Origin of the sequence: Sphingobium sp., from assembly GCF_036170395.1 — a bacterium.
In the GTDB taxonomy this organism is placed as follows: Bacteria; Pseudomonadota; Alphaproteobacteria; order Sphingomonadales; family Sphingomonadaceae; genus Sphingobium.
This window is the reverse complement of record NZ_JAVHPD010000076.1, coordinates 1-42,608: the sequence shown is the minus strand read 5'-3', so window position 1 is coordinate 42,608 and position 42,608 is coordinate 1. Positions and strand designations below refer to the sequence as shown.

The window sequence follows — 42,608 nt, the reverse complement described above, 5'->3', positions numbered from 1 at the left end:
CCTGCCCGAACAGTCGGAGCCGGACCGGGGGCGCTGGTTCTGGGCCTATCATATCCGCATCGAAAATCGCGGCGACCAGCCGGTGCAGCTTCTGACCCGCCACTGGATCATTACTGACGGGCGCGGCGCGCAGCATCGGGTCGATGGCGATGGCGTGGTCGGCGAACAGCCGGTGGTGCAGCCAGGCAAGAGCTATGACTATGTCTCCGGCTGCCCGCTTGGCACGCCGACCGGCTCCATGAAGGGCAGCTATCGCATGATCGGCGTGGATGGCGACATGTTCGACGTCGCCATCCCGCATTTCGCACTGGTCGCTCCGGCGGTGGCCGAATGAAGCGGACTCATTTGCCGCTCAATGGCCTGCGCGTCCTCGATGCGGCCGCGCGGCACCTGTCCTTCACCCGTGCCGCCGACGAACTGGCGGTGACGCCGGCGGCGGTCGGACAGCAGATTCGCGCGCTGGAGGATATGCTGGGCGTCGTCCTGTTCCGCCGCACGCCCAAGGGGCTGGAACTGACGCCCGAGACCGAGGCGGGCCTTGATGCGCTGCGCGCCGGTTTCCTGGAGTTCGAGGAAGCGGTGCGCGCGATGCAGGCGGGCCAGTCGAGCAACGCGCTCACCATCGCCGCGCCGCGCGACATCACCGCCAAATGGCTCCAGCCGCGCCTCGCCGCCTATGCCGCGACCCAGCCTGACCTCAGTTTCCAACTGATCGCGGCGGACGAGGCGCTCGATTTCACCGAGGCCAATCTGGACCTTGCGCTGCGCCTGTCCGATGGGGCGGGCGAGCATGAAGGGGTAAAGATCGGCGAGGCCGCATATGTCACCGTAGAGGCGGCGGGGGGCGGCCCGGAACACCGCATCGACTGGCCCGGCTGCCCGGCGGGGGACGGGCCGGCGATCATCCGCGTCGCCGACGGCGGCCTTGCGATCGAGGCGGCGGCCAATGGCTTCGGCCGCGCCCGCGTGCCGCTGCTGCTGGCGCAGGCGGATATCGAGGCGGGGCGAGTGCGCCAGATCGGCGATGCCGATCCGACCAGCCAGGCCTATTGGCTGATCGCCCCGCTCCCCCAATGGCGGCAGAAAAAGGTCAAGACGCTGGTCGAGGCGCTGACGGGGTGAGGAGGCGACTGGCCCTCTTAGCGTTTTTCGCCTTCTCGGCCGCTCCAGTTGGGGCCAGCACCTATTTCGAGGTCGAGAAGGTCTGTCCTATCGATGGGGAGAAATTTTCGTTCCTCGAACTTGGCAGCATCTCACAGTGGGGCAGTTTGCCTGATGGAATGCCATTAGGGTCAGGCTACTTCCCGATCCAGCTCGCACAATGTCCGAAAAACGGCATGGTTCTTTATCGCGATTTTGATGCCCCAACGATTCAACGCTTGAAGCCCGTCATCAAAGGCGAGGCCTATCAGGCGTTATACGCTGCTGAAGAAACACGATATTTCCTAGCCTATCACATAGCGCGCGAGCTAGGAGATCCGGACGCGCCGTGGCTTTTGCTCAGCGCAACCTGGGAAGCAAAGAACGAGGAGCCTGCGGGAGCGCGCGCGCGCCGTTACGGGGAGGCGTTTGTCACGTTGGTCCAGTCCTTGCCTTTCGATCCGACGAGGCTGGATTCAATCGCTTTGCGTGCGCGTGCTTCAAACGCATTGCGGGAGCTTGGCCGATTCGAGGAGGCCGAAGCACTGCGTTCTGCCATCCATATCGCACCCGATGCGGGTGGGCAGGAACAAGAGGCTGAAGAGAACCGGCAGGGCTGGAAAAATTATCTGGCTCGCTTGGCTTTGCCTATCGCACGGCGCGAGCAATCTCGAGCACCGATCGACATGATTGGTAATCGGGAGGCGGCGGCGCGCTGCTTGTCGCACGAGACTGCTGAAAAGAGGAAAGATGAAACTTCGCCGCCGCTCACTGAACTTGAAGTGAGTTTTTGCAAGGCGTCTGACATTCAAAAGGAAATCGTTCGAATGCGCGCATTCAACGGCGAGTAAATGCCGTTAGTTTGCGATCAAATTTAGAGCCCGCGTCATCAGCGCTACGAACTTCCCTTCCTCCACTCGCGCCGCCGGGTTGTTCCAGACGCCGCTCACCGCATACCAGCGACGGTCCTGCCCTTGCGCCAGAAAGGTCATCGCCATCACCCCCGGCTCGCTGCCGCCCTTATAGCCCAGATAGCGCCAGCGCTTCGCGTCGGCGGACGCGATGCCGGGGTTGACCGAAAGGATCGGCAGCGCCTCGCCACCCTGCCGCCGCAGCCAGTCGAGCAGGCCGATCATGTCGCGCGGGGAGGCGAACCATTCGATGCTGTCGATCGCGACCGGCGTTTCGGCGACGCTGCCGACATCGATCCTGTCCGCGCCGAGTCGCGCCGCAGCCTCCCGCAACAGAGCGCGCCGCTCCGCCGCCGACGCGGCCTCGTAACGCCGCCGCAGATCGGCATTGCCCGGCATCTTGAGCGCGAAGGCTTCGGCGGTGCCGAGAAGGGGTAGCGCCTTGCCCGCTTCGGCATGGCCGGTCGCTGGCAGCATCGCCTCGACCTTTTCCCGACCCAATATGCGCAGCAGCGTGTCGGCCGCGCTATTGTCGCTCTCCGCGATCATGGCGGTGGCGAGGCTGTGCAGCGTCATCGGCGCGCCGTCGGGCCACTGCATCAGCCGCCCGGAAAAGCTCTTGGGGCCGAGCGCCGCGACATCGCTCCAGCGCCGCTCGCCCGCCGCGGTCGCGCGCGTCAGTTCGGCGAGCAGATAGAGTTTGAAGCTGGAGCCGGTCGCCATCTGCGCGTCGGCGTCGCGCGCGTGCAGCAGGCGCGGCGGGCCATCCTCCAGCACCGCGACGGCGAGAGCGGTCCGGCCGGGGAGAGCGGCGATCTCCGCCATCACCCGGTCCATGCTGTCCCGCGCCACTTTCGCCCCCACGATATGCAGGCCGACGACGCGGTTGGGCGCTTGCGGCGCGACGACCAGGGTGAAGCCCACGGTCGCCCGCTCATAGCGTATTTCGACCTGTCCCGCTGTCTCGCTCGTTCGGCTGACCGCGCCCAGCGCCACCGGCGCGCCGTGCTGCGTCCGCAGATCGGCCGCGATGGCTCGCCAGCGATCGACGGGCACGGCTTCGAGGAAGAGGGGGGAGAAGAAATCGGCCTCGTCGCCGGGGGCGGTGAGGATGCGGACGAGTTGAGCAGCGCGCGCCTGATAGGCGGGGGAGGGGGCGGCGTGAGCGCTGGGAAGGAGCGCGGCAAGGAGAATCGCAAGGCCAGCGAGGATGCGCGGGGCCATCACCATGCGTGACCTAAAAGCCCCTCCCCTTCAGGGGAGGGGTAGGGGGTGGGGCGTTGCCTCATAGAGCGATGCTTGGGGCGATACCCCACCCCAACCCTTCGGCGGCGGCACGTGACGCCGCCGAACCTGAAGGGGAGGGGCTTGAGGAGAGGAACCGCATCTCTCATGCGTCGATCGCTTCCTCATCCACCGCCGCCGCATTCTCCTGAATGAACGCGAACCGATGCGCCGGGTTTGTGCCCATCAGCCGGTCGACCAGCTCGCGCACCTGCTGCCGGTCCTCGACATCGTCGGGCAAAGTGATGCGGATCAGGCTGCGGGTTTTGGGGTCCATGGTGGTTTCGCGCAGCTGCATCGGGTTCATTTCGCCCAGCCCCTTGAAACGGCTGATGTCGACTTTCTTCCCCTTGAACTCGGTGCGGAGCAGTTCCTCGCGATGCGCGTCATCCTTGGCGTAGAGGCTCTTGCCGCCCGCCACCAGCCGATAGAGCGGCGGCTGCGCCAGATAGAGATGGCCCCGCCGCACCAGCTCGGGCATTTCCTGAAAGAAGAAGGTCATCAGCAATGTCGCGATATGCGCGCCGTCCACGTCCGCGTCGGTCATGATGACGATGCGTTCGTAGCGCAGATTGTCGGGGTTGCAGTCCTTGCGCGTGCCGCAGCCCAGCGCCAGGATCATGTCGGCAATTTCCTGATTGGCCAGGATCTTGGCAGTATTGGCGGATGCGACGTTCAAAATCTTGCCGCGCAGGGGCAGGATCGCCTGCGTCTTGCGGTCGCGCGCCTGCTTGGCGGAGCCGCCGGCGCTGTCGCCCTCGACCAGAAAGATTTCAGCGCCTTCCGGGTCGTCGTTGGAACAGTCCGTCAGCTTGCCGGGCAGGCGCAGCTTGCGGCTGTTGGTCGCAGTCTTGCGCTTGACCTCCTTTTCCTGCTTGCGGCGAAGGCGCTCGTCCATGCGGTCGATCACATAGGCGAGCAGCGCCTTGCCCCGGTCCATATGGTCGGTGAGATAATGGTCGAAATGGTCGCGCACGGCGTTTTCGACCAGCCGCGCGGCATCGGGCGACGTGAGCCGGTCCTTGGTCTGGCTCTGGAACTGCGGATCGCGGATGAAGACCGACAGCATGATCTCCGACGACGTCATGATGTCGTCGGCGGTGATGTCCTTCCCTTTCTTCTGCCCCACCAGTTCTGCAAAGGCACGGATGCCCTTCACCAGCGCCGCGCGCAGGCCGGCTTCATGCGTACCGCCGTCGGGCGTCGGGATGGTGTTGCAATACCAACTGTAGGAACCGTCCGACCAGAGCGGCCAGGCGACCGCCCATTCGACCCGACCGGCGGCGCCCGGAAAATCCTGATTGCCCGAAAAAAAGACGCTGGTCGCGCATTCCCGATCGCCGACCTGTTCCTTGAGGTGATCGGCAAGGCCGCCGGGAAACTGGAACACCGCTTCGGCCGGCGTGTCGTCGCTGATGAGGTCCGGCGCGCATTTCCAGCGGATTTCGACGCCCGCGAACAGATAGGCCTTGGATCGGGCGAGGCGGTAGAGGCGCGCGGGCTTGAACTTCTGCTCGCCGAAAATCTCGACATCGGGGACGAAGCTCACCAGCGTGCCCCGCCGGTTGGGCGCTGCGCCCACCTTCGCCAGATCGCCCTGCGGCAGGCCGCGCGAAAAGCTCTGGCGGAACAGTTCCTTGTTGCGCGCGACCTCGACCACCGTCTCGGTCGATAGCGCGTTCACCACCGAAATGCCCACGCCATGCAGCCCGCCCGACGTGGCATAGGCCTTCCCCTCGAACTTGCCGCCCGAATGGAGCGTCGTCAGGATCACCTCCAGCGCGGACTTGCCAGGGAATTTGGGGTGCGGATCGACCGGAATGCCGCGCCCGTTGTCGGTGACGGTCAGCTTGTTCCCCGGTTCCAGCGTCACCTCGATCCGGGTGGCATGGCCCGCCACCGCCTCGTCCATGCTGTTGTCCAGCACTTCGCTCGCCAGATGGTGCAGCGCGCGCTCGTCGGTGCCGCCGATATACATGCCCGGCCGCCGGCGCACCGGCTCCAGCCCTTCGAGCACTTCGATGGCGGAGGCGTCATATTGGGGCTGGGCGGCATTGGCGGCGAACAGGTCTTCGGACATGGGATCAGCTATAAGCGGGCGCGTGACGCGCGCAAGCGTTGCGCAGGCGCAACAGCAGCCATCAAAAGTTACAATCGCCTGTGAAACAAATTTCGCGCCGGGATCGTTAGCGCCGGGTGAGATGGGGAGCAGCGTCCCCGTCGCAGGCGAGGAGTGACATTATATGAAAATTTCCGCAATTGCGCCGCTCGGCGCCACCCTGGCGCTCGTCCTGGCGACCCCGGCTCTAGCGCAGGATGATGGCGCGACGGCCGATTGGACCGGCCCCTATATCGGTGGTACGCTGGGCTATAACTGGCAGCCCAACAGCACCGCTAACGTCGCTGAACAGGTGTTCTTCGATACCAATGGCGACGGCCAATATGGTGATATCGTTCGCACGCCCGCTGGCGGCAACGCCTTTTCGCCCGGCTTCTGCGATGGCAAGCGCAGCAGCGCGACCACCTGCTCGCGGGGCGACCGCGACGGCAAGGCGGCGTGGTCCGGCATGCTCGGTTACGACATGCAGATGGGCAATTTTGTAATCGGCGCGGTGGTAGAGGGCGGCCAGTCCTATGGCAGCAACTATGTGACGGGCTTCAGCACCACGCCAGCCAGCTACACGCTGGTCCGTCGCCTCGACTGGGAAGCGGCTGGCCGTCTGCGCGCTGGCGTCGCGTTCAACCGCACGCTGATCTATGGCACTGGCGGCGTCGCCTATGGCAAGTTCAAGAACAGCTTCCTGACGACGAACACGGCCAATACGTTCACCGAGAACAACCGGACCGAAGATGATTGGGGCTACACTTTTGGTGGCGGCATCGAGCATAAGGTCAGCGACAATTTCTCGATCGGCGTTCTCTATCGCTACACCCGCTTCAACCCGAACGACTATACGGTGACGGTGACGCGCGGCAGCGCCCCGGCGACCAACCCGTTCGTCAATCCGGCGACGACCTCGGGCCAGACGGTCATCAGCCGCAGCAACGAGCAATATACGACGCAGAGCGTCCGCGCGACCGCCTCGTTCCGCTTCTGATCGCCGCATCTCAACGCAAAAGGGCCGCCCCGCCGGGCGGCCCTTTCCTTTTGTCCCGTGCGCGGGGTTCAGCGAACGCGCGGCCCGCCGAAGGGCAGGGGCGGGGGCGGGCGGCGGGTGCCACGCGGGAGCTGCGCCTGATAGGCGCGCCCGCAATGTTCGACGCAATAAGGGAAGCCGGGGTTCACCGCTTCGCCGCAGAAATGGAAATCCGGCTCGCCCGGATGCCCCATCGGCCATTTGCAGATACGCTCGGTAAGATCGAGCAGGCTGGTCTTGTCGGCGATCTCCGGGCTGGGCTTGGCCGGCACCAGCCGGCGCGGCGGCGCGGGCGGGATCGGAGCCTGCTGATCGCCCGGTCCCTGGCGCAGGAAGCCGCCGGGGCCGACCGAGATGATGCGCGGCTGTGGCGCGGGAGCGGGCGCGTCCTCGGCGGCCGGCTGAGCGGCGACCGGCGCGGCCGGGGCAGCGGGCGCGGCCGGGCGAGGTGCGGCAGGCGCGGGCTGTGCCGGCGCGACCGGCGCGGCTGCGCGGGGCGCTTCCGGCTCGGGCGCGGCCTTGCGCGGTGCGGGCGCTGCGCTCTTCTTGACCGGCTCATTGGCCTTCACCGGCGACGGGCGCGATTGCAGCCCCAGGCGATGGGCCTTGCCGATCACCGCATTACGGCTGACCCCGCCCAGTTCGTCGGCAATCTGGCTGGCGGTCAAGCCGCGTTCCCACATCGCCTTGAGCTGGTCGATACGCTCGTCGGTCCAGGACAATGAAAAACTCCTCACAAATTCGCTTGTGCTTCCTATATGGGAAAGCGACCGCGCAGGTTCAAATCCTTGGACCCACCCCCTTGCAGCACAACGAACCAGCCGATAGTCGATCCGCCCATGAACGACCAGCCCCAAATTGCCCGCGATGTGGCGACTTCCACGCCCTTGCCGCCGTTCGCCGAGCCGGGCGTGCCGCAGATTCGCAACATCAACTGGCCGGGCACCTGGGCGCTCTACCAGAAGGAAGTGCGCCGCTTCATGAAGGTGCAGCTCCAGACCGTCTGGGCGCCGGCGATCACGACCTTGATGTTCCTCATCATCTTCATCGTGGCGCTGGGCGGCAGCGGCCGGACGGTCAGCCTGAACGGGGAGGCGGTGCCCTTCGCCGATTTCATCGCGCCCGGCCTTATCATCATGGGGATGATTAATGCCTGCTTCGCCAATGCCAGCTTCTCGCTGATGGTGGGGAAGGTGCAGGGGACGTTGATCGATTATCTGATGCCGCCGATTTCGGTCGGCGAACTGCTGTTCGCGCTGGCGGCCTCCTCGGTCACGCGCGCGGTGTTCGTCGGCTTTGCGCTCTGGCTGGCGATGGTCGCCTGGCCGGGCGTGCATGTGACGCCGGCGCATCTCTGGGCGGTCATCTGGTTCGGCCTGCTCGGCACCAGCTTCATCGCGTTTCTGGGCGTGCTGACGTCGATCTGGGCGGAAAAATTCGATCATGGCGCGGCCATCACCAATTTCGTGATCGGCCCGCTGGCGCTGCTGTCCGGCACCTTCTATTCGATCGACCGGCTGCCGCCCTTCTTCCAGGGAGTCAGCCACGCCAACCCCTTCTTCTACATCATCTCGGGCTTCCGCTACGGCTTTGTCGCGGCGGCCGACACCAATGTGGTGGTGGGGAGCAGCGTCCTGCTGGCGCTTAATTTGATCTTCGGCGCGCTCTGCTATGCGCTGCTCAAGCGCGGCTGGAAGATCAAGGCATAAGCGCCGGCGAGGCGACCTAAAAGCCCCTCCCCTTCAGGGGAGGGGTTGGGGTGGGGCATCTCATGACCAAGCATAGCTATCCGGATAGCCCCCACCCTCGGCCCCTCCCCTGAAGGGGAGGGGGGAACCGCTCGGTGCTGCTTGTATAAGCCTCAGATAAACGCCGCAAAAAGCGGCACGATGAGGCCCATCAGGAACAAAGTCCCCGCCGCGATCAGCCAGTGATGCCAGCGGGGGAGGGCGTCGCCGCCCTCCTGCGCCCAGGGCCGGATCAATTGCCTTGTCCGCCCACGCGCGACACGGCGAAGCCCGCCGCCGACGCTTCCTCGACCGGATAGATGTTGCGCAGATCGACCAGCACCGGCTGGTTCATCACGCCAGCCAGGCGTTTCAGGTCCAGCGCCCGGAAAATGTCCCACTCGGTCACCAGCACCAGCACGTCCGCGCCCTGCGCCGCCTCATAGGCGTCCTTCGCCATGCTGACATTGGGCATCATCGGCGCGGCGACATGCGCGCCCTCGGGATCATAGGCGACGACCTTCGCGCCCGCATCCTCCAGCGCCTGCACGATGGCAAGGCTCGGCGCGTCGCGCATGTCGTCGGTATTGGGCTTGAAGGTGAGGCCGAGCAGCGCCACCGTCTTGCCGCGCGCATCGCCGCCCAGCGCCTTCACGATCTTGCGGCCCATCGCGCGCTTGCGCAGGTCGTTGACCTGCACCACCGTTTCCACGATGCGGATCGGCGTGTCATAATCCTGCCCCGTCTTGACCAGCGCCAGCGTATCCTTGGGGAAGCACGAGCCGCCATAGCCCGGCCCGGCATGGAGAAATTTCGACCCGATCCGGTTGTCGAGGCCGATGCCGCGCGACACGTCCTGCACTTCCGCGCCGACCGCCTCGCACAGGTCGGCCATCTCGTTGATGAAGGTGATCTTGGTCGCAAGGAAGGCGTTGGCGGCATATTTGATGAGTTCGGCCGTCCGCCGTCCGGTGAACATGACGGGCGCCTGGTTGAGGTTCAGCGGGCGATAGATTTGCCGCATCACCGCGATGGCGCGCTCGTCGCCGGTGGTGCCCACGACCACGCGGTCGGGCCGCTTGAAATCGCCGATCGCCGCGCCCTCGCGCAGAAATTCGGGGTTGGACACGACCTGAATGTCGAGGTCGGGCTTCAGCTCGCGCGCGATCCGCTCGACCTCGTCGCCGGTGCCGACGGGGACGGTCGATTTGGTGACGATGACGGCGGGCGCATCCAGCGCCTCCACGATCTCCTTCGCGGCGGCATAGACATAGGAGAGGTCGGCATGGCCATCGCCCCGGCGCGACGGCGTGCCGACCGCGATGAAGATCGCGTCCGCGCCTTTCACCCCGGCAGGCAGATCGGTAGTGAAGGTCAGCCGGCCGGCAGCGGCGTTGGTGGCGACCAGCTGATCGAGACCCGGCTCGAAGATCGGCATGGTGCCCGCCTCGATCGCCGCGATCTTGCCCGCATCCTTGTCGACGCACACCACGTCATGGCCGAAGTCCGCAAAACAGGCCCCGGACACCAGGCCGACATAGCCGGTGCCGATCATCGTGATCTTCATAAAATCCGTATCGCCCCTGAAAGGATGTTTGGGTTGCCGGCCTCTAGCATAGCGGCAGGCCGTTGCAAAAGGCCGTGCAGACTATCCTCCGTTCAGCCGATGGTTACGATTATCTGCCACAGCGGCGGCAGACGGGACGGCATGAACGAAGGATGATGATGAAGGTTGCGCTGGTGTTCGGGACGCGGCCCGAAGCGATCAAGATGTTCCCGGTGGTCCACGCCCTGCGCGCGCGGGCGGGGATAGACACGCGCGTTATCGTGACGGCACAGCATCGCGGGCTGCTTGATCAGGTGCTGGAGATCGCCGGGATCGTGCCGGACATCGACCTCGACGTCATGGTCCCCAACCAGACGCTCGACGGGCTGACCGCCAAGCTGATCGTGGAATTGGGCAAGGCGTTCGACGCCGAGAAGCCCGACCGCATCCTCGTCCATGGCGATACGCTCACGACCATGGTGGCGAGCCTTGCGGCCTATTATCGCAAGATTCCGGTCGGCCATGTCGAGGCGGGGCTGCGGAGCGGCGACATTCACCACCCTTGGCCGGAGGAGGTGAACCGCCGGGTCGTCGCCTGCATCGCCGACATGAATTTCGCGCCCACGCAGGCTGCCGCCGATGCGCTGCTCAGCGAGAATCGCGATCCGGCGAGCATCCACATCACCGGCAACACCGTGATCGACGCGCTGCTGGCGACGCGCGACCGGGTGCTGGCCGATCCGGCGCTGGCAAGCGGGCTTGATGACCTCGCCGCGCGCTTCGCGGGCAAGCGGATCGTCGCGGTCACCAGCCACAGGCGGGAAAATTTCGGCGGCGGCATGGAAGCGATCGCCCGCTCCATCGCCGACATCGCCGCGCGCCCCGATGTAGCGGTGATCTTCCCCGTCCACCCCAACCCCAATGTCCGCCCGGTGATGGACGCGGTGCTGGGCGGCCTCCCCAACGTCGCGATGATCGAGCCGCTCGACTATCCGCATTTCGTGCGGTTGCTGGATATGTGCCACTTGGTCCTCACCGACAGCGGCGGCGTGCAGGAGGAAGCCCCCTCGCTCGGCAAGCCGGTGCTGGTGATGCGCGAGACGACCGAGCGGCCCGAGGGCGTTGCGGCGGGCACGGCGAAACTGGTCGGCACCGACCGCGCGCTGATCGTCCGCGAGACGCTGGCGCTGCTGGATGATGAGGAGGCGTATGAGGCGATGGCGCGGGCGCATAATCCGTTCGGGGACGGGCAGGCGGCGGAGAGGATCGCGGGGGTGATTGCCGGGGGGTGAGCAAGCGATCAATCGCGGACTTGTTCCCCCTCCCGCAGGCGGGAGGGGTTGATCGGAGGCACGTGACTCCGATCAAGGGGTGGGTTGGCGCGACCTCTCCCTGCTGCCCACCCCGCTGCGACTAAATTCACTCCGCTCATTAAGTCTCGCCGCCCCTCCCGCGAGCGGGAGGGGAATATCAAGGAACGGCCATTTTGCTGCCCACAAACATTTTTCGCTTTCCCAAAAGTTGTCACTGAACCAAGCTATTGAGCATTATATACCTACAGAATGGTGATGGTGTTTGATGGGGATAGTCTTTTTACTATTGGCTGCTTCTGTCGAGCCGGTGCCGCCCACCAACGCCTTGTTCGAATACAAAAAGTGCCTGATGGGCAGCAGATTGGATGAAGCACCACCCGGATCGCCTGTTGAATCCATGGCGGCCGCGATAACAAGGTGCGCGACGCTACGAGAGGCTGCGATTGCACTTCTACATGCCAGCGCACCGAAAGATGGAGAAGCACGAAACGGGGCAGAATTGGATCTTGTACAGGAAGAAATATGTTTGATCTGGGCGGGAGCCCGCGGGCGCTTCACCATAGCACTTCACAACGACAGATGGGTGTCTAACCGTTATTGCCCGTAAGGTTAGATTTCAGGGAATTCTGCCACAAAACGCGCCTGTCAACTGCCCACCCTTCCGTCATGCCAGCGAAGGCTGGCATCTCTCTTCTTCTGGCGCGGCGCGGAGAAGCGAAGGGAGAACCCGGCGTTGAGTCTCAGTCGCGCCTCGGATCGCCGACATCATTCCACGCGCATAATAAACGCGACGCACCGGCCACAAGCTGCTAATGCCCGCCCATCGCCGCGAAATTCCGCCCGCAAGCCTTCGCCCCGACCGAGAGACCATCGCGCTCCCGCTTGCCAAGCAAGGAGCGTCCCCATGTCCCTTACAGTCCATTTCCGCGCCACCGGTTCACGCGCATGAGCCGTGCGATCAACCTCAGCGCGTCGGTCGCCGATGTCGAGGCGCTGTGCGCCAAGCATGATGTCGCCATCTCGGTCATCGAAAATCTGTCGTCCGGCGGCACCCGCGTCGTCCTCCTCAACCCCGATGGCGCGGATCGCATCCGGTCGCTGATGAAGGCGAAGATCATCACGACCCCGGTCGTTCGCTCGCCGCTGCACATGGCGCGCCAGCCCCAACCGCGTTACCGATAGAAGCCAGACCGGCGGTTTCGTCGGCGAACATTACCGAAATCTTCAGCATTTCCGGGCAGAAGATCGGCCGAAATATCGGCGATCGAGGATCATCCATGCCCGTAGATTCCAAGCAGAAGGTTTCCGTCATCGGCCTGGGCTATATCGGCCTGCCGACCGCTGCGCTGATCGCACGCGGGGGCGCGCAGGTGGTGGGCGTGGATGTGTCCGCCCATGTGGTCGAAACGGTCAATTCGGGCCGCGTCCATATCGAGGAAGTCGATCTCGACGGCCTCGTCCAGGGCGTCGTCGCGCGCGGCAATCTGCGCGCGAGCCTTGAGGTCGAGGAAAGCGACGTCTTCATCATCGCCGTGCCCACCCCGGTGGCGGAGGACCGCGCGCCCGACATCAGCTACGTCCTCAAAGCCGCCCGCACGGTCGCCCCGGTGCTGAAGGCTAGCGACACCGTGATCCTCGAATCCACCTCGCCCGTCGGCACGACCGAAGCGATGCGCGACCTGTTCGCGGAGCTGCGCCCGGACCTCAAGATGCCGGGTAAAGGGCTTCAGGGCGACATCGCCATCGCCTATTGCCCCGAGCGAGTCCTGCCCGGCCGCATCCTCGTGGAACTGATCGACAATGACCGCTGCATCGGCGGCATCACCCCCCGCTGCGCGCGCAAGGCGCTGGGCTTCTATCGCCAGTTCGTGCGCGGCGCGTGCATCACCACCACCGCGCGCGCGGCCGAGATGGTGAAGCTCGTTGAAAACAGCTTCCGCGACGTCAACATCGCCTTCGCCAACGAGCTGTCGGTGATCGCCGAGAATATGGACATCGACGTGTGGGAGGTGATCCGCCTCGCCAACCGGCATCCGCGCGTCAATATCCTCAATCCCGGTCCCGGCGTCGGCGGCCACTGCATCGCGGTCGACCCCTGGTTCATCGTCCATGGCGATCCGCAAAACGCCCGCATCATCCGCACCGCGCGCGAGGTGAATGACGGCAAGACCGACCATGTCGTCGCCAAGGCCTCCGACCTGATCGACGAATGCGCGCAAGAGAACGTCGCCTGCCTGGGCCTCGCCTTCAAGGCGAATATCGACGATTTCCGCGAAAGCCCGGCAGTGAAGGTCGCCGCGCGCCTCGCCCGCCGCTACGGCCGCCGCGTCAAGCTGGTCGAACCCTATGCCCAGGCGCTGCCGATGGAGTTCGCCGGCACCGGCGCGGAGCTGATCGATCTCGATACGGCTCTGGAACAATGCGGCGTGTTCGTCATTCTTGTCGATCATGACATGTTCAAATCGGTTCCCGTCGACGAGCGCGCCGGCAAGGCGGTCTATGACACGCGGGGAATCTGGCCGGATCAGCCGCGCCGCACGGTCGAACCCGCGCCGGGCCGCATCGCCGTCTGATCCGCGCGGCGCTTCGGCCCGTCCCGCTTCCGGTTGCCATGGGCCTGCCGCGCCGCTAACCGCCTGCCTTGTCGGGGTGGTGACGAGGCAGGAGCGCGGATGAGGCAGAGAGACGGCATCATCGCGCTTGGCTGCGGGGCGCTCCTGCTCGCGGGCTGCGCCACCGTGCCTGACGCGGCGAAGGGGGAGGAAGCCTATGCGCTCGTCCCGCCAGCGTCGGCGGTCGACGTCGATTATCGCATCGCGCCCGACGATGTGCTGCGTATCCAGGTCTATCACGAACCCGGCCTGAGCCTGGAGGACGCGCAGGTGACCGCCGCCGGCATGGTGCGGATGCCCTTGATCGGCGATGTCTCCGTCGCCGGCCTCACCTCGGGCGAGGCGGCGGACGTGATCGCCGGCCGGCTGGGCGAGCGCTATCTCGTCAACCCGCAGGTCACGCTTTTCGTCAAGAAAGCCGTCGGCCGCCGCATCATGCTGGACGGCGAAGTGCGCGAGCCCGGCCTCTACCCGGTCGAGGGTCGCCTGTCCCTGCTTCAGGCGGTCGCGCTGGCGAAGGGGCCGACCCGGCTCGCGGGCCTGAACCAGGTGGTAGTCGTCCGCCAGATCGAGGGGCAGAGACAGGCGGCGATGTTCGACCTTGCCGCCATCCGCCGGGGCAAAGCGCCCGATCCCGAAATATTGCCCGGCGACCAGGTCATCGTCGGCCTCTCGCAGGCGAAAGCGATCCTCGGCGGCGCGCTGCTCGCTATGCCCGCGCTCGCCGCCGGCTTCATCGCGCTGGACGGGCGATGAGCATGGACATGACGCCCACCCCGATCCGCGACGAGAATGATGGCCGCTCCTATGGCTGGAACACCCGCCTTGCCGACCGGCTGCGCCATTATGGCGCGGTGCTGCGCCGCCATCGCGTGATTCTGTTCGTCACCATGGCGCTCTGCCTGCTCGCGGGCGCGCTCACCATTCTCCTCTCCACCCCCGATTATCGCGCGACCGCCTCGGTCGAGGTCGAGGATGTGCCCGCCGGCGCGGCAGGCTCCGGCGCGGCCCAGCGCGTGACCGCGCCCGCCGACACCGAAGCGCTGATGCAGACCGAGCTGGAGGTTCTCCGCAGCCGCGCCCTCGCCGAAGATGTCGCGCGCGATCTGGCTCTGGTCGGCACGCCCACCTTCTTCCAGGGCATGGACGAGCCCCGCCCGACCGAGGGCAAGGGCAGCCTCTCGCAACGCCAGGTCGAGCAGGACCGGGTCGTCCAGCTGCTGCGCGATCATCTGGAGGTGGACCTTCCCGGTAAGTCGCGCGTCCTGCGTATCAGCTTCGTCAGCGCCGACCCGGTGCTCTCTGCCCGCGTCGCCAACAGCTATGCCGACAGCCTGATCCGCGCGGACCTGAAACGCGGCTTCGAATCGGGCGTGCAGGCGCGCCGCTTCCTCCTGGGCGAGCTGGACGGCGCGCGCCGCGACCTCGCCCGCGCCGAGCGCGACCTCGCCGTCTATGCTGCCCGCAACGGCGCGCCCGAACAGACGGCGAAGGACAAGCCCGCGCTTGAAGGCGCGACCGCCGCCCGCCTCGCGCAACTCAACGGCTTCCGCGCGCAGGCGGTGGCCGAACGGATTTCCGCGCAGAAGCGCTGGGAAAGCGCCCGCCGCGCCAGCCCCGACACGCTGCCCGAAGTGCTGGGCAACGGCGCGATGCAGCAGATCATGGCCGACCGCGCCCAGGCCCGCGCCGCCATCGCCGAGGAACGCCAGTTCCGCAAGGACGCCCACCCCGAAATGCGCGAGGCGCGCGCGAAGCTGATCGCGCTGGACGAGCAGGCCAACGCCATGGCCGGCACCATCCGCAACAGCTTGCGCGAACAATATGAGGTCGCCCGGCGCGGCGAGGAGCAGATCGCGCGCGAGATCGCCGAACTGGAGCAGCAGGCGCGGGTGGAGCAGAGCCGCGACGTGCAGATGGGCATCATGGAACGCTCGGTCGACACCTACCGGATGCTGCATGACAGCCTGCTCCAGCGCTATCGCGACATGGCCTCGCAGGCGGGGTTCCAGGCCGGCCGCATCCAGCCGCTCGACCGCGCCGCTGTTCCGACCCGACCCTTCTCGCCCAAGGTCGGGGAAACATTGCTGTTCGCCGCTTTGAGCGGGCTGGCGCTCGGCCTGCTGCTGGTCGGCGCGCGCCATATGTTCGATGACGCCGTAACCTCCGCCGATACGCTGGCGGAGCGGGTGGGGCTGCCGCTGCTCGGCGCGGTGCCGGTGACGGGTGACAATCCGCAGCCGCCGGAGGTCTTCGCGCCGATCGCCTCGTCGCTGCTGCTCGCCTCGGCCGGCGGCCTGCCGCGCTCGATCCTCGTCACCAGCGCGCAGGAGGGGGAGGGCAAGTCGCTGACCTTGAACGCCCTGTCGCTCGCGCTCGCGCGGCTTGGCAAGCGGGTGCTGGTGATCGACGCCGACATGCGCCGCCCGGTCCAGCACCGCCTCTTCCGCCTGACCCCCGCCGGCGGCATCAGCGAATTGCTGACGGGCCAAGCGGACCTTGCCGACGTGGTGGTGGACACGGGCGTCCCGAACCTCTCGCTCCTCCCCTGCGGCGCGGTGCCGCCCAACCCGGCCGAACTGCTCGCCACCCCGGCTTTCGACGCGCTGCTCGGCGACCTGCGCGACCGCTACGACACGGTACTGATCGACGCGCCGCCGATCCTGGGCCTCACCGACACGATGCTCCTCGCCGCTAAGGCGCAGGTCAGCGTACTGGTGGTCGAATGGGGCCGCAATCATCATGGCGGTCTGCGCGTGGCGGCGGAACGCTTGCGTCGCGCAGGTGGGGCCGTGGTTGGCGCGATCCTCACCAAGCAGCAAGGCCGCGCGCTGGACTATGACTATCATCGCGGGGGGTAGGAGCGGAGGCCGGCCCGACGTCGCGCCGGACCCGATCCGGGGTCTCGCTGCCGTGGTGCTGGGGTTCCGCTCGGTGAGCTAGAAGCGGATCAGTCGTACCACAAGCAGCAGAAGTATGATGTCAGAGGCCAAAACAAACATATTCCCCCTCCCGCAGGCGGGAGGGGGCTAGGGGGTGGGCAGGGCGGCCGCGCAGCAGCCCACCCCGCTGCGACTACCGCGCTGCGCGCGCAAGTCTCGCTACCCCTCCCGCGGGCGGGAGGGGAGGGTCCGTCAACGACCAGTCTGTGCTGTTCCGCCAGATTTTCCTCATCTTCAAAACCAGCCACTCATTCAGATGGCCCGTCGGGCGCCGCATGACGAAATCTGATGGTTAGCTGTCGTTGCCCAAAGCCCGATTAAAAGCCGTGCGAGCGGTGTCGGTGTCGAAGGGGGCCGCCTTCAATTCAGGAAATGTCCTGGCCTTACGAGCCACTTCGTTCAGTCGGGCGGCGGTCGCTCCAGCGCGCCAACATGCCACGATTGCCTCATCGTTCGTAGGCGGCACATCGTGGCCTGTAAAGCCGGTGTAAAAAGCCCCAAACACGCGATCTCGCGCGGCAAGATAGCCGATAGTCGGTTCAAGACTTTCGACGGTGTCGTCAAGGCGCAGCGCGTCAGCTTCTGCGCCCATTCTGCGAAGCCAAACCCGTGCGAGCATCAATGCCTCGTCAACGCGCTTATCGCTGCTGGAGATCACCTCGACCGAGGCGTCGCCCCCTTCGTCCCAGATTGTGACCCAATCACTATCCACATCAATTGAGTGTGGCCGACCGTCCGCGAGCCGAACAATCGCTTCACCGCCGACGGGAACCTCGAACTGGTCGCATTGTAGCTCAACAAACACCGTCAGGGGCTTTTTGCCCTTGTTGCGTATGGGTATCCGCATCGCGCTTTTCCATGCCTATGAAGCCGAACGTTTCACGGTAGCCGACTGTCGGCAATTGAGTGATTGTTGCCCGTTGTTTTTTCTTCGCGCAGCGGCAGCTATTGCAGGTCATCTCTCCAAAAACAGTCTGTCCGCTCGCCACCCATCTCCGTCATGCCAGCGCAGGCTGGCATCTCCTTCATCCGCGCGACCGCTAAAGAAAAGCGGGATCCCGGCCTGCGCCGGGATGACGAAACGAGGCAACACCCTCGCGCACCCCCTCAAGCCCGCGTCATCAGCCCCTCGACCAGCCCCTCGAACAACCGCTTGCCATCTGTCCGCCCATGCGCCGGTTCGATCACGCGTTCGGGATGGGGCATCATGCCGAGCACATTGCCGGCCTCGTTCAAAATCCCCGCGATGTTCCGCGCCGATCCGTTGACGCTTTCCGCATAGCGCAGCGCCACCCGGCCTTCGCCCTCCAGCCGGTCGAGCGTCGCGTCGTCGGCGAAATAATTGCCGTCATGATGCGCGACCGGATAGGTCACGGCCTCGCCCGCCGCGTAACGGCTGGTGAAGGCGCTCTGCGCATTATCCACCGTCAACGCCACGTCGCGGCATACGAAATGCCCGCCCGCGTTTCGAAGCAGCGCGCCGGGCAGCAGCCCGCTTTCGGTCAGCACCTGGAACCCGTTGCACACGCCGAGCACGAACGCGCCGCGCTCAGCCGCCTTCGCCACCGCCTGCATCACCGGCGATCGCGCCGCCATCGCCCCCGACCGCAGATAGTCGCCATAGGAAAAGCCGCCCGGCACGCCGATCAGGTCGATGTCGGCGGGCAATTCGGTATCGCGGTGCCAGATCATGGCCGGCTTCGCGCCGGTCGCGGCCGCGAACGCCACCGCCAGGTCGCGGTCGCAATTGCTGCCGGGAAAGACGATGACGGCGCTCTTCATCGCCTCAGCCCGCCTTCTCGATGCGGTAATTCTCGATCACCGTGTTCGCCAGCAGCTTGCGGCACATCGCGTCCAGATCCGCGTCGCTGGTGTCGTCGGCCACGTCCAGTTCGATGAGCTTGCCCGCGCGCACGTCATTCACCCCGGCAAAGCCCAGCCCTTCGAGCGCATGGTGGATCGCCTTGCCCTGCGGGTCGAGCACGCCGCCCTTCAGGGTCACGAAAATGCGGGCTTTCATGGGACGCTCGGCTCCTTGGACATGGGCGTCGCCCGCGCGTCCACGCGGCGACCGGCTTTGCCGCACCCCCTAGGCGCGGCACGGCACGGAGGCAAGCCATTATCCTTTCGTTAGGAACCCCTGTTCTATCGTCAAGACGGGGAATTGGGGGCGTGAAACGATGAGCGGACTGGCGCTTGCGATGTTTGTCGGGCTGTTCGCCTGGGGGCAGCAGATCGTCGGTTACGACGATCCGCACGGCAAGGTGCAGCTGGCGCTGCTCGCCACCTTCAGCTTCGGCCTGCTCGTGGGCTACCGCGCCCAGCGTTGACCGCCTAAAGAAACGCGCCGCCCTTCATCACCCGCCGCACCCGGCCCTGCACCGGCAGCCGATCGAACGGCGTATTGCCCGCCGCCGCCATCTTGGCGCGGTCGACGATCCAGGGCGCGTCGGGATCGATGAAGATCAGGTCCGCCGCGCTTGCTGCCGCGAAATGCCCCGCGTCCACGCCCAATATCTGCGCCGGATTGGCCGCGAGCAGGGTCATCAGCCGCCCCATCGACACATGCCCCTCCCGCACCAGGTTGAGCGAGAGCGCCAGCAGCGTCTCCGCCCCCGCCATCCCCGGCGCGGCGTCGGCGAAGGGCAGGCGCTTGTCCTCCGGCCCGCGCGGATCGTGGCTGGAGGTGATGACGTCCACCGTCCCGTCCGCGACTGCGGCCAGGCTCGCCAGCCTATCATCCTCATGCCGCAGCGGCGGGGAGAGGCGGGCGAAGGTACGGAAATCGGTCACGGCCTGGTCGTTCAGGAACAGATAGGCGGGGCTGATCCCGCAGGTCACCTTCAGCCCTTCCGCCTTCGCCGCGCGGATGAGGTCAAAGCCGGCCCGCGTCGTCACCAGCCGGAAATGGATCGCCGCGCCCGTCTGCCGCGCGAGCATCAGGTCGCGGGCGATCGCCATGGCTTCGGCGCAGGCCGGCGCGTGGGGCAGACCGAGGCGGGTCGCCGTCTCGCCGCTGGTCGCCACCGCCTTCGCTGTCAGCCCGCCATCCTCGGCATGGGCAATGACGGTCAGCCCAAGTCCGCTGGCGTAGGAGAGCACGCGCAGCATCACGCCCGAGTCGGCGATCCACTGCCGCCCGGTGCCGACCGCCTTCGCGCCCGCCTGCCGCATGAGGCCGATCTCGGCCAGTTCCACGCCGGCAAGGCCCCGCGTCGCCGCCGCGATCGGATGCACCCAGAAATCGGGCTTCCCCGCGCGCGTCGCCTGCCGGATCAGGCCCACATCGTCCAGAGGCGCGCGCTGGTCGGGCATCAGCGCCGCGCGCGTGATCCCGCCGAAGTGGAAGGCCGGCTTGTCGGTGGCGAAGACGCCCAGGTCGATCAAGCCTGGCGCGACCACCAGCCCCTTGGCGTCGATCCGCTCGGCGTCCGCCGGGACGTCCACTTCGCCCGAAGCGACGATCCGGTCGCCCTCGATCAGCACCGCGCCAGGGGCAGGGGAGTCCCCCGCCGGATCGGCGAGCAGGCCGTTGACGATGGCGATCCGGCTCATGCCCCCGCGCTCCCAGTTCCACCAACGTCATCCCCGCGAAGGCGGGTTGGCCGGAGGCACGCGACTCCGGCCAACATCTCCCAACCGCGCATCCGGCGATAGGGCGGGAGATAGATTCCCGCCTGCGCGGGAATGACGAAAATAACGCTCACGCCCATCCCTCCACGCCCCGCGCCCCGCGCGTCAGCACGTCCAGGCACGCCATCCGCACCGCCACCCCCATCGCCACCTGCTCGGTGATCGCCGACCGCTCGGGATGGTCCGCCACCGAACTGCTGATCTCCACCCCCCGGTTCATCGGCCCCGGATGCATCACCAGCGCGTCGGGTTTGGCCAGCGCCAGCCGCTCCGGCGTCAGCCCGTACAGCGCATGATATTCCCGCGCCGAGGGGATGAACGCCCCGTCCATCCGCTCATTCTGGAGGCGCAGCATCATCACCACGTCCGCGCCGTCCAGCCCTTCGTCCATGTCGGTGAAGGGCGCCGCCCCCAGCATCTCGACCTCGGGCGGCAGCAGCGTCGGCGGCGCGACCGCGCGCACCTGCGCCCCCAGCGCGGCGAGGCACAGCATGTTGGATCGCGCGACCCGGCTATGCAGCACATCGCCGCAGATCGCGACCACCAGCCCCTCGAACCCGCCCTTGCGCCGGCGGATGGTCAGCGCGTCGAGCAAAGCCTGCGTGGGATGCTGGTGCCACCCGTCGCCGCCATTCAGCACCGGGCAGTCCACCTTGTCCGCGATCAGCGCCACCGCGCCCGAACTCGCATGGCGGATCACGATCACGTCTGCGGCCATCGCGTTCAGCGTCATCGCCGTGTCGATCAGCGTTTCGCCCTTCTTCACGCTGGATGTCGCCGCCGCCATGTTGACCACGTCCGCGCCCAGCCGCTTCCCTGCAATCTCGAACGACAGCAAGGTCCGCGTGCTATTCTCGAAAAAGGCGTTGATCTGCGTCATTCCCGCCAGCCGGTCGTCATGCTTGCGCGCGCGCCCCTGGTTCGCCTGCGCCCAATGCTCGGCCTCATCCAGCAGAAAGCGGATTTCCCAGGGTTTCAGGTCCGCGATCGACAGCAGATGCCGATGCGGAAACAACGCCCGCCCGGTGAGGTCAGGGGACGCATCGGGGATGGCGAAATCGGGCATGAGCCGGGTCTTTAGGGGAGGGGGGCGGGGAGGGCAAGCGGGTCGGCGTTAGTCGCGTCTGTTCGCTTCGTCTCGATTGAAACGCCAGTTTTTGGGCGAAGGCCGACGCATGGCGCTAATACGGCGCAATGCCTCTTCTCGAAAGCGTTCCTTCTCAGCCTGGGACATACGCGAAATCTGCCTGATCAGAAAATGCAGGTCATCCGCATCGTACTACATTGATCGCGCGTTTCTCGCCGCCACTCTCATTCAAAGGGGCAAGGCCGCCGATTTACGCTTTCAAAATGATGCTTCTTGCAAAAGGCGCTCATTGCAACGGCGTCCCGTTCACAACCTTCTCTACGACAGCGACTTCCAGGTATTTCATCACCCAACTGATCGTAAAACTTTCGATCCAAGCCGAGCCTCCATTCGTCCAGCGGTGGCGGGTCAGGGGCATCTGCACTTGGTAGGAAAGCATCAAATTTTTCGTAATATAAGAATGCCCTAACGTATAAATCTTCACTGGGGGTGAGATTGATATGTTTGACCCCGATACAAATATCCTCGACCGTTGTTGTGTCGAGACCTCTTTCGAAGCCCATTCGAGCCGCCAGATCGTCGATATCGTCGTCATCCGGACAGCTATCGTCTGGAATGAAAAGGCATTCCGATGATGCGACAACCTCCCCAGCGGGGAGGAAAATCCAACCATCGGGCAAAACCTTCTCTTCGGCAGACATCATCAATGCAATCAATGGCTTCGTCACAAGCATTTTGGATACCTTCCGCGCCATTTCCCGAACAAAGCCCCGTCCTTCAGCACCGCCCGCGCCGCATTATGCCCCGGCGCGCCGGTCACGCCACCGCCCGGATGCGTCCCAGCGCCGCACATATACAGCCCCTTCACCGGCCCGCGATAGGCGCCATGGCCCAGCACCGGGCGCGCAGCCCACATCTGGTCCAATGTCAGATTACCGTGCATGATGTCGCCGCCGACCAGCCCGAACTTGCGCTCCAGGTCGAGCGGCGAATGGATCTGCCGCGCTATCACGCTCTTCGCGAACCCCGGCGCATGGGCTTCCACCGTCGCGATGATTGCGTCCGCCGCCGCCTCGCGTTCCTCGTCCCAGCTCCGCCCGTCGGGCAGCTCCGGCGCGAATTGCTGGCAGAAGAGGCTGGCGACATGACAGCCTTCGGGCGCCAGGCCGTCGTCGATCGTGGACGGGATCAGCATCTCGACGATCGGCGCTTTCGACCAGCCAAAGCGCTTCGCATCCATGAAGGCGCGGTCCATATAATCGAGCGTCGGCGCGAGGATGATCCCGGACTGATGATGCTCGCCCACCCCCGGCAGGCAGGTGAAATCGGGCAGGGCGGACAGCGCCACATTCATGCGAAACGTGCCCGATCCCGCCTTGAAGCCCTTGATCCGCTTGACGAAGTCGGCGGGCAGGTCGGCCGGGTCCATCATCCGTTCGTAGAGCAGCTTCGGCCCCACATTGGCGATCACCGTGCGGCCCATCACGTCTTCGCCATTCTCCAGCGCCACCCCCACGGCACGCGCGCCGTCCACCAGCACCCGCGCGACCGGCGCGTCGAGGCTGATCTCCACGCCCATCGCGGTCACCACCTTCGCCATGATCTGCGTGATCGCGCCCATGCCGCCGACGCAATGGCCCCACGCGCCTTTCTTGCCGTTCACTTCGCCGAACACATGGTGCAGCAGCACATAGGCGCTGCCCGGCGTATCGGGCGACGCATAATTGCCCACCACCGCGTCGAAGCCGAACGCCGCCTTGACCGCTGCGCTCTCGAACCAGCCGTCGAGGAAGGATCGCGCCGATTTGGTGAACAGGTCCAGCACGTCGCGTTGCTGCTCCAGGCTCAAAGCCGCGACGCGCCGCCCCTGCTTCAGCGCGTCGATCACCATGCTCATGCCGTCGCCGACATTGGGCGGCGACTTCAGCACCAGATCGCGGAGCACGTCCGCCACCACCTCCAGCGCGTCATAATAAGACGGCAGCGCCTCGGCATCCTTCGCGCTGAACTTCGCGAACTCCGCCTGCGTCCGCGCGAGCCCGCCGCCCAGTTTCAGATAGCCGCCATCCTCTGTGGGAAGGAAATTGCTGATCGGCCGCTCGATCACGCGATAGCCATGATCGGCCAGTCTCATGTCGCGGATCACCTTGGGATTGAGCAGGCTGACCGTGTAGCTCGCGGTCGAGTTGCGGAAGCCGGGATGGAACTCCTCCGTCACCGCCGCTCCGCCCACGACCTCCCGCCGCTCCAGGATGCGCACCTTATACCCCGCCCGCGCGAGGTAGAAGGCGCAGACCAGGCCATTATGCCCACCCCCGATGATGACGGCGTCGTAGGATTTGGTCATGCTGGGCTCCCTCTAGAAAGCCCCTCCCCTTCAGGGGAGGGGTTGGGGGTGGGGGCTATCGTCTCGGCGCTGCGTTCAAGGCGATCCCCCACCCCAACCCCTCCCCTGAAGGGGAGGGGCTTATATGTGGCGCTCCACCCCACCCCCGGCGCTTCCCGCAACCGCGCCTCCGGTATCAACCCCCGCACCCGCGCGCAGAAATGCCGCAGCGCCACCTCCTGCTCGCTGAGCGGCCCCACCGTGAAACTCCGCGAGGCCATCCCCGCCTGCACCCGGCTCACCAGCGCCGTATCCTCGGCATTGACCTGCCGGTTGATCCGCCAGTTGAGGTAGCGCGCTGCCTTCATCTCGCGGCGCGCATCGGGCAGGGCATAGCTGATCTCGCGGATCAGCGTCCGGGTCGGCGACACCGGCAGCCAGGCCATGAAATCCACCTGATCGGGATAGATGTCGAAGGCGAAATTCGGCCACAGCTTGAAATAGGTCCAAAGCCGCTGCCGCTCGGCCGGCAGATACGGCACGGCGGGCAGAAAATGCTGGTAGGCGCGTTCGGACAGGTTGGCCGAGGGCCGGTCGAGGATCGGCCCCCACATCTTGTCGACATGCGCCGATGCCTCGACGCCATAGCCGTCGCCCATCAGCCGCTTGAGCCCCGGATGCGCGACCGCGATATGCAGCCCGTCCGAATAATTGTCGCCGATATTCTTCCAGTTGACCGCACGCGGCCGCAACGTTACCCGCCCCAGCGCCCGCAGTTCGGGGAAGCGATAGGGCGCGATCTCCGCCTCATAGGGGGCCATCATCTGCGCGACCGATGGCCCGCCATCCTCCTCCAGCCGCACGAACAGGAAGCCCTGCCAGCTTTCGACCGCTACCTGCGCCAGCCCATGCGCCGCCATGTCGAACTCCGCGCCATAGCTCGCCTTCATCGGCACGCCGGTCAGCCGCCCGTCGGCCGCATAGGTCCAACCATGATAGGGGCAGACCAGCTTCTTCGCGCAGCCGTTCGCGCCATCCACGATCCGCGCCCCGCGATGGCGGCAGACATTGGTGAAGCCGCGCGCCATCCCATCCTCGCCCCGGATCACGAGAATATTTTCACCAATAAAATCAAAGGTCTGATAGTCGCCGGGGCTGGCTATGTCGCTCTCATGGCAGACGATCTGCCAGGCGGGGCGGAAGATGCGCTCCACCTCCGCCGCGAAGAAATCGGGATCGCCATAGGTCCAGGCCGGCAGGCTCCAGCCCGCATCGGGATCATGCCCCTGTTTCTGCCCCAAACTCATCGACCGCCCCCAGCCTCACCATGTTTTACGAACGTATAACAAGCACCCGCAAATGTCGAATCAGCTGTCCCACTCGCTGTTCGCTTTAGCCTCTGCTTGAGCCTCATAGCGGCGCGCCAGCAGGGCGCAGGCCATCAGCTGGACCTGGTGAAACAGCATGACGGGAAGCAGGATCGGCCCGACCACGCTCGCCGGAAACAGCACCCCCGCGATCGGCACGCCGGACGCCAAACTCTTCTTCGACCCGCAAAATTGCAGCACGATCGCATCTTCGCGCGAAAGCCCCATCGCGCGGCCCAGCCCCCATGTGAACAGCAGGACCACCGCCAGCAGCGCCACGCACAATCCCGCCAGCACCGCCAGTTCCGCTGCCGAAACCTTGGCCCACAGCCCCTCCACCACAGCGGCGGAAAAGGCGGCATAGACGACCAGCAGGATCGACCCCCGGTCGACTCGCCCGACCGCCGCCTTGTGCCGCTCGACAAAGCCGCCGATCCAGGGCCGCATCAGATGCCCGACGATGAAGGGCAGCAGCAGTTGCAGCACGATCCCCTCGGCCGCGCTCAGCGAGACGAGGCCGCCATTCCCACCCCGCTGCATCAGCAGCGCGACCAGCAAAGGCGTCGCGACGATACCCAGCAGGTTGGAGAAGGACGCGCTCACCACCGCCGCGGCCACATTGCCCCGCGCGATTGCGGTGAAGGCGATGGAGGACTGCACGGTCGAGGGCAGCAATGTCAGGAACAGCAGCCCGGTCCGCATGTCCGCCGGCACCATCCCGCTATGCGCCAGCGCCAGCCCGAGAATCGGGAACAGGATGAAGCTCGTCCCCAGCGTCGCCAGATGCAGCCGCCACGCCGCCGCCCCGCCCAGAATGGCGGCGCGCGACAATTTGGCGCCATGCAGGAAAAAAAGCAGCACGATCCCGGCATCCGCCGCGCTGTCCGCGACGCGCGCGCCAACCCCGCGCGCAGGCAGCAGCGACGCTAGGGCGACGGTCAGGATCAGCAGCAGCAGGAACGGGTCCAGCGCCTGGCGCAGGCGGCGCATTCTTGTCTCCGAAGGGCAATCAGCAAAAATGGGGGGATAGACGCGAGGCGCAGGCTGCGCCAACAACTTCGCCTTGGACCCGCGCAAGGAGAGGCAAGGCGTGACCGACCATATCATCGTCCAGGATCAGGATGGGGTGATCGAGATCCATCTCGACCGCCCGGACAAGAAGAATGCGCTGACCGCCGCCATGTATCGCGGCATGATCGCCGCACTGGCGGACGCCGCCGCACGCCCCGACATCGGCGCGGTGCTGATCGCCGGGCGCGGCGACGCCTTCTGCGCGGGCAATGACCTCAAGGACTTCATGGCGGGGCCGGAGGGCGGGGCGGCTGCGTTCGATTTCATCTGCACCATCGCCGCCTTCGACAAGCCGATCGTCGCTGCGGTGCAGGGGCTTGCCGTGGGCGTCGGCACGACCATGCTGTTCCACTGCGACCTCATCTACGCCGTGCCCGACGCGCGCTTCGTCATGCCCTTCGTCAATTTGGGGATTGTGCCGGAGGCCGGCTCCAGCCTGCTCGCGCCCGCCATGATGGGGCATCCCAAGGCAGCGGCGATGCTGCTCCTGGGGGAACCCATGGATGCCGAGAGCGCCGACCGCGCGGGCCTTGTCACCGGCATCGTCCCCGCCGACGCGCTGCTCGGCCATGCCCGCGCCAAGGCCGCCGCGCTGGTCGCCAGGCCGCCCCAGGCGCTCGCCGCGACCCGCCGCCTGATGCGCGGCGATCGTGCAGTGCTCGACGCCCGCATCGAGGAGGAGGCGCGCCTCTTCCGCGCCACCATGGCCTCGGCCGAAGCGCAGGAAGCCTTCGCCGCCTTTTTCGAGAAGCGCCCGCCCGTGTTCAAGCGCGGCTAAAGGGGGGAGGCGAGCGCGCCGTGACAGCGCGCTCGTCGGTCACTCAGTTTTGAGGTCGCGTCCCGCATTTTCGAGCGCTTCGCCGGCATCCCGCTTCGCTTCGGCCCCTTCGCGCTTGGCGTCGGCGGTCGCTTCGTCGGCGGCCGCGCCGACCTTAGCCGCGCCATTGTCGATCGCCTCGCCGGCTTCGTCCAGACCGTTGTCGATCTTCTCGCCAGCGGTATCGACCGCCTGGCTCACATCGTTGCCGATCGACGCGCCGGCATTTTCGACGCTGTCCTGCGTCTTTTCCGAACAGGCCGACAGGCCGGTCGCGGCCAGCAGGGCAGCGGCGGCGATAAGGGGTGTACGCATGATGGCTCCTCTTTGCATATGATGGAGCCTCTTAAGCGCAGAAAGCGGGAGAAGGTTTCGCAGGCTTAACTTTATCCCGCCGCACGCCGTCAGACTATCGTCATCCGCCGTGCAGGCCGAACACCATCGACCGGTCGGCTTCAGGGATCAACCCCTCCAGCACCCGCCAGAAGCCCGTCACCGATCCCTGTCCCGCCAGCGTATAGGCCGCCGCCATCTTCTCGCGCAGCGCCCGGAACAGCTCGGCTTCCAGCGCCTTGCCTTGCGGGCTGAGGCGCAGCAGCTTCTGCCGCCGGTCGCTCGTCCCCGTCCGCGTCTCGATATAGCCGCGCTCGACCAGATCGCCGAGCACCCGCCCCAGCGACTGTTTGGTGATGGCGAGAAGCCGCAGCAATTCCTTGACGGTAAGGTCGGGCTGGCGCGAGATGAAATAGAGCGCGCGATGATGCGCCCGCCCCAAGCCCTGCGCCGCCAGCCCCTCGTCAATCGAGCGGGTGAGCGCGGAATAGCCGAAATAGAGCATCTCGATGCCGCGCCTGATCTCGTCCTCGCGCAGGAAGAGGGGGGAGGCAGGAGCGATCTGGGCGTTGGAAACCGACATGAAGCTGGATGATCCGGCGGGGGATGATGCGCCCCATATTGCCGTCATCAAACTATCATGACTAGGCTTTCCTTTCGCTTGTGAAGCGCTATAGAGCGGTCCGCGCCGGCGCACCCCGCCGGCCCTGCTGGGGCGTAGCCAAGCGGTAAGGCAGCGGTTTTTGGTACCGCCATGCGGAGGTTCGAATCCTCCCGCCCCAGCCAGTTTTCTCCCATCCGTCACACCAGCCGGTTGGTCCGCACCAGTTCGCGATACCAGTCGGCGCTCAGCTTGGGCGTGCGCTTCTGCGTCTTGAAGTCGACATGATGGATGCCGAACAGCTTGGTATAGCCATCCTCCCACTCGAAATTGTCCATCAAACTCCAGACGAAATAGCCCTTGATCGGCAGTCCCTCGCGCGCCGCGCGCTGGAGGTGGGTCATGTAATTGCGCAGATACATGACCCGGTCGGTGTCATAAACCTTGCCGTCGGCGCTCAGCTTGTCGTCGGCCGAGCAGCCATTTTCCGAGATGTAGAGCGCCTTGGGCTTCCACATCTCGCTGATCGACCGCAGCCCCCAATAGATCACCTCAGGCGTCACATAGAGCCATTTGGAGGGCATGCGCGGCGCTTCACCGGTCATCGGCAGGATGGCGTAGCCTGAGGGGCTGGCCGGATCGGCCCGCACCATCTTGCCGGTGTAGACGTTGATCGACAGGAAATCGAGCGGCGCGCCGATTAGCGTCATGTCGCCATCCTTGACCACCGGCGCGTCCTTGCCCTGCGCGGTCAGATAGGTGTCGAGATAGCGGCCCTCCATGATCGCGGTCAGGAACATGGCGTTGCTCTCGCGCATCGCCGTCTTCGCCGCCTCGATATGCTCGGGCGTTTCGATTGCGGGCACGTAGATGGACGGGTTTTCGGCTAGACCGACCTGCGCCCCGGCCTTGGCATTGGCGCGGATCGCCTGCACGCCCAGGCCATGGGCCAGCACGCCATGATGGCGCACCTGGTTCGCCTCTTTCTCCGGCAGCTTCAGGCCCGGGGCTTTGCCGCCGGTCAGATAGCCCAGATCGGTGAAGCAGAGCAGCTCGTTGACCGTCATGAAATGCCGCACCCGGTCGTTCAGGCGGCCGGCCATATAGGCGGCATAGTCGCCGAACGCATAAGTGGTGTCGCGATTCTGCCAGCCGCCCGGCAGCGCGGCGGGCAAGTCCCAATGAAACATCGTGACATGCGGCGCGATGCCCGCCTCCAGCAGTCCATCGACGAGACGGTTATAATAATCGACGCCCTTGGGATTGGGCTTGCCGCGCCCTTCGGGGAAGATGCGCGACCAGGCGATCGAGAAGCGATAGGCCTTGACCCCCAGGGCTTTCAGCAGCGCGATATCCTCAGGGTAGCGATGGTAGCTGTCGCAGGCGACATCGCCGGTATCGCCGTTCGCCACCTTGCCGGGGGTATGGGAAAAGACGTCCCAGTTGCTCGGACCGCGCCCATCCTCCTTCGCCGCGCCCTCGATCTGGTAGGCGGCGGTCGCGCAGCCCCAGAGGAAGCCGGGCGGGAAGGCCAGGGAGTCCGGCGCGGAACCGGACGCCGATGGCTGCGCCTGCGCGCCAGTGCCGATCGCCGATCCCAGCGCGGCTGCGCCAAGGCCGAGGCCCAGTTCGCGGCGGTTGATCCCGGTCATGTCCTTCTCCTTCATTGTCCGACGATCCGGACGAGGCCGCTCAGCGCCTGCCCGGTCGGCAGCTTGGCCTTGGTAGTCAGTTGGCGCGTCCTGTCGTCCCAGACCAGGTCGGCTTTCATCCCGCCCTTGCGATAGGCGTTGGTTGTGCCGTCATCATCATAGAGGGTAAAGCGCGCGTCCGCCCCCGGATAGACCCGGATGCTCTCCAGGGGCTGCTTCTCCGCCGTGCTTTTGACCGGCGCGCCCATCGGCACGATCGACCCCGCCTTCACGAACAGCGGCATCCGGTTGATCGGCGCGTCGACCTCGACCGTCTGCCCGCCTTCGAGCCGCTGGTTAGTCCAATAGTCATACCAGGCGGTCCCGGCGGGCAGATAGACCGCGCGCTTCGTCTGCCCCTGCTCGGTCACAGGCGCGACTAGGAAGGCGGGGCCGAACATATATTGGTCGCCGATCGTCGCGACCTTCGGGTCGTTGGGAAAGTCCATGAACAAGGCGCGCATAAACGGCGCGCCGCTTTCGTAGGTCTGCCGCCCGATGGCGTAGAGATAGGGCATCAGCGCGTAGCGCAGCCGCAGCCACTCGGCGAGGATCGGCTCGGCCGCCGCGCCATAATCCCAGAGCGCCGTGCCCGGCCGCTGGCCGTGGATGCGCAGCGTGGGCGTGAAGATGCTATATTGGAACCAGCGCACGAACAGTTCGGGATAATCGGGATAGTCCGCGCCCATCGCGGTCGCGCCCGCCGGATCGACCAGCACCGGCCGCTCCGCCTTCGGCCCCTTGGGCCATTGCCAGCCGCCGATATCGCTGCCCCAATAGGCAAGGCCCGAAGCGGTGAAGTTGAGCCCGGTCGGCACCTGCCGCTTCAATGCGTCCCAGGTCGCATGGACATCCGACGACCAGAACAGGCTCTCGGTGCGCTGCGACCCCAGATAGGCGGCGCGCGAAAGGATCATGTTGCGGAAGTCGGGCCGGTCGCGCGCCGATCCGTCCGCCACGCCCGACGTATGCACCAGCGGGAAAAGATTATGATAGCGGTCGCCCGACCCGCGCGCATACCAGTAACCGTCGGGGATCAGGTCCGGCTCGGTCTCGTCCAGCCACAGCCAGTCAAACCCCTGGCTCAGGATATTGTCGCGCACCGTGCCCCAGAACCATTGCCGGGCATCGGGGTTGGTGCTGTCGAGCAGCGCGCCCGCACGGTCATAGCGCATCGGCAGCCCGTCGATCGGGTTGCCCTCCTTGTCGTGCAGCAGAAAACCCTTGGTCGCCAGCATGTCGAAATAGCGGGACTCCCGCTCGAAGCGCGGCCACACGCTGATGATCGAGCGCATCCCGATGGATTTGAGCGTATCGTTCATGCCCTTGGGATCGGGGAAATAGGTGCGGTCGATGTCGATCTGCCCCATCCGGGTCCAGTAGAACCAGTCGAGCACCATGATGTCGAGCGGCAGGTTCCGCTGGCGATAGCCGTTGGCGATGCCGAGCAGTTCCTGCTGGCTTTCGTAGCGGGCCTTGCTCTGGATGAGGCCGAAGCCCGCCTTGGGCGGCAGCGGCGTCTCGCCGGTGAGCTTCGCGTAGCCGGCGTAAAGCTCGTCCGTGGTCTTGCCGGTGATGACGAAGAAGGAGACGCGCTCGCCCACCTGGCTCTGCCAGCGGGTGGTCGAATGGAGGCCGGGCCAGACCAAAGTGCGCGCCGGATTGTCCCAGACGATGCCGTAACCCTTGTTCGTGACCATGAAGGGAACACAGACCGTCTCGCCAGCCGGCGCGTCATAATGATGCTGGCAGTCGATCTGCCGCCCTTTGAGGTCGAGCGCGCCCTCCTGATTCTGGCCCAAGCCATAATAATGTTCGTCGGCGGGGGAGTCGAAGGTCGCGCCGACCTTGAAGGTTTTTTCGCCGTTGACGGTGACGGGAGCCATCTCCCAGCCGGTCATCCTCGTCAGCAATGCGCCGCCCGCGTCGCGGACGGACAGGCTAACGGGGGGAAGGGCGGCGGCGAAATAGCGCTCCATCTGGCTGGGCGCCTTGGGCCAGGGCTTGGCATCCACCGTCAGCGTCAGCGCGGAGGAGGCGAATATGTCGCCGCTCGCGTCGCTCCGGTGCGTCCAACCGGCGGCGTCGGCTTTCGCGATCGGCCCGTCGCCCGGCGGCGCTTCCGCCAGCGCCTTGTCGAGAGCGATGGTGACGCGGACGATATTGGGCGCATAGGGTTCGATCGCGACCCGGCTGCCATGCCGGTCTAGCAGGGCCATCGGCTCGGCGAAGGCGGGGCTGGTCCATGCGACGCCGGCTAGCGCCGCCGCCATGATCGTCCATCTCGCCATATGATCTTCTCCTGCCCAACGCGCACGGCGATCTTGCCGGTCACGGTCGCAAGCGCCAGTGCGCCTAAAGTCGTAGATCAGGCGCGAATGACCCCATGGCTGGCGGCGAAGCTGGCGAAGAGATCGGGCCAGACCGCGCCCTGTCGGCCCTTGGCCAGCTTGACGCCGAAGCCATGGCCGCCATCCTGGAACATATGCAGCGCGACCGGCCGCTTGGCCGCCTCCATCGCCTGAAACAGGGCGATGGCGTTGGCGGGCGGGACCAGCGTGTCGTCGGTCGCGTGGAAGATAAAGATCGGCGCGGTTTGCGCGTCGACCCGGCGCTCGACCGAATAGGCGCGGCGCGTCGCTTCGGGCGAACCCTTACCCAGCAGATTGTCGCGGGATCCGCCATGGGTGAAGGGCGCCTCCAGCGACACGACGGGGTACCCGAGGCCCGCGATATCGGGGCGCGCGGCTTCACGGTCGCTTGCATCGACGGGATCGTAGACCGCCTCCGCATGGCGCGTCGCCAACGATCCGGCAAGATGCCCGCCGGCCGAAAAGCCAAGCACGCCGACCCGCTTCGCGTCTATGTTGAACGCTGACGCTCGCGCCCGGATCAGCCGCATCGCCCGCTGCGCGTCCTGAAGGGGCACGTCCTGCCGCCGGTTCCAGCCTTCGGCGGGCAGGCGATAGAGCAGGATGAAGGCGGTGACGCCGCGTGCGTTCAGCCACGCCGCCTGGCTCGTCCCCTCATTGTCGTAGGACAGGAAGCCATAGCCGCCGCCGGGGATGACCAGCATCGCCGCGCCGTTCGGGCGGGCAGGGCGGCGCACGATCAGGACGGGCCGGTCGATCCCGCGAACCCAGCGATCGGGATGGGCCGGGTCTTCCTTGCGCGCCTCGATCGAGCGGACGATCTTCGCGCCGGTCATGCCGGGCGGAGGCCCCGGCCACAGATCGACGATCTCGTCGCTCGCCACGGTCTGCGCGCCTGCGACGGCAGGCAGAGCCGCCAGCCCTGCGCCGATCAAAGCGGTACGACGATCGATGCTGTTCACTGCCCATCCTCCCTCAAACCCCGTCGATGCGGCATTGGCGCTCGCCTACGACCCCAGACGGCTTTCCAGACAAATGTAGGAGTATTAAGCAGGAGGCAAGCCCGATCCCTATCGAAAGGCCGCCCATGCGTTTTCGCGCCTTCCTTCTCGCCGCATCGCTGATGGCCACGTCCCCGCTCGTGGCGCAGTCCGCCAGCGACATCCCGCATCTCGAAAAGAAGAATGGCCGCCATGCGCTTATCGTCGATGGCGCGCCGTTTCTGATGCTGGGCGGGCAAGTCAACAACAGCAGCAACTATGCCGCGCCGCTTGCTACCGCCTGGCCCATCCTCGACCGGATCGGCGCGAACACGGTGGAAGTCCCGGTCGCCTGGGAGCAGATCGAGCCGACGGAAGGCCGCTTCGACTTCAGCTTCGTCCAGACCCTGCTCGACGAGGCGCGGCGGCACCACAAGCGGGTGGTGCTGCTGTGGTTCGGGACGTGGAAGAACACCAACCTGACCTACACGCCGGAGTGGGTGAAGCTCGACAATCGCCGCTTCCCGCGCATGAAGAAGAAGGACGGCAGCAACCATGAGGTGCTCTCCGCCCATGGCGCGGCGACGCTGGAGGCGGACAAGCGCGCCTTCGTCCAGCTGATGACTTACCTGCGCGATCATGACGCGCAGAACACCGTCATCATGGTGCAGCCGGAGAATGAGACCGGCAGCTACCAGAATCCCCGCGACTATGGCGCGGCCGCGCAGAAGCTGTTCGACGGCCCAGTCCCGGCGGCGCTGACGAAGGCGCTGGGCAAGCCGGCGGGGACATGGGCGGCCCTATTCGGCGATCAGGCCGACCGCGCGTTCAACACCTGGCACACAGCGCGCTTTGTCGAGGCGCTCGCGGCAGCGGGCAAGGCGATCAAGCCGCTCCCCATGTATGTCAACGCCGCGCTCGCCGATCCTTTCACGACGCCCGATCCGGTAAAAATCTCCAGCGGCGGGCCGCAGGGCGACGTCATCCCGATCTGGAAGGCGGCAGCGCCCTCGATCGACATCGCCGCGCCCGACATCTACGACCGGGTAAGCCGCAACGTCGCCAAGCATCTCGACATCTATGCGCGGCCCGACAACGCGCTGATGGTGCCGGAAATCGGCAATGCTCGCGAATATGCGCGCTTCTTCTGGGCGTCGCTGGGGAAGGGGGCGATCGGCTTCTCACCCTTCGGCATGGACGACAGCGGCTATAACAACCATCCGCTCGGCGCGGTGCGGCTGGACGAGCCGACGCTGGAGGCGTTCGCATCCAAATATCGCATCGTCGCCGCCGCGCCCTGGGCGAAGATCGCCTTCGCGCATCCGACCTGGGGCGTCTCCCGCCCCGATGACGGCGCGCCGGTCAGCACCGCCATGGGCGACTGGACCATCACCGCCAGCTTCGGCCAATGGAATTTCGGCCGCGAAACCTGGTTCCCCGAAGCCGGCCGGCCCCCCTGGGCCAAGGAGCCGGTCGGCGGGCTCGTCGTCGCGCAACTCGCGCCCGACGAATTCCTCCTGACCGGCGACTATGCCCGCGCCGAATTTGCGCCCAGGCCCGGCAGCGCGCCCGGCGGCATGGTGGTGCGCGTGGAGGAGGGGCATTTCGCCGGCGCCCAATGGGTGGTCGACCGCATCTGGAACGGCGACCAAACCGACTATGGCCTCAATCTGGCGGACCGGCCGGTCTGGCTGAAGGTGGTGATGGGTCGCTACAAATAGGGGTCAGGCGAGCAGGGGCACCGCCGCCAGCCGGTCGGACGATGTCATGAACAGGGTTCTGCCCCCTTCGCCGATCGCGCAGTTGGCGACCGCCTTGCCGGTGCGGATGAGCCCAAGCAACGTGCCTTCCGCCGTGCAGACATGCACCCCGCCCGGTCCGGTCGCGAAGACATGCCCGTCGGCGCGGACCTTCACTCCGTCGGGCAGTCCCGGATCGCCGGCGGCGCGCCCCTTGCGCATATCGAGAAACACGCGCCGCCCGGTCGGCAGTCCCTTGTCGTCGAGGGTATAGGCCAACAGTTCGGGCCGATTTTCGTCCGACAGCGCCACATAGAGCGTCCGCCCGTCGGGCGAGACCGCGACGCCGTTCGGCCGCCGATGGCTGCGGTCCAGCACGGTGACGGCGCCATCCGGGGTCAGCCGGTAGAGGCCGCAGAAATCCAGCTCCCGCAGCGGCGAAGCGTCGGCATCCTTGAGGCCATAAGGCGGGTCGGTGAAATAGATTGCGCCGGACGGCGCGATGCACATGTCGTTGGGGCTGTTGAACCTTTTGCCCTCGAACCGGTCGGCCAGGATAGTGCGCTGCTTGGTGGCGAGATCGACGCGCACGATCGCGCGCGATCCGCTGTCCGCGCCGACGATGCTCCCGTCCGCCGCCACCGCAATGCCGTTGAGGCCCGGCTCGCGGATTTCCGGCGGCACCGGCGTTTGCAGGCCGGAGGGCGAGAGGAAGGGCGTGATGCCGTCCTTGCGAGCCCAGCGATACATGATGTTGGACGCGGGGTCGCTGAACAGCAGATAGTTGCCTTGCGGCACCCAGATCGGCCCTTCGGCCCAGCGATAGCCTTGACCAAGAAATTCGACGGTCGCGCCCGGCGGGACGATCCGATCAAACGCGGGATCGAGCCGGTCTATCCGGGGCGACGGGGCAGGGGAGGCGGCGCGAGCGGCGGCGTTCGCCAGCGGCAGCGCCGCCGCGCCTGCGATCAGCGTGCGACGGTCGATCATGCGCGGATCGCAACCGCGCGCCGCTCCGCCGCCGATCGATAGATCGCCTCGATCGCGCGCATGTCCGCCAGCCCCTCTTCGCCCGCCACGATCGGCGTGGTGTCGGCAAGGATGCATTCGGCCAGATGATCGAGCTGTCCCGCAAATTGCGTCTTGGGCGCGGCGGGCAGCACGCGCGGCGCAGTCACGCCATCCTTGCGGATCGACATGCTCTGCCCCTGATAGGGGGTGGCGGGCTCCATATCGATATAGCCCTGCGTGCCGATCACCCGATAGCCGTTGTGCGAACTGCTGTAGCTCGACACGCAGTTGGCGACGATGCCCGACGGGAAACGGAGCATGAAGGTGATGCGGTCCTCGACCGTCTTGAAGCGGGGATCGTTGCGATCGGTCGAATCGACCGCGCTGACCTCCACCGGCTCCTCCCCGGTCAGGTAACGCGCGGCGTTCAGGCTGTAGATGCCGATGTCCATCAGCGATCCGCCGCCCGACATCGGACGATCGAGCCGCCAGATGCCAGGCTGCGCGGGAAAGCCATGTTCGGCGGTGATGAGCCGGGTCGGCCCCACATGGCCGCTGCGCGCCAGATCGATGGCGAGGCGATTATACTGCTCGAAGCGCGAGCGGTAGCCGATCATCAGCTTCTTGCCCGCCTTCCTGGACGCGGCGATCATCGCCTGGCACTCCGCGACCGACACAGCCATCGGCTTTTCGCACATCACATGCTTGCCGGCCTGCGCGGCGCGGATGCTATATTCGGCGTGCATGCTGTTGGGCAGGATGATGTAGACCGCGTCGATATCCGGATTGTCGCGGATGCGATCGAAGTCGGCATAGCTGTAGCGGTGCGTCTTGGGGATATTATATTGCGCGCCATATTGATCGAGCTTGGCGGGCGTGCCGCTGACCAGCGCGACCAGCCGCGCCGTCTCGCAACCGGCGAAATTGGGCATGATCTGCCGCGTCGCATAGGAGCCCAGTCCCACGACGGCATAGCCGATCCTCCGCGTCGCGCCGAACGCCGCAGGCGCGCCGGCCCCCGCCAACGCCAGCCCGAGCCCAATGCCGCCGATCAATTCCCTGCGTGAATGCGCCATGCCTTCTGCCTCTCCGCCATCCGGCGACTTTCGCCGCCTGTTTCTGCCGAATCCTATAGGATATGGTATGGGCGTATCAGGTCAGGCGTGCTGCATCCAGCCGAAATGCCCGGCCGCGATGGCGACCTGGGTGCGGTTGCGGACGTTGAGCTTGCGCATCAGGGCGGTCATGTGGACCTTGACGGTCGCCTCGGCCATGCCGAGTTCATAGGCGATCTGCTTGTTGAGCAAGCCGGAATGGACGCAGCGCAGCACCTTCATCTGCGTTGGCGTGAGGTGCGGGGGCTCAGCCGGGCGGCGCGGCTGGTGATCGAGAATGCCATGCAGTTCGGTGGCGACGTGCATCTTACCTCTCCCTGTACTGGTCCCGTTCGCTGCGCCGACAACGGCGCGTCTGGATTCGTTAGCGCTAACGATACGAGAATCAGTCAGACAGGTTCAAGCGAAAATTCGTACATGATCGAATTCATCCTAGTTAAGCCGTGTTTTCCAGTATAAACCTGTCTAACAGATTTGGACGATCGCCACGCGAATCGGCGGCGCAGCAAGGCTATGGAAGGGAGAGGGGATGACGTTATCATATCGTCTGCGGGCTGACGCCAGGGGCGAGAACGCCCTCCCTCTGCGGAGCGAGAACCGGCGATGAACCCCGCCGACTACAGGCTGCTCTTCGCCGCCGTCACTGGCATCGCCCTGTCGATCCTGCTCATCATCCGTGGCCGGCTCCACCCCTTCGTCGGATTGCTGTGCGGCGCGTTCACCGTCGGCCTGATCGCCGGCCTGCCGATGGAGGAAACCGCCAAGGCGGTGGAGAAGGGCGCCGGCACGATCTTGGGCGGCACTGGCCTCGTCGTCGCGCTTGGCCTTGGCCTTGGCGCGATGCTGCAACTGTCGAACGGCGCGGGTGGCATCGCCAGTTCTGCGCTGCGCCTGTCGGGCGTGCGCGGCGCGCCCTGGGCCAGCCTGTTCACGGCGCTCCTCATCGGCCTGCCGCTCTTCTTTGAAACCGGGCTCGTACTGCTGCTCCCCATCGTCGCCTCCGCCGCTGCCGCGCTCCCCAATGGACAGAATGACGATACCGCCAAGCTCAAGCTGATGCTGCCCGCGCTCGCCGGCCTGTCGGTGGTTCATGCGCTGGTGCCGCCACATCCGGGACCGCTGCTGGCCGTCAATGCGCTCGGCGCGAACCTTGGCCTCACCTTGCTCTATGGCCTGCTGGTCGGCATCCCGACCGCGATCATCGCTGGGCCGCTGCTCGCCCGCTTCACGGCGCCGGGCGTGAAGCTCAATCCGCCTCTGTTGGACCCGGTGCAACTGGACGTGCCGACACCGTCGGTCGGCCGCGCGTTGACGGCGGTGCTGCTGCCGGTCGTTTTGATCGCTGCCGGTCAGGCGGTAGCGCTGATGCCGCCGCCAGTCGCCGCGCAGTTCGAGTGGCTCAAATGGATCAGCGATCCGGTTGTCGCGCTGCTGGTCGCGGTCTTGGTCGCGCTGCCGCTGCTGTTCGGCCGGCGCATCACCGACAGGGATGTGCAGGGCGCGATCTGGACGGAGGCGATGACTCCGGCGGGCGGCATCATCCTCGCCATCGGCGCAGGCGGCGCCTTGAAGCAGGTGCTGGTGACGGCCGGCCTGTCCGACATGCTGGTGCGCATCGCGCAGGGCGGCGCGATCTCGCCGATCCTGCTCGCCTGGGGCGTGTCGGTGTGCATCCGCCTCGCGACCGGGTCCGCCACGGTGGCGACGATCACCACGGCCGGCGTCATGGAGGGGCTGGTCGCCGCGTCCGGCGTCGCGCCCGAATGGATGGTGCTGGCGATCGGCGCGGGCTCGCTGTTCTTCAGCCATGTGAACGATCCGGGTTTCTGGCTGGTCAAAAGCTATCTCGGCACCGACATGGCGGGCACATTCAAGACATGGTCGATCATGGAAACGGTGGTCGCGGTCGTCGGCCTGCTGCTGGTTCTCCTCGCCAGCAGCATCCTGTAGGACCGCGCGCATGAGCCCGCCGCGCCTGTCCGATCACGCCTATGCGGCGATCGTCGATATCATCCAGTCGGAGGATCTGGAGGTCGGCGCGAGGCTGCCGTCCGAAGCTCGGCTTGCGGAGATGTTCGGCATGTCGCGCGCGATCGTGCGCGAGGCGCTGATGCGGCTGGCGTCCGACGGCATCACCGAAGCGCGGCGCGGCGCAGGCTCCTTCGTCAAGAGCCGCCCTTCGGACCGGCTCGCCGCCTTCGTCAACTCGGCCGAGTTGCCGACGACGCTCGGAAGCTATGAAGTCCGGTTCGTGCTGGAGGCGGAGGCCGCGCGCCTGGCCGCGACCCGCCGCACGCCGCAGGAAATGCTGCGGATCGAGGAAGGCATGGCGTTGCTGCGCGAGGCGCTGCTGTCGAGCGAGCCTGCCCATGCCGAAGACATGGAACTGCACCGCCGCATCGCCGACGCGACCGGCAATCCGGCTTTCCGCTTCGCCTTCGACGCGCTCAATCCCGACATTGAGAAGATCATGCGCGCGGGCGTCGATATCAGCCGGTCACGCCCGCCCGAAGTGATCGCGACGATGCTGCGCGAACATGACGTGATCGTCGATGCGATCCGCGCGCAAGACCCCGAAGGCGCGGCGCTGGCGATGCGCTGGCATTTGTGGGAGGGGCGGCGGCGGCTGATGCCGTGAACCGGCCGGCGCGCGGTCTCCTGCAAGCAGGCAACGCGCCGACCGGAACTGAGGGACGCCGTCACCCTGGTCCACCGCGTTAAAAGATGTGGGCGATACCGATGCCGCCGCTGATCTGGTCGGCACTCCCTTCGCGCGCGACGATCGGGCTGTCGGCGAAATTGCCCAAAAGGCGGCGATATCCAGCATAGCCCACTATGCTCCAGTTTTTGGCGATCCGGTAGCTGGCGGTCACGGACGCGCCGGCGTCTTTCAGTCCACCCTTGGCTGCATAGCCAGGCAGGCGTCTTGGCATGGGGGCGGCCGGCCTGACGCTGAAATAGGTCGCGGCATAATCGTCATCGGCGAAGCTGGCGCCCAGATCAAAGGCGATCGTCGTGCGCTCACCGACAGCCGCCATGTAGCTGGCGCCAGCGGTCAGGATGAAGCCATCGTGCACATCGCTGATGTCGTGGACGCCCTGAACAGCGAAACGGATGCTGTCTGTCTCTGCGATGGGCACTGAATAGGCGGCAAAGACGCCAACTTCATAGGCATCCTTGATTTCGCCAAGGCGGGCGGCCGCCGCGCTTTTGATCTTGCCGCTGCGGCCGAATGTCAGGTTAGCGATCGGACCGAACTCGATCCCGTCCGCAGCGACGATGTTGGCGCGCAGGCTGGCGCCTTCGACAGCCAGGTAGCGCTGGCCAAGCTGGATGCGGCCGTCGACATAGGGAATGATCCGATGGTCGTCGGCCCCTTCATAGCTCGGGACTGCCGCAATGCCGATGGCGGCACTGCCTCGAAGCCGGTCGGGGGCCGCGTCCTCCCCCGCTCGGGCGAGGCCAGGGACGAACCATAGCGGCATGATGGCGAAAATCAGGGTGGATTGAAAACGAGCAGTCTTGGTCATGATTTGGTCCTTGATTGATGTCCGACGGCATGGGGGCTCGCGCACGCCCGCCGTCATGGCTGCGCGGGTAGCGAATTGAGGGGAGGGTGAAGCTCGGCCGTCAGGCGCGACGGATCAGAGAGATGCCGGAGGCGATGAGCCAGAGTGTGAGGCCGAGAAAGCCGGCGATCGTTGCGAGCGAAAAGATGCCGCCATTCTGCTCCAGCGCCATGGCCAGGCCTTCCCCGGTGCCCAGGGTCAGCATTGCGGCAGTCGCAAATCCGGCCACTGCGGTCCGGCGATAACTGTCAGCGCGCTGAAGCAGAGCGACCTGCCCGACGAACAGGGCGGTGAGCAATTGACCGAGATGCTCGCCAACGGCGACGCCGCCATACGCATTGAGCATGTCGAACGCCTGGGCAGCAGCGGCTGCCGCTGCCGGATCACCCTTTGCCGCCTCATGGGCAAGGCGCGGCACGGCAAAAACCCACCGCAAAAGGCCGATCGCTTGGGTGACTCCCGCCAGCGCCCCTGCGATGGCGGCGCCGATTGCCAGAGCGGGTCGTGCCGCCAGCCGTTGGCGGGTGATCGCCATGCTGACCGCCAGCGGCAACAAAGCCAGGGCCGCAAGCGCGAACGCATACCAGCTCAGCAGGAGAGCAGCGCCGCCCGCTTCAAATCGGGCCAAAACATCGAGCGCGGACCGGCGCAGGATCGCCGGATAGTCGAAGATCACCGCCAGCACGGCATACGGAATGTTGAACCAGACAGCGAGCGTGATGGCGGCATAGCCGGTCCAAGCCGACCGGCTCATGATCCGCGCACCATCAAGTCAAGCCGGCGTTCGTAGCGCGTCAGGCGCGCAACGCCGCGCAGCATGAAGGTCACCAGGCGCTGCACGATGTGCGGAACGCCAGCCAGCAAGAGGTTGCCGCGATCCAGGAGAAAGGCGAGCGCCCGAGGATCCCTCGGCATCCCCTTCGCGTTCACCATCCCCTCGTTCGCCAGCGCGTAGATGGTTCGCAGGAAGGTCTCGAGCCCCTCGCCGGGTGTCGCGGTGGTTACGAATACAACCTCGCCATCCGTCTCGTTGCGAAAGCCGTGCGGGGTCCCGGGGGCAATGCTGATCTCCTGACCTTCCGACAGGGTGATATTCCCCGCAGGTCCAAGATCGACCAGCAGCGATCCGCGCTCGACGACAAAGCTTTCGGTCATGTCATCGTGCACATGAAGCGGCGTGCCATCGCCATGTGGCGGCAACGTGCAGCGGAAAGCGAGCAAATCGCCGTCGCCCGACATGGGCGAGAGCAGGAAGGTGATCCGATCGCCGGTCACGCCATTCTTTATGGATGTAGGCAGGGTCATATGTTTGCGTCCTTGTCCCTTGGTGGTGACAAGTCAAATATCACCGTATGGTGACATCCGCAAGGGGGCATTGTCACCCATCGGTGATATTTATCTGGCGGGGCATGTGACGGGGCGCTAAGAGAGGGCGATGAAGGATTTGAGCACAACCGAGCGCGGCCGGGACCGGCCCAGGACGCAAGACGCCATAGTGGCCGCGGCAAAGAGGCTTTTGGCCGACCATGGCTTTGAGAAGTGGGGTGTGAACGCCATTGCGCGCAGCGCCGGATGCGATAAACAGCTAGTCTATCGCTATTTCGGAGGGCTCGACGGACTTGCCGAAGCGATCGGCAGGGATGTCGCGGCGGATCTCGAGTCAGCCTTGTCCGCTAAAGCAGTGCCAACCCCGGACAGCTATGCGGCTCTTGTCGCGTCGCTTCTGGATGCCTTTATCGATGTGCTGCGCGACAGCCTGTTGATGCAGCGGATAATCGCCTGGGAACTGTCTGCCGCCAATCCATTGACGCTAGGGTTTGCGAAGGCTCGCGGCGACGCCCTAGCGCGGTGGATTGGACGTATAAAGGGGGATCTGTCCCCCCCACCGGGGATCGACGCGCCGGCGTTCAACGCCATCCTGATTGCCGCCATTCAACATCTGACATTGTCAGCCACCGCCTCGGCCGGATTTGCGGGCATTTCGCTTCAATCCGAGGCCGAATGGCAGCGGGTCAGGGCGGCCATTCGTCATCTCGTTTCGACAGTTTTCAAGTCTGCCTGAAAGGCCCAGTTCGACCCTTATCATCCACGCTATGCCCCGCCATATCTCTGCGGTTGGCTGACGGCTACTAACAGGATTTCCTAAGTGAAACGGCGTCATTACGGATACCGTATTGGTGGATGTCAATCGGCGTCCAAACGGGACCCCCGATCGGCGCGCAAAAGGGCCCCCCTCTCAGGGATGGCACGACGGTCGAGGAACGCTCCTTGCGCTGCGCGCGGC

42 protein-coding genes and 1 tRNA gene are annotated in these 42,608 nt (G+C 65.8%); 17 read left to right on the top strand and 26 right to left on the bottom strand.

Annotated features, from left to right (window positions below; all coding sequences use genetic code 11):
* From apaG to V2B31_RS18910, 3 genes are all read left to right on the top strand, one after another.
* Positions 1-334: Co2+/Mg2+ efflux protein ApaG (apaG, locus tag V2B31_RS18920; protein WP_328281584.1), on the top strand; the 334-nt coding region annotated here is incomplete at its 5' end.
* Positions 331-1,122: a LysR family transcriptional regulator gene (locus tag V2B31_RS18915; RefSeq protein ID WP_328281582.1), complete on the top strand. Its 792-nt coding sequence runs from the start codon at positions 331-333 to the stop codon at positions 1,120-1,122. The genes apaG and V2B31_RS18915, both read left to right, overlap by 4 nt.
* Complete coding sequence (locus V2B31_RS18910) at positions 1,074-1,991, top strand: hypothetical protein (protein WP_328281580.1); 918 nt, start codon at positions 1,074-1,076, stop codon at positions 1,989-1,991. Before V2B31_RS18915 ends, V2B31_RS18910 begins: the two co-directional genes overlap by 49 nt.
* 6 nt (positions 1,992-1,997) lie before the next feature.
* On the opposite strand, the gene V2B31_RS18905 is transcribed toward V2B31_RS18910, so the two are convergent.
* Together V2B31_RS18905 and parE are read right to left on the bottom strand one after the other, a co-directional pair.
* Positions 1,998-3,281 carry a serine hydrolase gene (locus tag V2B31_RS18905; RefSeq protein WP_328281578.1) on the bottom strand — a complete coding sequence of 428 codons (1,284 nt, stop codon included), beginning with the start codon at positions 3,279-3,281 and terminating at the stop codon, positions 1,998-2,000.
* Positions 3,282-3,441: 160 nt separating this feature from the next.
* Complete coding sequence (gene parE / locus V2B31_RS18900; RefSeq protein WP_328281576.1) at positions 3,442-5,415, bottom strand: DNA topoisomerase IV subunit B; 1,974 nt, start codon at positions 5,413-5,415, stop codon at positions 3,442-3,444.
* Between the two features lie 163 nt (positions 5,416-5,578).
* Here parE and V2B31_RS18895 point away from each other — a divergent pair, with 163 nt between their 5' ends.
* A complete protein-coding gene (locus tag V2B31_RS18895) occupies positions 5,579-6,433 on the top strand; it encodes an outer membrane protein (protein WP_328281574.1) in 855 nt (284 codons plus the stop codon).
* Positions 6,434-6,501: 68 nt separating this feature from the next.
* Here the strand turns inward: V2B31_RS18895 and V2B31_RS18890 are convergent, their stop codons facing one another.
* Entirely contained in the window at positions 6,502-7,194 is a 693-nt protein-coding gene (locus V2B31_RS18890) for a GcrA family cell cycle regulator (RefSeq protein WP_328281572.1), read from the bottom strand.
* Between the two features lie 117 nt (positions 7,195-7,311).
* Here V2B31_RS18890 and V2B31_RS18885 point away from each other — a divergent pair, with 117 nt between their 5' ends.
* The gene (locus V2B31_RS18885; protein WP_328281571.1) at positions 7,312-8,181 is read left to right on the top strand and encodes an ABC transporter permease; all 870 of its coding nucleotides are present in this window, start codon (positions 7,312-7,314) and stop codon (positions 8,179-8,181) included.
* Between the two features lie 152 nt (positions 8,182-8,333).
* On the opposite strand, the gene V2B31_RS18880 is transcribed toward V2B31_RS18885, so the two are convergent.
* Both V2B31_RS18880 and V2B31_RS18875 read right to left on the bottom strand, forming a co-directional pair.
* Complete coding sequence (locus V2B31_RS18880; RefSeq protein ID WP_328281570.1) at positions 8,334-8,456, bottom strand: hypothetical protein; 123 nt, start codon at positions 8,454-8,456, stop codon at positions 8,334-8,336.
* A complete protein-coding gene (locus V2B31_RS18875) occupies positions 8,453-9,766 on the bottom strand; it encodes a UDP-glucose dehydrogenase family protein (protein WP_328281567.1) in 1,314 nt (437 codons plus the stop codon). The genes V2B31_RS18880 and V2B31_RS18875 overlap by 4 nt, the downstream gene beginning before the upstream one ends.
* Positions 9,767-9,924: 158 nt before the next feature.
* Between V2B31_RS18875 and wecB the strand changes: the two genes are divergently transcribed.
* A complete protein-coding gene (wecB, locus tag V2B31_RS18870; protein ID WP_328281586.1) occupies positions 9,925-11,037 on the top strand; it encodes a non-hydrolyzing UDP-N-acetylglucosamine 2-epimerase in 1,113 nt (370 codons plus the stop codon).
* A 255-nt stretch (positions 11,038-11,292) separates the two neighbouring features.
* Here the strand turns inward: wecB and V2B31_RS18865 are convergent, their stop codons facing one another.
* Positions 11,293-11,457, bottom strand: coding sequence for a hypothetical protein (locus V2B31_RS18865; RefSeq protein WP_328281564.1), 165 nt, complete (start codon positions 11,455-11,457; stop codon positions 11,293-11,295).
* A 546-nt stretch (positions 11,458-12,003) separates the two neighbouring features.
* Here V2B31_RS18865 and V2B31_RS18860 point away from each other — a divergent pair.
* From V2B31_RS18860 to V2B31_RS18845, 4 genes are all read left to right on the top strand, one after another.
* Positions 12,004-12,240: a hypothetical protein gene (locus V2B31_RS18860; protein WP_328281561.1), complete on the top strand. Its 237-nt coding sequence runs from the start codon at positions 12,004-12,006 to the stop codon at positions 12,238-12,240.
* A 95-nt stretch (positions 12,241-12,335) separates the two neighbouring features.
* Positions 12,336-13,631: a UDP-N-acetyl-D-mannosamine dehydrogenase gene (wecC, locus tag V2B31_RS18855; RefSeq protein WP_328281558.1), complete on the top strand. Its 1,296-nt coding sequence runs from the start codon at positions 12,336-12,338 to the stop codon at positions 13,629-13,631.
* Positions 13,632-13,730: 99 nt separating this feature from the next.
* Positions 13,731-14,426, top strand: coding sequence for a polysaccharide biosynthesis/export family protein (locus tag V2B31_RS18850; RefSeq protein WP_328281555.1), 696 nt, complete (start codon positions 13,731-13,733; stop codon positions 14,424-14,426).
* Between the two features lie 2 nt (positions 14,427-14,428).
* Positions 14,429-16,531, top strand: coding sequence for a GumC family protein (locus V2B31_RS18845; RefSeq protein WP_328281551.1), 2,103 nt, complete (start codon positions 14,429-14,431; stop codon positions 16,529-16,531).
* Positions 16,532-16,904: 373 nt separating this feature from the next.
* Here the strand turns inward: V2B31_RS18845 and V2B31_RS18840 are convergent, their stop codons facing one another.
* From V2B31_RS18840 to purS, 3 genes are all read right to left on the bottom strand, one after another.
* Positions 16,905-17,459, bottom strand: coding sequence for a hypothetical protein (locus tag V2B31_RS18840; protein ID WP_328281549.1), 555 nt, complete (start codon positions 17,457-17,459; stop codon positions 16,905-16,907).
* A gap of 260 nt (positions 17,460-17,719) precedes the next feature.
* Positions 17,720-18,394, bottom strand: a complete 675-nt coding sequence (gene purQ, locus V2B31_RS18835) for a phosphoribosylformylglycinamidine synthase subunit PurQ (protein ID WP_328281547.1) — start codon at positions 18,392-18,394, stop codon at positions 17,720-17,722.
* A gap of 4 nt (positions 18,395-18,398) precedes the next feature.
* The gene (purS, locus tag V2B31_RS18830) at positions 18,399-18,632 is read right to left on the bottom strand and encodes a phosphoribosylformylglycinamidine synthase subunit PurS (RefSeq protein WP_328281545.1); all 234 of its coding nucleotides are present in this window, start codon (positions 18,630-18,632) and stop codon (positions 18,399-18,401) included.
* Positions 18,633-18,792: 160 nt separating this feature from the next.
* Between purS and V2B31_RS18825 the strand changes: the two genes are divergently transcribed.
* On the top strand, positions 18,793-18,942 hold the full coding sequence (locus tag V2B31_RS18825) for a hypothetical protein (RefSeq protein WP_328281543.1): 150 nt from the start codon (positions 18,793-18,795) through the stop codon (positions 18,940-18,942).
* Between the two features lie 4 nt (positions 18,943-18,946).
* Here V2B31_RS18825 and V2B31_RS18820 read toward each other — a convergent pair whose 3' ends face one another.
* From V2B31_RS18820 to V2B31_RS18795, 6 genes are all read right to left on the bottom strand, one after another.
* Positions 18,947-20,167 carry a dihydroorotase gene (locus V2B31_RS18820; protein WP_328281541.1) on the bottom strand — a complete coding sequence of 407 codons (1,221 nt, stop codon included), beginning with the start codon at positions 20,165-20,167 and terminating at the stop codon, positions 18,947-18,949.
* Positions 20,168-20,315: 148 nt separating this feature from the next.
* On the bottom strand, positions 20,316-21,311 hold the full coding sequence (locus tag V2B31_RS18815) for an aspartate carbamoyltransferase catalytic subunit (protein ID WP_328281539.1): 996 nt from the start codon (positions 21,309-21,311) through the stop codon (positions 20,316-20,318).
* 245 nt (positions 21,312-21,556) lie between these two features.
* Complete coding sequence (locus V2B31_RS18810) at positions 21,557-22,066, bottom strand: DUF7716 domain-containing protein (RefSeq protein ID WP_328281537.1); 510 nt, start codon at positions 22,064-22,066, stop codon at positions 21,557-21,559.
* Positions 22,057-23,679, bottom strand: coding sequence for a phytoene desaturase family protein (locus V2B31_RS18805; RefSeq protein WP_328281535.1), 1,623 nt, complete (start codon positions 23,677-23,679; stop codon positions 22,057-22,059). The genes V2B31_RS18810 and V2B31_RS18805 overlap by 10 nt, the downstream gene beginning before the upstream one ends.
* Complete coding sequence (locus V2B31_RS18800; protein WP_328281534.1) at positions 23,676-24,965, bottom strand: aromatic ring-hydroxylating oxygenase subunit alpha; 1,290 nt, start codon at positions 24,963-24,965, stop codon at positions 23,676-23,678. The genes V2B31_RS18805 and V2B31_RS18800 overlap by 4 nt, the downstream gene beginning before the upstream one ends.
* 60 nt (positions 24,966-25,025) lie before the next feature.
* Positions 25,026-26,015 (bottom strand): bile acid:sodium symporter family protein, encoded by a 990-nt coding sequence (locus V2B31_RS18795; RefSeq protein WP_328281532.1) that lies wholly within the window; start codon positions 26,013-26,015, stop codon positions 25,026-25,028.
* Between the two features lie 100 nt (positions 26,016-26,115).
* On the opposite strand from V2B31_RS18795, the gene V2B31_RS18790 reads away from it, so the two are divergent.
* On the top strand, positions 26,116-26,874 hold the full coding sequence (locus V2B31_RS18790) for an enoyl-CoA hydratase-related protein (protein ID WP_328281530.1): 759 nt from the start codon (positions 26,116-26,118) through the stop codon (positions 26,872-26,874).
* A gap of 39 nt (positions 26,875-26,913) precedes the next feature.
* Here the strand turns inward: V2B31_RS18790 and V2B31_RS18785 are convergent, their stop codons facing one another.
* Together V2B31_RS18785 and V2B31_RS18780 are read right to left on the bottom strand one after the other, a co-directional pair.
* Positions 26,914-27,228: a hypothetical protein gene (locus V2B31_RS18785; protein WP_328281528.1), complete on the bottom strand. Its 315-nt coding sequence runs from the start codon at positions 27,226-27,228 to the stop codon at positions 26,914-26,916.
* A gap of 100 nt (positions 27,229-27,328) precedes the next feature.
* Complete coding sequence (locus V2B31_RS18780) at positions 27,329-27,829, bottom strand: MarR family winged helix-turn-helix transcriptional regulator (protein ID WP_328281526.1); 501 nt, start codon at positions 27,827-27,829, stop codon at positions 27,329-27,331.
* A 128-nt stretch (positions 27,830-27,957) separates the two neighbouring features.
* Between V2B31_RS18780 and V2B31_RS18775 the strand changes: the two genes are divergently transcribed.
* A tRNA-Gln gene (locus V2B31_RS18775) sits at positions 27,958-28,032 on the top strand.
* Between the two features lie 15 nt (positions 28,033-28,047).
* Here V2B31_RS18775 and V2B31_RS18770 read toward each other — a convergent pair.
* The 3 genes from V2B31_RS18770 to V2B31_RS18760 form a co-directional block, all read right to left on the bottom strand.
* Positions 28,048-29,499 carry a GH1 family beta-glucosidase gene (locus V2B31_RS18770; protein WP_328281524.1) on the bottom strand — a complete coding sequence of 484 codons (1,452 nt, stop codon included), beginning with the start codon at positions 29,497-29,499 and terminating at the stop codon, positions 28,048-28,050.
* A gap of 11 nt (positions 29,500-29,510) precedes the next feature.
* On the bottom strand, positions 29,511-31,829 hold the full coding sequence (locus V2B31_RS18765; protein WP_328281522.1) for a glycoside hydrolase family 31 protein: 2,319 nt from the start codon (positions 31,827-31,829) through the stop codon (positions 29,511-29,513).
* A gap of 77 nt (positions 31,830-31,906) precedes the next feature.
* The gene (locus V2B31_RS18760) at positions 31,907-32,872 is read right to left on the bottom strand and encodes an alpha/beta hydrolase (protein WP_328281521.1); all 966 of its coding nucleotides are present in this window, start codon (positions 32,870-32,872) and stop codon (positions 31,907-31,909) included.
* Between the two features lie 125 nt (positions 32,873-32,997).
* On the opposite strand from V2B31_RS18760, the gene V2B31_RS18755 reads away from it, so the two are divergent.
* Entirely contained in the window at positions 32,998-34,611 is a 1,614-nt protein-coding gene (locus V2B31_RS18755; RefSeq protein ID WP_328281519.1) for a DUF5597 domain-containing protein, read from the top strand.
* 3 nt (positions 34,612-34,614) lie between these two features.
* Here V2B31_RS18755 and V2B31_RS18750 read toward each other — a convergent pair whose 3' ends face one another.
* The 3 genes from V2B31_RS18750 to V2B31_RS18740 all read right to left on the bottom strand — a co-directional run bounded on the left by V2B31_RS18750 (position 34,615) and on the right by V2B31_RS18740 (position 37,061).
* Entirely contained in the window at positions 34,615-35,619 is a 1,005-nt protein-coding gene (locus V2B31_RS18750) for an SMP-30/gluconolactonase/LRE family protein (protein ID WP_328281518.1), read from the bottom strand.
* Positions 35,616-36,716, bottom strand: a complete 1,101-nt coding sequence (locus tag V2B31_RS18745; protein WP_328281516.1) for a Gfo/Idh/MocA family protein — start codon at positions 36,714-36,716, stop codon at positions 35,616-35,618. The genes V2B31_RS18750 and V2B31_RS18745 overlap by 4 nt, the downstream gene beginning before the upstream one ends.
* 81 nt (positions 36,717-36,797) lie before the next feature.
* A complete protein-coding gene (locus V2B31_RS18740; RefSeq protein WP_328281514.1) occupies positions 36,798-37,061 on the bottom strand; it encodes a helix-turn-helix domain-containing protein in 264 nt (87 codons plus the stop codon).
* A 297-nt stretch (positions 37,062-37,358) separates the two neighbouring features.
* On the opposite strand from V2B31_RS18740, the gene V2B31_RS18735 reads away from it, so the two are divergent.
* Positions 37,359-38,705 (top strand): GntT/GntP/DsdX family permease, encoded by a 1,347-nt coding sequence (locus V2B31_RS18735; protein ID WP_328281512.1) that lies wholly within the window; start codon positions 37,359-37,361, stop codon positions 38,703-38,705.
* Between the two features lie 10 nt (positions 38,706-38,715).
* On the top strand, positions 38,716-39,393 hold the full coding sequence (locus tag V2B31_RS18730) for a FadR/GntR family transcriptional regulator (protein ID WP_328281510.1): 678 nt from the start codon (positions 38,716-38,718) through the stop codon (positions 39,391-39,393).
* Positions 39,394-39,472: 79 nt separating this feature from the next.
* On the opposite strand, the gene V2B31_RS18725 is transcribed toward V2B31_RS18730, so the two are convergent.
* Genes V2B31_RS18725 through V2B31_RS18715 form a run of 3 tightly spaced genes read right to left on the bottom strand, consistent with a single transcriptional unit; the run spans position 39,473 to position 41,563 of the window.
* On the bottom strand, positions 39,473-40,342 hold the full coding sequence (locus tag V2B31_RS18725) for a MipA/OmpV family protein (protein WP_328281508.1): 870 nt from the start codon (positions 40,340-40,342) through the stop codon (positions 39,473-39,475).
* Between the two features lie 43 nt (positions 40,343-40,385).
* On the bottom strand, positions 40,386-41,078 hold the full coding sequence (locus V2B31_RS18720; RefSeq protein ID WP_328281506.1) for a DUF4386 family protein: 693 nt from the start codon (positions 41,076-41,078) through the stop codon (positions 40,386-40,388).
* Positions 41,075-41,563: a cupin domain-containing protein gene (locus tag V2B31_RS18715; RefSeq protein WP_328281504.1), complete on the bottom strand. Its 489-nt coding sequence runs from the start codon at positions 41,561-41,563 to the stop codon at positions 41,075-41,077. The genes V2B31_RS18720 and V2B31_RS18715 overlap by 4 nt, the downstream gene beginning before the upstream one ends.
* A 196-nt stretch (positions 41,564-41,759) precedes the next feature.
* Here V2B31_RS18715 and V2B31_RS18710 point away from each other — a divergent pair, with 196 nt between their 5' ends.
* On the top strand, positions 41,760-42,386 hold the full coding sequence (locus tag V2B31_RS18710) for a TetR/AcrR family transcriptional regulator (protein ID WP_328281502.1): 627 nt from the start codon (positions 41,760-41,762) through the stop codon (positions 42,384-42,386).
* Positions 42,387-42,608 lie beyond the last annotated feature (222 nt).

Bases quoted from the DNA above. Each gene is read 5' to 3' on its own strand.
- V2B31_RS18915 (WP_328281582.1), top strand. From the start codon at position 331: ATGAAGCGGACTCATTTGCCGCTCAATGGCCTGCGCGTCCTCGATGCG.
- V2B31_RS18910 (WP_328281580.1), top strand. From the start codon at position 1,074: ATGGCGGCAGAAAAAGGTCAAGACGCTGGTCGAGGCGCTGACGGGGTG.
- V2B31_RS18905 (WP_328281578.1), bottom strand. From the start codon at position 3,281: ATGGTGATGGCCCCGCGCATCCTCGCTGGCCTTGCGATTCTCCTTGCC.
- parE (WP_328281576.1), bottom strand. From the start codon at position 5,415: ATGTCCGAAGACCTGTTCGCCGCCAATGCCGCCCAGCCCCAATATGAC.
- V2B31_RS18895 (WP_328281574.1), top strand. From the start codon at position 5,579: ATGAAAATTTCCGCAATTGCGCCGCTCGGCGCCACCCTGGCGCTCGTC.
- V2B31_RS18885 (WP_328281571.1), top strand. From the start codon at position 7,312: ATGAACGACCAGCCCCAAATTGCCCGCGATGTGGCGACTTCCACGCCC.
- V2B31_RS18875 (WP_328281567.1), bottom strand. From the start codon at position 9,766: ATGAAGATCACGATGATCGGCACCGGCTATGTCGGCCTGGTGTCCGGG.
- wecB (WP_328281586.1), top strand. From the start codon at position 9,925: ATGAAGGTTGCGCTGGTGTTCGGGACGCGGCCCGAAGCGATCAAGATG.
- V2B31_RS18865 (WP_328281564.1), bottom strand. From the start codon at position 11,457: ATGGATTCAACAGGCGATCCGGGTGGTGCTTCATCCAATCTGCTGCCC.
- V2B31_RS18860 (WP_328281561.1), top strand. From the start codon at position 12,004: ATGAGCCGTGCGATCAACCTCAGCGCGTCGGTCGCCGATGTCGAGGCG.
- wecC (WP_328281558.1), top strand. From the start codon at position 12,336: ATGCCCGTAGATTCCAAGCAGAAGGTTTCCGTCATCGGCCTGGGCTAT.
- V2B31_RS18850 (WP_328281555.1), top strand. From the start codon at position 13,731: ATGAGGCAGAGAGACGGCATCATCGCGCTTGGCTGCGGGGCGCTCCTG.
- V2B31_RS18845 (WP_328281551.1), top strand. From the start codon at position 14,429: ATGGACATGACGCCCACCCCGATCCGCGACGAGAATGATGGCCGCTCC.
- V2B31_RS18840 (WP_328281549.1), bottom strand. From the start codon at position 17,459: ATGCGGATACCCATACGCAACAAGGGCAAAAAGCCCCTGACGGTGTTT.
- purQ (WP_328281547.1), bottom strand. From the start codon at position 18,394: ATGAAGAGCGCCGTCATCGTCTTTCCCGGCAGCAATTGCGACCGCGAC.
- purS (WP_328281545.1), bottom strand. From the start codon at position 18,632: ATGAAAGCCCGCATTTTCGTGACCCTGAAGGGCGGCGTGCTCGACCCG.
- V2B31_RS18825 (WP_328281543.1), top strand. From the start codon at position 18,793: ATGAGCGGACTGGCGCTTGCGATGTTTGTCGGGCTGTTCGCCTGGGGG.
- V2B31_RS18820 (WP_328281541.1), bottom strand. From the start codon at position 20,167: ATGAGCCGGATCGCCATCGTCAACGGCCTGCTCGCCGATCCGGCGGGG.
- V2B31_RS18815 (WP_328281539.1), bottom strand. From the start codon at position 21,311: ATGCCCGATTTCGCCATCCCCGATGCGTCCCCTGACCTCACCGGGCGG.
- V2B31_RS18810 (WP_328281537.1), bottom strand. From the start codon at position 22,066: ATGCTTGTGACGAAGCCATTGATTGCATTGATGATGTCTGCCGAAGAG.
- V2B31_RS18805 (WP_328281535.1), bottom strand. From the start codon at position 23,679: ATGACCAAATCCTACGACGCCGTCATCATCGGGGGTGGGCATAATGGC.
- V2B31_RS18800 (WP_328281534.1), bottom strand. From the start codon at position 24,965: ATGAGTTTGGGGCAGAAACAGGGGCATGATCCCGATGCGGGCTGGAGC.
- V2B31_RS18795 (WP_328281532.1), bottom strand. From the start codon at position 26,015: ATGCGCCGCCTGCGCCAGGCGCTGGACCCGTTCCTGCTGCTGCTGATC.
- V2B31_RS18785 (WP_328281528.1), bottom strand. From the start codon at position 27,228: ATGCGTACACCCCTTATCGCCGCCGCTGCCCTGCTGGCCGCGACCGGC.
- V2B31_RS18780 (WP_328281526.1), bottom strand. From the start codon at position 27,829: ATGTCGGTTTCCAACGCCCAGATCGCTCCTGCCTCCCCCCTCTTCCTG.
- V2B31_RS18770 (WP_328281524.1), bottom strand. From the start codon at position 29,499: ATGACCGGGATCAACCGCCGCGAACTGGGCCTCGGCCTTGGCGCAGCC.
- V2B31_RS18765 (WP_328281522.1), bottom strand. From the start codon at position 31,829: ATGGCGAGATGGACGATCATGGCGGCGGCGCTAGCCGGCGTCGCATGG.
- V2B31_RS18755 (WP_328281519.1), top strand. From the start codon at position 32,998: ATGCGTTTTCGCGCCTTCCTTCTCGCCGCATCGCTGATGGCCACGTCC.
- V2B31_RS18750 (WP_328281518.1), bottom strand. From the start codon at position 35,619: ATGATCGACCGTCGCACGCTGATCGCAGGCGCGGCGGCGCTGCCGCTG.
- V2B31_RS18745 (WP_328281516.1), bottom strand. From the start codon at position 36,716: ATGGCGCATTCACGCAGGGAATTGATCGGCGGCATTGGGCTCGGGCTG.
- V2B31_RS18740 (WP_328281514.1), bottom strand. From the start codon at position 37,061: ATGCACGTCGCCACCGAACTGCATGGCATTCTCGATCACCAGCCGCGC.
- V2B31_RS18735 (WP_328281512.1), top strand. From the start codon at position 37,359: ATGAACCCCGCCGACTACAGGCTGCTCTTCGCCGCCGTCACTGGCATC.
- V2B31_RS18730 (WP_328281510.1), top strand. From the start codon at position 38,716: ATGAGCCCGCCGCGCCTGTCCGATCACGCCTATGCGGCGATCGTCGAT.
- V2B31_RS18725 (WP_328281508.1), bottom strand. From the start codon at position 40,342: ATGACGGCGGGCGTGCGCGAGCCCCCATGCCGTCGGACATCAATCAAG.
- V2B31_RS18720 (WP_328281506.1), bottom strand. From the start codon at position 41,078: ATGAGCCGGTCGGCTTGGACCGGCTATGCCGCCATCACGCTCGCTGTC.
- V2B31_RS18715 (WP_328281504.1), bottom strand. From the start codon at position 41,563: ATGTCGGGCGACGGCGATTTGCTCGCTTTCCGCTGCACGTTGCCGCCA.
- V2B31_RS18710 (WP_328281502.1), top strand. From the start codon at position 41,760: ATGAAGGATTTGAGCACAACCGAGCGCGGCCGGGACCGGCCCAGGACG.